General features: G+C 75.9%; 34 protein-coding genes, 1 tRNA gene and 2 pseudogenes (1 of these 37 cut by a window edge). 14 read left to right on the top strand and 23 right to left on the bottom strand.

Annotated features, from left to right (window positions below; genetic code table 11):
* Positions 1-60: 60 nt before the first annotated feature.
* The 3 genes and pseudogenes from IEY94_RS15975 to IEY94_RS24195 form a co-directional block, all read right to left on the bottom strand.
* Entirely contained in the window at positions 61-582 is a 522-nt protein-coding gene (locus IEY94_RS15975; protein WP_229784012.1) for an NUDIX domain-containing protein, read from the bottom strand.
* The gene (locus IEY94_RS15970; RefSeq protein ID WP_505849401.1) at positions 579-1457 is read right to left on the bottom strand and encodes an NsdA family TPR-like regulatory protein; all 879 of its coding nucleotides are present in this window, start codon (positions 1455-1457) and stop codon (positions 579-581) included. The genes IEY94_RS15975 and IEY94_RS15970 overlap by 4 nt, the downstream gene beginning before the upstream one ends.
* A pseudogene (locus IEY94_RS24195) lies at positions 1442-1756 on the bottom strand (helix-turn-helix domain-containing protein); the annotation flags it as partial. The gene IEY94_RS15970 and the pseudogene IEY94_RS24195, both read right to left, overlap by 16 nt.
* Before the next feature lie 313 nt (positions 1757-2069).
* On the opposite strand from IEY94_RS24195, the gene IEY94_RS15960 reads away from it, so the two are divergent.
* Genes IEY94_RS15960 through IEY94_RS15950 form a run of 3 tightly spaced genes read left to right on the top strand, consistent with a single transcriptional unit; the run spans position 2070 to position 4038 of the window.
* Complete coding sequence (locus IEY94_RS15960; protein ID WP_189170953.1) at positions 2070-2342, top strand: recombinase family protein; 273 nt, start codon at positions 2070-2072, stop codon at positions 2340-2342.
* Positions 2343-2399: 57 nt separating this feature from the next.
* On the top strand, positions 2400-2882 hold the full coding sequence (locus IEY94_RS15955) for a GNAT family N-acetyltransferase (RefSeq protein ID WP_189170952.1): 483 nt from the start codon (positions 2400-2402) through the stop codon (positions 2880-2882).
* A gap of 34 nt (positions 2883-2916) precedes the next feature.
* Entirely contained in the window at positions 2917-4038 is a 1122-nt protein-coding gene (locus IEY94_RS15950) for a DNA glycosylase AlkZ-like family protein (protein ID WP_189170951.1), read from the top strand.
* Between the two features lie 534 nt (positions 4039-4572).
* Here the strand turns inward: IEY94_RS15950 and IEY94_RS15945 are convergent.
* Both IEY94_RS15945 and IEY94_RS15940 read right to left on the bottom strand, forming a co-directional pair.
* The gene (locus IEY94_RS15945; RefSeq protein ID WP_189170950.1) at positions 4573-5940 is read right to left on the bottom strand and encodes a cystathionine beta-synthase; all 1368 of its coding nucleotides are present in this window, start codon (positions 5938-5940) and stop codon (positions 4573-4575) included.
* 57 nt (positions 5941-5997) lie between these two features.
* The gene (locus tag IEY94_RS15940; protein ID WP_189170949.1) at positions 5998-6417 is read right to left on the bottom strand and encodes a YkvA family protein; all 420 of its coding nucleotides are present in this window, start codon (positions 6415-6417) and stop codon (positions 5998-6000) included.
* Positions 6418-6673: 256 nt separating this feature from the next.
* On the opposite strand from IEY94_RS15940, the gene IEY94_RS15935 reads away from it, so the two are divergent.
* Entirely contained in the window at positions 6674-7495 is an 822-nt protein-coding gene (locus IEY94_RS15935; RefSeq protein ID WP_189170948.1) for an SGNH/GDSL hydrolase family protein, read from the top strand.
* A gap of 49 nt (positions 7496-7544) precedes the next feature.
* Positions 7545-8792 carry an acetyl-CoA C-acetyltransferase gene (locus IEY94_RS15930; RefSeq protein WP_189170947.1) on the top strand — a complete coding sequence of 416 codons (1248 nt, stop codon included), beginning with the start codon at positions 7545-7547 and terminating at the stop codon, positions 8790-8792.
* 82 nt (positions 8793-8874) lie between these two features.
* Here IEY94_RS15930 and IEY94_RS15925 read toward each other — a convergent pair whose 3' ends face one another.
* The 3 genes from IEY94_RS15925 to IEY94_RS15915 all read right to left on the bottom strand — a co-directional run bounded on the left by IEY94_RS15925 (position 8875) and on the right by IEY94_RS15915 (position 10326).
* Positions 8875-9195, bottom strand: coding sequence for a hypothetical protein (locus IEY94_RS15925; RefSeq protein ID WP_189170946.1), 321 nt, complete (start codon positions 9193-9195; stop codon positions 8875-8877).
* Between the two features lie 118 nt (positions 9196-9313).
* Positions 9314-10108: a Bax inhibitor-1/YccA family protein gene (locus IEY94_RS15920; RefSeq protein WP_189170945.1), complete on the bottom strand. Its 795-nt coding sequence runs from the start codon at positions 10106-10108 to the stop codon at positions 9314-9316.
* Positions 10109-10245: 137 nt separating this feature from the next.
* A tRNA-Leu gene (locus IEY94_RS15915) sits at positions 10246-10326 on the bottom strand.
* A 106-nt stretch (positions 10327-10432) separates the two neighbouring features.
* On the opposite strand from IEY94_RS15915, the gene IEY94_RS15910 reads away from it, so the two are divergent.
* Positions 10433-12403, top strand: a complete 1971-nt coding sequence (locus IEY94_RS15910) for a hypothetical protein (protein WP_189170944.1) — start codon at positions 10433-10435, stop codon at positions 12401-12403.
* Between the two features lie 51 nt (positions 12404-12454).
* Here the strand turns inward: IEY94_RS15910 and IEY94_RS15905 are convergent, their stop codons facing one another.
* From IEY94_RS15905 to eno, 7 genes are all read right to left on the bottom strand, one after another.
* On the bottom strand, positions 12455-13807 hold the full coding sequence (locus tag IEY94_RS15905) for an NAD(P)/FAD-dependent oxidoreductase (protein WP_189170943.1): 1353 nt from the start codon (positions 13805-13807) through the stop codon (positions 12455-12457).
* Between the two features lie 45 nt (positions 13808-13852).
* Entirely contained in the window at positions 13853-14617 is a 765-nt protein-coding gene (locus IEY94_RS15900) for a uracil-DNA glycosylase (protein ID WP_373291300.1), read from the bottom strand.
* Between the two features lie 32 nt (positions 14618-14649).
* A complete protein-coding gene (locus IEY94_RS15895) occupies positions 14650-15579 on the bottom strand; it encodes an LppU/SCO3897 family protein (protein ID WP_189170942.1) in 930 nt (309 codons plus the stop codon).
* A 100-nt stretch (positions 15580-15679) separates the two neighbouring features.
* Entirely contained in the window at positions 15680-16588 is a 909-nt protein-coding gene (locus IEY94_RS15890) for a Ppx/GppA phosphatase family protein (RefSeq protein ID WP_189170941.1), read from the bottom strand.
* Positions 16585-17109, bottom strand: a complete 525-nt coding sequence (locus tag IEY94_RS15885) for a DUF501 domain-containing protein (RefSeq protein WP_229784010.1) — start codon at positions 17107-17109, stop codon at positions 16585-16587. Before IEY94_RS15885 ends, IEY94_RS15890 begins: the two co-directional genes overlap by 4 nt.
* An 89-nt stretch (positions 17110-17198) precedes the next feature.
* Positions 17199-17789, bottom strand: a complete 591-nt coding sequence (locus IEY94_RS15880) for a septum formation initiator family protein (RefSeq protein WP_189170940.1) — start codon at positions 17787-17789, stop codon at positions 17199-17201.
* Between the two features lie 68 nt (positions 17790-17857).
* Entirely contained in the window at positions 17858-19138 is a 1281-nt protein-coding gene (gene eno / locus IEY94_RS15875) for a phosphopyruvate hydratase (RefSeq protein WP_189170939.1), read from the bottom strand.
* A 283-nt stretch (positions 19139-19421) separates the two neighbouring features.
* On the opposite strand from eno, the gene IEY94_RS15870 reads away from it, so the two are divergent.
* Positions 19422-20048, top strand: coding sequence for a PilZ domain-containing protein (locus tag IEY94_RS15870; RefSeq protein WP_189170938.1), 627 nt, complete (start codon positions 19422-19424; stop codon positions 20046-20048).
* A gap of 55 nt (positions 20049-20103) precedes the next feature.
* Here IEY94_RS15870 and IEY94_RS15865 read toward each other — a convergent pair whose 3' ends face one another.
* Genes IEY94_RS15865 through mfd form a run of 3 tightly spaced genes read right to left on the bottom strand, consistent with a single transcriptional unit; the run spans position 20104 to position 25576 of the window.
* The gene (locus IEY94_RS15865; protein WP_189170937.1) at positions 20104-21213 is read right to left on the bottom strand and encodes a nucleoside triphosphate pyrophosphohydrolase; all 1110 of its coding nucleotides are present in this window, start codon (positions 21211-21213) and stop codon (positions 20104-20106) included.
* Positions 21210-21947: a SurA N-terminal domain-containing protein gene (locus tag IEY94_RS15860; RefSeq protein WP_189170936.1), complete on the bottom strand. Its 738-nt coding sequence runs from the start codon at positions 21945-21947 to the stop codon at positions 21210-21212. Before IEY94_RS15860 ends, IEY94_RS15865 begins: the two co-directional genes overlap by 4 nt.
* Positions 21948-21973: 26 nt before the next feature.
* Positions 21974-25576 (bottom strand): transcription-repair coupling factor, encoded by a 3603-nt coding sequence (gene mfd, locus IEY94_RS15855; protein ID WP_189170935.1) that lies wholly within the window; start codon positions 25574-25576, stop codon positions 21974-21976.
* A gap of 1073 nt (positions 25577-26649) precedes the next feature.
* On the opposite strand from mfd, the gene IEY94_RS15850 reads away from it, so the two are divergent.
* The gene (locus IEY94_RS15850) at positions 26650-28389 is read left to right on the top strand and encodes a hydrogenase maturation protein (RefSeq protein WP_189170934.1); all 1740 of its coding nucleotides are present in this window, start codon (positions 26650-26652) and stop codon (positions 28387-28389) included.
* A gap of 272 nt (positions 28390-28661) precedes the next feature.
* Here the strand turns inward: IEY94_RS15850 and IEY94_RS23630 are convergent.
* Positions 28662-29527: pseudogene (locus IEY94_RS23630) on the bottom strand (SDR family NAD(P)-dependent oxidoreductase).
* Between the two features lie 217 nt (positions 29528-29744).
* A complete protein-coding gene (locus IEY94_RS15840) occupies positions 29745-30290 on the bottom strand; it encodes an SRPBCC family protein (RefSeq protein ID WP_189170933.1) in 546 nt (181 codons plus the stop codon).
* A 130-nt stretch (positions 30291-30420) separates the two neighbouring features.
* Here IEY94_RS15840 and IEY94_RS15835 point away from each other — a divergent pair, with 130 nt between their 5' ends.
* A complete protein-coding gene (locus tag IEY94_RS15835) occupies positions 30421-30897 on the top strand; it encodes a hemerythrin domain-containing protein (protein WP_189170932.1) in 477 nt (158 codons plus the stop codon).
* 54 nt (positions 30898-30951) lie between these two features.
* On the opposite strand, the gene IEY94_RS15830 is transcribed toward IEY94_RS15835, so the two are convergent.
* Positions 30952-31986: an LD-carboxypeptidase gene (locus IEY94_RS15830; protein WP_189170931.1), complete on the bottom strand. Its 1035-nt coding sequence runs from the start codon at positions 31984-31986 to the stop codon at positions 30952-30954.
* 744 nt (positions 31987-32730) lie between these two features.
* On the opposite strand from IEY94_RS15830, the gene ppc reads away from it, so the two are divergent.
* The gene (gene ppc / locus IEY94_RS15825; protein ID WP_229784066.1) at positions 32731-35421 is read left to right on the top strand and encodes a phosphoenolpyruvate carboxylase; all 2691 of its coding nucleotides are present in this window, start codon (positions 32731-32733) and stop codon (positions 35419-35421) included.
* A gap of 135 nt (positions 35422-35556) precedes the next feature.
* Here the strand turns inward: ppc and IEY94_RS15820 are convergent, their stop codons facing one another.
* Together IEY94_RS15820 and IEY94_RS15815 are read right to left on the bottom strand one after the other, a co-directional pair.
* Positions 35557-36936, bottom strand: coding sequence for a carboxypeptidase-like regulatory domain-containing protein (locus IEY94_RS15820; protein ID WP_189170930.1), 1380 nt, complete (start codon positions 36934-36936; stop codon positions 35557-35559).
* Between the two features lie 271 nt (positions 36937-37207).
* Positions 37208-38389: a glycosyl hydrolase gene (locus IEY94_RS15815; RefSeq protein WP_189170929.1), complete on the bottom strand. Its 1182-nt coding sequence runs from the start codon at positions 38387-38389 to the stop codon at positions 37208-37210.
* A 164-nt stretch (positions 38390-38553) separates the two neighbouring features.
* On the opposite strand from IEY94_RS15815, the gene cysC reads away from it, so the two are divergent.
* The 4 genes from cysC to IEY94_RS15795 all read left to right on the top strand — a co-directional run.
* On the top strand, positions 38554-40062 hold the full coding sequence (gene cysC / locus IEY94_RS15810) for an adenylyl-sulfate kinase (protein ID WP_189170928.1): 1509 nt from the start codon (positions 38554-38556) through the stop codon (positions 40060-40062).
* 37 nt (positions 40063-40099) lie between these two features.
* Entirely contained in the window at positions 40100-42112 is a 2013-nt protein-coding gene (locus IEY94_RS15805) for a sensor histidine kinase (RefSeq protein ID WP_229784064.1), read from the top strand.
* Positions 42113-42306: 194 nt separating this feature from the next.
* Entirely contained in the window at positions 42307-43896 is a 1590-nt protein-coding gene (locus tag IEY94_RS15800; protein ID WP_189170926.1) for a GNVR domain-containing protein, read from the top strand.
* On the top strand, positions 43893-44049 hold the start of the coding sequence (locus IEY94_RS15795) for an O-antigen ligase family protein (protein ID WP_229783992.1). The gene runs 1241 nt beyond the window's last position; the window shows 157 of its 1398 coding nt (coding positions 1-157); it begins with the start codon at positions 43893-43895; its stop codon lies beyond the right edge, outside the window. The genes IEY94_RS15800 and IEY94_RS15795 overlap by 4 nt, the downstream gene beginning before the upstream one ends.

The raw sequence follows: 44049 nt of genomic DNA, 5'->3' as shown, positions 1-44049 counted from the left end.
AGAGACCCACCGACGAGCAGCCATGCCCACCCAACGACCCACTGATCCATAAGACGCTCCCTAGCCCACTCGACCGTCCTGCAAGTAACGCGCCGGGCCGCCGGCCAGGGCGTCGAGTGCCGCGGCCGCCCGTCGCCACACGTGCGGGCGCAGGCGCTCCGCCGCCGCGGCCGGGTCGCAGAACGCGTACGCCGCGAGCTCACCGTTACCCAGTTCCAGGCCGGCCAGGACAGCAGCGGACGGCACGCCCCCGTCGAAGATGAAGGCCAGCAGGTCGTCCCACGGGTCGTGCGGCGCCACCCAGTCCACGACCAGCAGCCGGCCGAGCGGTACGTCCAGGCCCAGTTCCTCGCGCACCTCGCGCCGGGCCGCGGCGGCGGGCGGCTCGTTCGCCTCGGCCCTGCCGCCGGGCAGGTCCCAGCCGGGCTTGTACGTCGGATCCACGAGCAGGATCCGGCCGGCGGGGTCGCGGATCAGCAGGTCGGCGCTGACCCGCTTGCGCGGCTGCGTCGCGTTGCCCGCCGCGAGATGCGCCCGCCACGCCACCGGATCCCGCCGGTACAGCGGCACCTCATCGTTCACCATGCCTCCTCACGGGTTGATGGATAGCCATCCTCCGCGGGCCCGTGGCAGAGCCACCGACGCGCGACGAGGGCTTCATCGAGACGAGCCGTGAATGCCGCGACGGACGTGTTACGCCGGTGCGGTTCCACCGTGCGCCGGAAGCCGGCGAGCTGCTCGACCACCAGGAACGAGCCGAGATGCTGCGTGGCGTCGAGCACGCGCGTGGCCAGGCTGCATGCCGCCGGCACCTCGCCCCGGCGCAATAGGGCGGCCACTAGAGGGAGCTGCCCGAACGCGCGACTCCGCAGCCGATCGTCCGCGCGCAGCTCCACGACGCGGTGGGCCTGCCGCTCCGCCCCGGCGATGTCGACGAGGTCGTACATACACCGCGCCGCTTCGGCGGCCAGCGCGCCCTCATCGAAGCCGCTGACCCACTGCGAATGCTCGACTGCGGGCGACGCGGCGAGTGCCCACTCGGCCCGAATCAGCAGATCGGCGGTCTCCCTCGGTCGCCGCAGGCCGGCCCGGGCGCGCGCCTGCATGGCGATGAGCCGCGCTTCGAGAACCGGATACCGCGGCCCGTCGGCGAGCATCACCAATGCCCGATGTGGGTACTCCATTCCCGCGATCGGGTTCCGCCGATAGTTGGCCAAGTGGCTCATGCTCGCCAATATGTGCGCCTCGATGAACCGATCATCACCCGCGCGAGCCAGGTCCAGCGCGCGACTGAAATGACGCTCAGCGGCGAGCGTACGCCCGACGTCGTGAGCCATCCATCCTGCCATTTCCGTGAAGGCCGCTGCGGCGGTGAAGGTGGCACGGGACGCTCCGCCCGAACCAACGAGTTGCGGGCATACTTCGCTGCGCAGGTAATTGATCACCGTCGCGTACAGGTGGCGCCGCCGACCTGCCGGTCGGCTATGCGGAACGACTGCATGGCGGCCGCGAACGCGGCACCGTCAGCGGCCGGTACCGGCCGCTCTCCCGCTGGGTGGCGCTGACTGCCCGCTGCGCTCGCGGGGTCGAGGAGCCGGGCCAGCTCGTCCAGGCCGACTGCCAGAGCCGCGGCGAGCCTCGGTCTGGCCCACGGCTGCGGGTCTGTCGCGCCGATCTCCCAGCGCGCCACTGTCGTCCGGTCCACCCCGAGTTCGTGTGCCAGCCGTTCCTGGCTGAATCCGAGGACCCGGCGGCGGCGCGCGAGTTCCCCCGTCTGTGGGGCACGGCCTCATCCTCCCGAGGGCTGCTGAACAGCATGGTAGGGCACGCCAGGATTCCGATGTCCACATGAGTCACGCGCGACCTGCATCCGGAATGCCACAGACCTGCCGCAGTTACGCCGTCGAGGGGCGGGCCGCTTCGGGCCAGAGTGAACCGAGCCGGCCGGCAACGCCGGGCGCGGAGTCGGATGTCGAAGGGGTGACTCCAACGAACCCGCTGCCGGCCGCGCCCAGCCGGAAGAGAGGCATGCGACCGTTGATCTACGGATACCTTCGGTACCGCCGGACGTGCACGACCACGAGCGGCGAGAGAACGAATGGCTCCTCTACGAATTCGCCGTCAATGAGGGCTACAGCCTGGCGGACATCTTCTACGAGCACCACCACGGCTCACACAGCTCCCTGATGGCGCTGCTCACACTGCTGCGACAACGGGACACGCGGCACGTCGTGGTACCGACACTCATGCACATCGCACGTCACCCATTGCTACAGATCACCATGATTGAGTTGTTCGAACAACAGGCCGCTGCCCACATTCACGAGTCCCGCGGGCATTGAGTGATTCTCGAACCATAATTCGTTGCCCCGGGAACGGGAATGCGCTGGAATTGCCCCATGGAGATCCGCCCCGCCACTGCCGCCGACTGGCCCTCGATCGCCCCCATCCTGGCCGCGATCGTCGCCGACGGCGAGACCTACGCGTACCCCGACGACGAGCCCACCCTCCGCGCCATCTGGCACGAACCCCCGCCGGCCCTCACCCTCGTCGCGGTGGACGACGGCGGCACGGTCCTCGGCTCCGCCAAACTCGGCCCCAACCGCCCGGGCCGCGGCGCCCACGTCGCCACCGCGAGCTTCATCGTGGCGCCGGCCGCCCGCGGCCGCGGCGTCGGCCGCGCCCTGGGCGTCGACGTCCTGGGCCGGGCGCGCGCCGCCGGCTACGCCGCGATGCAGTTCAACGCCGTCGTCGAGACCAACACCGCCGCCGTCAACCTGTGGCGCGACCTGGGGTTCGAGGTCGTCGGTACGGTGCCGGGGGCGTTCGAGTCGCGGCGGCACGGCCGGGTCGGGCTGCACGTGATGTATCGCCGGCTGTGACCCCCGCGTCACACCCCGCCCGTACGCTACGGGCATGGCGGAGCGGGCGTACCCCCGGCGCGGGGTCCTGGCGTACCGGTGGCAGCGGCAGCAGCTCGACGGCAGCGGCGCGCGCGGCGTCGACCTGCTCGACCACGGCGTGCAGGACACCGGACCGGACGGCGCCGCCTGGGCGCTGCACATCCGCGGCGGCGGGGCGCCCGCCCCGGCCGAGCACCTGCTGGCCTGGACGCTGCGCGGCGCCCCGCACCTGTACCGGCGGGCCGACGCCGCCGCCGTCACCGTCGCTACCGCGCCGTTCTCCGAGGCCGACGCCGGCAAGCGGATCTTCGACGCCAACCGCACGCTCCGGGCCGCCGACATCCCGGCGCTGGAGGCGCTGGCGACCGTCGCCGCCGCCGCCCGCAAGATCGTCACCGCGGGTACGCCGAAGGGGCGGCTGTCGGCCGCGCTGACCGAGCTGCTGCCGGAGCCGTACCTGCGGCACTGCCGGCCGTGCGGCGCCACCCACCCCGGCGAGATGCTGTTCCGGCTGGCGATGCTGCCCGCGGCGCTGGAGCTGACCCCGGACACCGCTCCCCCGGTGCTGCGCCGCATCCCGAAGCTGCGGGCCAACCCGTTCGGCACGCTCGGCGACCGGGCCGCGCCGCGGTTCGACGTGGTCCGCAACTACCTGCGGTTCCACGGGCCGGCCACGCCGAAGGAGGTGGCGGCGTTCCTGGACGCGCCGCTGCGCGACGTGCAGCGGCTGTGGCCCGACGACGCCGTACCGGTCAGCGTCCGCGACGACCCGCGCCGCGGGCTGGCGATGCTGGCCGACGACCTGCCGGCGCTGGCCGACGCCACGCCGGTCAGGGGCGAGCTGCGGCTGGTCGGGCCGTACGACGCGTACCTGCAGGGCCGCGACCGCGACCTGCTCCTGCCCGACGGCACCCGGCACAAGACGCTGTGGGCGGTCATCGGGCGGCCCGGCGGCGTCCTCGTCGACGGCGAGGTGGCGGGGGTCTGGCGGCCGCGGACCAGCGGGAAGCGGTTCGCCCTCGCGGTGCAGTGGTGGCGGCCGGCGAGCGCGGCGCTGGACCGGGCGCTGGCGGCGGCGGGCGAGCGGCTGGCGGCCTTCCGGGGCGTGAGCTTCACCGGCCTGGCCGAGAGCTGAGACCGCCGGGCCGGCGGCGGGGCGCCGCGCGCGGGGCCGCGAGAACGGGAGCACCGGGCCGGAGCGGGGCCGCGGGAGCGGGGAGCGCCGGGCCGGGTGCGCGGGGAGTGGCGGGCCCATCGAGCCGAGAAAGCTTCGGGCTGGGCGGGAGCGCGCGCTGCGGAGTTTGCGGGGGAACCGCTGCGCGTGCTCCCGCCCGCCGCTCCCGCCCGTGAACCGGGGAGAAACGCCTGGCCGGAGGCGTCGGACCGGCGGAGGCTTGCCGATCACCTGATCCTGGGCGGGTTGGTGCGGGACCCGGGGCGCTGGCGGGGCGCCGTGGGGTCCCGCGGAGGGAGCGTCTGGAGTTGTCGTCGGCGTGCTGCCACCCGGACTAACGCGCGAGTTGCGCCGAGAAAACGGACAACCGGTGCGACTTCCCCCACCTCTTCGTCACTCGATGCGGTGAGCCGACCACCCGGGCCGCGCTCGCCGCGGGCCGGGCGCGAAAAAGCGGACGATCGGGGCGTACCCGATCGTCCGCTCTCACGGCCGTCAGTGGCCGAGGTGCGCCAGCAGGTCCTGGCGGGTGAGCACGCCGGCCGGCTTGCCCTCGATGAGCACCATCGCGGCGTCCGCCTTCTCCAGCAGCGCCACCGCCTCGCCGACCGGCTGGCCGCCGCCGATCATCGGCAGCGGCTCGGCCAGGTGCTTCTCGACCATGTCGTGCAACTGCGCTTGGCCGGTGAACAGGGCGTCCAGCAGCGCCTTCTCCGACAGCGCGCCGGCGACCTCGCCGGTGACCACCGGCGGCTCGGCTTTGAGCACCGGGAGCTGGGAGACGCCGTACTCGCGCATGTAGTCGATCGCGTCCCGGACCGTCTCGGTCGGGTGGGCGTGCACGAGCTGCGGCAGGACGCCGTCCTTGCCGGCGAGCACGTCGGCCACCGTCGCGCCCTCGCGGCCGGTGTGCAGGAAGCCGTACCGGGCCATCCAGTCGTCGTTGAAGATCTTGGACAGGTACCCGCGCCCGCCGTCCGGCAGCAGCACCACCACGACGTCGTCGGGGCCGCACTCGCGGGCGACGGTGATCGCCGCGGCGGCGGCCATCCCGCAGGAGCCGCCGACGAGCAGGCCCTCCTCCCGGGCCAGCCGCCGGGTGATGTCGAACGACTCGGTGTCGGAGACCTCGACGATCCGGTCGCAGATCGTCCGGTCGTACGTCTCCGGCCAGAAGTCCTCGCCGACCCCCTCGACCAGGTACGGCCGCCCGGTGCCGCCCGAGTACACCGACCCCTCCGGGTCGGCGCCGATGATCTGCACCCGGCCGTCCGAGACCTCCTTGAGGTACCGGCCGGTGCCGGAGATCGTGCCGCCGGTGCCCACGCCGGCGACGAAGTGGGTGATCCGCCCCTCGGTCTGCCGCCACAGCTCCGGGCCGGTGGTCTCGTAGTGCGACTGCGGGTTGGCCGGGTTCGCGTACTGGTTCGGCTTCCACGCGCCGGGGATCTCCCGGGCCAGCCGGTCGGAGACCTCGTAGTACGAGCGCGGGTCCTCCGGCGCCACCGCGGTCGGGCAGACGACCACCTCGGCGCCGTACGCGCGCAGCACGTTGCGCTTGTCCTCGCTGACCTTGTCCGGGCAGACGAACACGCACCGGTACCCGCGCAACTGCGCCACCAGGGCCAGCCCGACGCCGGTGTTCCCGCTGGTCGGCTCCACGATCGTGCCGCCGGGGCGCAGTGCGCCGGACTTCTCCGCCGCCTCGACCATCCGGACCGCGATCCGGTCCTTGACCGAGCCGCCCGGGTTGACGTACTCGACCTTGGCGAGCACGGTCGGCGCGGCGTCGCCGACGACGCTGCGCAGCCGGACCAGCGGCGTGTTGCCGATCGCCTCGACGACGTTCTCGAAGTACTGCACCTACTCAGCTCCGTCCCGACGCGCCCGCGCCACCGAGCGCCATCGTAGCGAGCGCGGTCAGGGCAGGACGTCGCCGTCGATCGTGCCGGCGCGGCGGCGCTCCCACTCCAGGAACCGCTCGGTCTCGGCCAGCAGGCTGCCCGCCAGCCAGGTGATGACCACGGCGTCGTCGACCAGGCCGAGGACGGCCAGGAAGATCTCGGGCACGGCGTCGATGGGCGAGACCACGTACAGCGCGGCGGCCGCCATCAGCAGGATCCGCGAGCCGGCGTCGTACTCGCCGCGCAGCGACGCCCGCAGCATCCGGGGCAGCGCGGCCAGCCGCGCCCCGATCGACGGCCCGCCGCGGGCGCCCGCGGTCAGCGCCCGCCACAGCGCCCGGAACGCCGTGGCGCGGCGCAGCCCGCGCCCCGCCGCGCTGCTCCGACCCGCGTAGGTCCGACCCTGGCCGGCACCGGCTCGACCGGTACTCGTCATGCGGCTCACCTCCACCCTCCATGGTGCCCCGGGCCCGCTCACCCGCCCGCATGATGCCCGGCCGCCCGTCCGGCTGAACCCCCGGCGTGGCGGGGCCGGCGCCGAACCGGACGCCGCGGGCCGCACGGATCGGCGCCGGCCACTCCGGGCGCACCCGGCGGCTGAGGCGAACTCCCTGCTCACGACCGATTCCCGACCGACCGGACGGACCCGTAGGCTGGCCGGTGGCCAGGCGGATTCCCCAGTGGAGTGCACGATGATGCGGCTCGGACGCGCGGCGGCGGTCACCATGATCGCCACAACGGTGGGCGGTGCCGCCCTGCTCGGCATCGAGGCGCTGCTGGCGCGGGGTCGCCGGTACGCCCAGCCGGAGCTGGGCCTGACCCTGCGGGCTCAGCTCGGCCCGCCGGCGGCGGCGCCGCTGCGGCTGGTCCTGCTCGGCGACTCCACCGCGCTCGGCGTCGGGGTGGACCGGGTCACCGACACGATCGGCGGGCAGCTCGCCCGGTTCCTCGCCACCGGCGACCCGACCGCGGGCGGTGCCAGCGCGGTGGCCGGCGTGCCGACGCTGCCGCCGCGGCGGGTGCACCTGTCCAGCGTCGGCGTCTCCGGCTCCCGGTCCACCGACCTCGCCACCCAGGTCGCCCGGGCGCTGCTCGGCGAGCGGCCGGACGTCGCGGTGATCCTGGTCGGCGCCAACGACGTGACCGGCCTGCGCCGCCGGGTCGACGCGGCCACGTACCTGGGGGCTGCCGTGCGCCGGCTCGCCGACTCCGGCGTCGCGGTCGTCGTGGGTACCTGTCCGGACCTCGGCGCCGCCCGCGCGGTGGCCCAGCCGCTGCGCCGGCTCCTCGGCGCGCAGGGGCGGCGGCTGGCCCGGGCGCAGGCCGCGGCGGTGCGCCGGGCCGGCGGTACGGCGGTCGACCTGGGCGGGCTGACCGGGCCGGTGTTCCGGGCGGACGCGGGCACGCTGTGCCGGGACGGGTACCACCCCTCGGCCGACGGGTACCGGGTCTGGGCGCACGCGATGCTGCCGGCGCTGTTCGCCGCCGTCTCCCGCCCGACCACCAAGCACTGACCCGCCCCGACCCGGGGCGCTCGGGTGATTTCCGGCCTACTGTGGGTGCATGGCCGAAGCCGTCATCGTCGCCACCGCCCGTACGCCGATCGGGCGCGCCGCCAAGGGCTCCCTGCGCGAGCTGCGCCCCGACGACCTCGCCGCCGCCGCGGTCACCGCCGCGCTGGCGAAGGTCCCCGAACTGGACCCCGCCACCATCGACGACCTGTACCTCGGCTGCGGCCTGCCCGGCGGCGAGCAGGGCTTCAACATGGCCCGGGTGGTCGCCACCCTGCTCGGGTACGACCGGCTGCCGGCCGCCACGGTCACCCGGTACTGCGCCTCCTCGCTCCAGACCACCCGGATGGCCTTCCACGCGATCAGGGCCGGCGAGGGCGACGTGTTCGTCTCCGCCGGGGTCGAGTGCGTCTCCCGGTACGCCCGGGGCAACTCCGACGCGCTCCCGCCCGAGGCCGCGGAGCTGGTCGGCGGCGGCTGGCAGAACCCGCGGTTCGCCGCCGCCCGCACCCGGTCGGCCCGGCGGGCGGCCGGCGGCGACGGGCCGTGGCGGGACCCGCGGGCGGGCGGCGACCTGCCCGACATCTACCTGGCGATGGGCCAGACCGCCGAGAACCTGGCCGAGCTGAAGGGCGTCAGCCGGGCGGACATGGACGAGTTCGGCGTCCGCAGCCAGAACCTCGCCGAGCGGGCCATCACCGACGGCTTCTGGGCCCGCGAGATCACCCCGGTGACGCTGCCCGACGGTACGGTCGTCAGCACCGACGACGGCCCGCGCCCCGGCGTGACCCTCGACGGGGTGGCCGGGCTGAAGCCGGTCTTCCGGCCGGACGGGCGGATCACCGCCGGCAACTGCTGCCCGCTCAACGACGGCGCCGCCGCCGTGGTGGTCATGAGCGACGCCCGCGCCCGCGAGCTGGGCATCACGCCGCTGGCCCGGATCGTCAGCTCGGGCGTCACCGCGCTGTCCCCCGAGATCATGGGGCTGGGGCCGGTCGAGGCGTCCCGGCAGGCGCTGACCCGGGCCGGGATGGCGATGGCGGACATCGACCTGGTGGAGATCAACGAGGCGTTCGCGGCGCAGGTGATCCCGTCGTACCGGGACCTGGACATCCCGATCGAGAAGCTGAACGTGATGGGCGGCGCGATCGCGGTCGGCCACCCGTTCGGCATGACCGGCGCCCGGATCACCGGCACGCTGCTCAACGCCCTGGACTGGCACGACGGGTCCCTGGGCCTGGAGACGATGTGCGTGGGCGGCGGGCAGGGCATGGCGATGATCTTCGAGCGGCTGTCCTAGCGGCCGGGCGGACCGGCCGGGGTGCCCGCGCGGGCGCCGTCCGGCCGCCCGCCGCCGCGCGGCGGCGGGCCCGGCGGCACCGTCAGAGGGTCGAGCGGACCTCGGCGGCGTCGGCCGCGGCGGCGTGGGTGAGGCCGTCCGGGGCGCCGGCGACGAGCAGGTCGCGGGTGACCACCCGGAGCTGGTCCGGCAGGGCCAGGTCGTTCTCCAGCCGGGGCAGGTCGCGGCGCGGCTCCCCCTCGGCCTCGGCGGCCAGGTCGGCGAGGCGCTGGGCCAGCCCGTGCACGACCTCGGCCCGCGACGGCCCACCGGCCTCGATCGGGGTGGCCCAGCGGGCGGGCGTCCACTGTGCCACCTGGGCGACGAGGAGATCGACGACCCGCGCCAGTTCCGCCCCACTCATGCGCGCAGCGTACTCGCCCGCCCGGCCGCCCGCTGACCCGCCGGTCCCGGCAGCGGCGGGAACGCCGAACGGGGGCGGCCGCGGCGCGGCGCCCCCGTTCGGGTCGATGCGTGCGGCGTCAGTCGCGCAGGTAGCCGATCAGCCGCAGGATCTCCAGGTACATCCAGACCAGGCCGACGACCAGGCCGAACGCGCAGTTCCAGGCGAACTTGCGCGGCAGCCCGTACCGGACGCCCTCCTCGATCTGGTTGAAGTCGAGGATGAACGTCAGTGCGGCCACGACGATGCAGACGACGCTGAAGCCGATGGCCAGCGCCCCGCCGTCGCGCAGCCCCATGTTCACGCCGAACAGCGCCAGCACGAAGTTGATCGCCATCAGCGCGAATACGCCGACCAGGGCGAACAGCACGCCGCGGGCGAACTTCGGCGTCGCCCGGATGGCCCGGACCCGGTACAGGACGGCCATGAGGACGAACGTGCCGAACGTCCCGATCGCCGCCTGGACGACGATGCCGGGGAACTGCTGCTCGAAGTACTTGCTGATCAGGCCCACGAACGCGCCCTCGACCAGCGCGTACGCGCCGATGACCAGCGGGTTGGTGACCCGGGCGAACGAGATGACCAGGCCCAGCACGAGGCCGAGCATGGCCGCGCCCAGCATGACCGGCAGCGCCAGCCCGTCGGGCACCGTGGCCCAGGCGACCCCGCCGGCCAGGCCCACCAGGGCCAGCAGGCCGACAGTGCGGACCACCACGTCGTCGATCGTCATCGGTGCCACGACGGGCGGGGCCGCGCCGAAGCCGGCGCCCGTCGGGTACGGCTGGCCGGCCGGGGCGGGCGGTGCGTAGCCGGCGGCCCGCTCCCGCTGCGCGGCCTCCCCCAGCCGGCTGAGCACCGGGTTGTGACTCTTCACGTCGCTCCTCCTCAACCATGACGTACCGCGTAAGCGTACTGCCTGTCCGCCACCGCGGACACGGTCGGCAATCCGACATCGGGTGCGGTACGGCACACGCGACGCGGCGGGCCCGGCGGGCGGCCGCCGGGCTGCGGTGCCCGGAGCGGGGCTCGAACCCGCACGCCTCTCGGCAGCCGCTTTTAAGGCGGCCGTGTCTGCCATTCCACCACCCGGGCGGGGGGTAGCCCGCACTCACCGTATCCGGTCGATCGGACGGACGCACACCCCGCCGGCGCCGAGCGGGGGGTCCCCCGTCCGGACCGCACCGTTAGGGTCTGGTGCGTGACGCACAGCTCACCCCTCGACAACGACCGATCCGCCGCCAGCACCGGGCCGACCGCGGCCGAGCCGTCCGCCGCGGCCCCGGCCGCGCCGGAACCGACCGCCCCGGCACCGGCCGCCGCCGAGCGGGCGGAGCCGGCCGCCACCGAACCGGCCACCGCGGCACCGCCGGCCACCGCACCGCCGGCCACCGAGCCGCCCGCCGCCGTACCGTCGGCCACGGGTGGGCGGGGGTGGTGGCGCGGCCCGGCGGCGGTCGACGTGCTGGTGTGCGCCGGCTACCTGGTGGCCGCGTTCGTCGTCCTCAGCCAGCTCTGGGTGGCGCCGACCGAGCGGGTGCTCTCGCTCAACGCCGAGGACCAGACCCTGTACGAGTGGTTCCTGGCCAACGACACGCTGCTCTGGACCGGCGGGTCCGGCCTGCTCAGCGACCGGCTGAACGCCCCCGAGGGGTTCAACCTGATGGCCAACACCACGGTCATCGCCCTCGGCCTGCTCGGCACCCCGGTCACGCTGGCGTTCGGCGCGCCGGTGACGTTCGCGCTGTTCGCCACGCTGAACCTCGCCGGCACGGCCGCCGCCTGGTACCTGCTGTTCGCCCGCGGCCTGCGCCGGCACCGGCTGGCCGCCGGCATCGCCGGGGCGTTCTGCGGCTTCGCGCCGGGGATGGTCTCGCAGAACATCTCGCACCTGCACATGAGCGCGCAGTGGCTGGTCCCGCTGATGGTCTGGTGGGTGATCGTGCTCGCCCGCACCGGCGACCCGGCCGCGCCGCGCCGCGAGCGCGCCTTCTGGGTCGCTTCGCTGGCGCTGGCGGCGACCGTGTTCGTGCAGGTGTTCATCGGCGAGGAGGTGCTGTTCCTCACCGCGTTCACGCTGCTGTTCGTCGTCGGCGCGTACGCGCTGGCCCGGCCGGCGGCGCGCCGGGCGGCGCCGCGGTTCCTGGCCGCGATGGCCGTCACGGCGGTGGTGGCGGGCGCGGCGCTGGCGTACCCGCTGTGGTTCCAGTTCCTCGGCCCGCAGGGGGTCAAGGACGGGATCTTCGCGCCGGACTACTTCTCCGCCGACCTGGCGAGCTGGATCGCCATCTCGCCGCTGTCGCTGGCCGGCTCGGACGCGGCGGCGCGGCTGACCACCGGGCCGTCGGAGTACAACACCTTCCTCGGCCTGCCGCTGATCCTGGTCGCGGTCGCCGGGGCGGTCTGGCTGATCCGCAAGCCGGCGGTGCTCGCCTGCGCGGTCGGCGCGCTGGTGATGGCCGCGTTCTCGCTCGGCCCGAAGCTCGTGGTCAACGGCGAGCGGACCGGCTTCTACGGCCCGTACATGGCGATCAAGAACGTGCCGGTCATCGACGGGGCGCTGCCGATGCGGTTCGCGCTCGCGGCGATCCCGCTGGTCGCGGCGATCCTGGCGTACGTCGTGCACGCCGCGCTGCGCCGCCCCGAGCGGGCCGTCCGCTGGGGGGTGCCGGCCCTGGTCGCGGCCGCGCTGCTGCCGATCGCGCCGGCGCCGCTGCCGGTGTCGGCCCGGCCGCCGCTGCCGACGTTCATCAGCGGCGGGGCGTGGAAGCAGTGCGCGCCCGAGAACGGCGTGCTGGTCACCGTGCCGCTGGCGACGCCGCCGCGGCCGGGGCCGATGCGGTACCCGACGGCCACGAACATCGCGTTCGCCATCCCCGAGGGGTTCTTCATCGGCCCGTACGGCACCGACGGCAGCGGCGCGATGGGCGTCTCCCGGTTCCCGATCGCGCAGTGGCTGGAGGAGGTCGCCACCTCCGGCGCGGTACCCCCGGTCGGGCCCGCGGACCGGGACGCGCTGCGGGTGGCGCTGGAGTTCTGGCGGGCCGACTGCGTCGCCGTGGTCGACGCCGAGCCGAACGCCGAGGCGATCCGGACGGCGCTGACCGCGCTGTTCGCCCGGCCCGGCGCACGGCTGGCGGACGCGACGACCTGGCGGGTCGAGCGCGGCTGAGCCCGGTGCGGCCCCCCCCGCGGCGCGACAGCGGCGGGGGCCGGCGGGCGGTCAGCCGCGCTGCTCGGCCGGGCGCTGCCCGTCGCCGGCCGGGACCGGCGGGGTGACCTCGGCGAAGCTCTCCCGCGGGTGCTCCAACTGGCCCAGCGCCACGACCTCGCGCCGGGTGAACAGCGCGAGCGTCCAGTCGACGACCACGCGCACCTTGCGGTTGAGCGACGGGATCCGGCTCATGTGGTACGTCCGGTGCATGAACCACGCCGGCAGCCCGGTGAGCTTGATCCCGTACACCTGCGCCACGCCCTTGTGCAGCCCCAGGCTGGCGACGCTGCCGACGTGCTTGTGCCGGTACTCCCGCGGCGCGCGCCCGGCGACCACCGCGGCGATGTTGTCGGCGAGCCGCCGGGCCTGCCGGACCGCATGCTGCGCACTCGGGGAGCAGAGCGCGCCGGGCGGGCCGGTCAGGTCGGGCACGGCGGCGCAGTCGCCGGCGCTCCACGCGCCCGGCACCACCCGGCCGTCGGCGTCGACCACCTGGAGCGTCGCCGCGCAGGTGATCCGGCCGCGGTCGTCGCGCGGCAGGTCGGTCTGGTTGAGCATCGGCGACGGCCGCACGCCCGCGGTCCAGACGATCGTGTCCGAGTCGAACCGCTCGCCGTCGGACAGCTCCACCTCGCCGTCCACGCAGGACTCGAGCCGGGTGCCCAGCCGGATGTCCAGGCCGCGCTTGAGGAGCTGCCGGACGGTGTACGCGCCCATGTCGCGGTCCACCTCGGGCAGCACCCGCTGGGTCGCCTCGACCAGCACCCAGCGCATGTCGGCCGGGGTCAGCTCGGGGTAGTAGCGCAGCGCGTCGCGGGCCATGTCCTCCATCTCGGCGAGCGCCTCGATGCCGGCGTACCCGCCGCCGACGAAGACGAACGTCAGCGCCCGGCGGCGCACGCCGGCGTCGGCCGTGGCCGCGGCGACGTCCAGCCGCTCGAGGACGTGGTTGCGCAGGTAGATGGCCTCGCCGATGCTCTTGAACCCGATCCCCTGCTCGCGCAGGCCGGGGACCGGCAGGGTCCGGGAGACCGAGCCGGGGGCGACGATGACGTGGTCGTACGGGACGTCGATCGGCGGCCCGGAGATCGGCTCGACGGTGGCGACCCGGTCGGCGTGCCGGATCCGGGCGACGTGCCCGTTGATCACCCGGCAGCCGCGCAGCTCGCGGCGCAGCGGCACGACCGCGTGCCGCGGCGAGATGTTCCCCGCCGCCGCTTCCGGCAGGAACGGCTGATACGTCATGTGCGGCTGGGGATCGACGACGATCACCTCGGCCCCGCGCAGCTTGCGGGACAGGCGCAGCGCGGCGTACAGCCCCACGTGCCCCGCCCCGACCACGAGAATCCGCTCAGCACTCATGGCCTCATCCTGCTCCCCCGGGCGCCCGCCGAACCCCCGGTGTGATCAGCGAGTCATGTGATCCGGGCGACCCTCGGCCAGCTCCCGCGCGCTGACCAGCACCGCGTCGAGCATGGGCGGGGTGAGCCGGCCGGTGAAGGTGTTCTGCTGGCTGACGTGGTAGCTGCCGAGCAGGGCCGGCAGCGCCGGATCGGCGGGCAGCCAGCGGGCGCCGTGGCCGAACGCCGGCCGGGGCGAGGGCGGGCGGGCGCCGTACACCGCGCGCAGCAGCGGCCAGAACGCCGCCCAGGCGAACCCGCCCAGCGCGACCACCACCCGCAGCGTCGGCCGCAGCAGGTCGAACTCGCGGTGCAGCCACGGCGCGCAGGTGTCCCGCTCGGCGGGCGTCGGCTTGTTGTCGGGCGGGGCGCAGCGGACGGCGGCGGCGATCCGGGTGTCGCGCAGCGCGAGGCCGTCGTCGCGCGACGTGCTGTCCGGCCGGTTGGCCAGGCCGACCCGGTGCAGCGCGGCGAACAGTACGTCGCCGGACCGGTCGCCGGTGAAGACCCGGCCGGTGCGGTTGCCGCCGTGCGCGGCGGGGGCGAGGCCGAGGATGGCGATCCGGGCGGCCGGGTCGCCGAAGCCGGGGACCGGGCGGCCCCAGTACTCCCGGTCGCGGAAAGCGGCCCGCTTCTCCGCGGCGACCCGCTCCCGCCAGGCGACCAGCCGGGCGCAGGCGAAGCAGCCGACGACCGCGCGGTCCAGTGCCGGCAGGTCCGGGGCGCGCCCGGCCGCCGCCCGGACCCCGCCGGCCGTGCGCACCGCCGCCACGGCCCGCGCTTCCGGCGTACCCGGCGCGCCGGTCAGCGCTTGATCGGGCCCAGGCACAGGGCGTAACCGCGGGCGCCGTCGCGGTCGGCGGCCTCCCAGAAGGTGTACTCGGCGGCCGGGTACGCCGCGCAGATCGTGTTGCTCGCGTTGAACTGCTGCTCGGTGATCTGGTCGACCTTGCCGAGCACCCGCCAGCGGGCGGCGCCGTCGCCGCAGGCGATCTTCTTCATCGCCTTCGGCTGCTCGCCGACCAGGCACTCGCCGACGGCGGCGCGCGGCTCCGGCTCGTACGTCAGGTGCCGGGCGACCTGCCAGCCCACGGCGGCGGCGAGGACGACGGCGGCCAGGCCGATGACGAGCATGACCTTGACGAACGGGCTGCGCCGGCCGGGCTCGCGGGCGGCGGCCGGGGGCGCGGCGGGTTCGGGGTCCGGCTCGGCGGCCGGGGCGGGGTCGGGCTGGCCGGCGGCGGGCGGCCCCCAGCCGGCCGGCGCGCCGTCCGCCGGGTACGGGCCGGCCGGCCCGAACGGCTCCCCGTTCGCGCCGCCACCGGGAGGTGCGAACGGGTCACCGGGCGCGGCGGCCGGCGGGAGCCGGTCCCCGGCGGCCGGCGGGAAGCGGTCGCCGGCCGACCCGAACGGGTCCTGAACCGGGGGCGCGGCGGGGTCCGGCGCCGGTGCGGAGAGGCCCCAGCCGACGGGCGGGGCGGCGGGCGCCGGCGGACCCCAGCCGGGCGGGGCGTCGGGCGCGGGCGGCGCGGCCGCGGGCTCGGCGGCGGGCGGGCCCCAGCCCGGCGGCGGGGTCAGGCCGATCGAGGTGGCGTCCGGGTCGGCGGGCGGCGCGCCGCGCTGGACCGGCACGTACGGCGGCTCGGCCGGCGGGGCCGGGCGCGCGCCATCGGCGTCGGGACGGTCGGTCGGCGCGTCGTAACGGCCCGATGAGGGCGGGTGTGGCGTGGACACAGCCGGTTCCTTTCGGGAGGTCTGCGGCAGTGTAGCGGTGCCCGCCGACACGGCGCGGTGCGGTGAACTGTCGGGTAATCGACAGTTCCTCCACTGTCGATCACCGCAGGCTGGCGGCGATCCCGTCCAGGATGTCGTGCTCGCTGACGGTAACGAATTGGTGACCCGTACGCTCCATAGCCGTACGCAGCACCAACGCGCCGGCCGCGATGACGTCCGCGCGGCCCGGGTGCATGACCGGCAGCGCCCGGCGGGCGGCAACGCTGCTGGTCAGCAGCTCGTCGGTGACGCGCGCCACATCCCCGTACGGGATCACCGCGTGGTGCAGCCGGACCGGGTCGTACGCCCGCAGCCCCAGGGCCAGCGCCGCGACGGTCGTCACGCTGCCGGCCAGGCCGACGAACGTCGCGGCCGTGCGGCCGGGCACCGCGTCCAGCGCCGCGTCGACGGCCGCGGTGATGTCGGCGGCGGCCGCGGCGACCTGGTCGGCGGTCGGCGGGTCGGCGTGCAGGTGCCGCTCGGTCATCCGGACGCAGCCGACGTCGACCGACCGGGCGTGCGCCACCGCGGTGTCGCCGAGGACGAACTCCGTCGAGCCGCCGCCGATGTCGACGACCAGCCGCGGGCCGGGCGCCGCCAGGCCGTCGATCGCCCCGGCGAACGAGAGCCGGGCCTCCTCCGCGCCGGAGATGACCTCCGGGGTGACGCCGAGGGTGGCCTCGACCATCGCGGTGAACTCGGCGGCGTTCTCGGCGTCCCGGCTGGCCGAGGTCGCGCACATCCGCACCCGGGCGCAGTCGTGCGCGGCGATCAGCCCGGCGTACCGGGCCAGCGCCGCGCGGGTGCGGTCCAGCGCGGCGGGGGCGAGCCGGCCGGTCCGGTCGACGCCCTCGCCGAGCCGGACGATCTCCATCTCGCGGACCAGCTCGGTCGCGCCGGCCGGGTGCAGGTCGGCGACGAGCAGCCGGACCGAGTTCGTGCCGCAGTCGACGGCGGCGACCCGGCTCACGCGTCCGCCCCGCGGCAGGGGGTGGCCCAGAACTCGCCGATCAGCTCGCGCACCTCGTCGCCGAACGGGTTCACGCCCGGGCCGGCGGCCAGCGCGTGCCCGAGGTGGACGTGCAGGCACTTGACCCGGCCGGGCATCCCGCCCGCGGACACCCCGGCGATCTCGGGTACGTCGCCGATCGCCCCGCGCACGGCCAGGTAGTGCTCGTGCGCCCGCCGGTACCGGTCGGCCAGCTCGGGCTCGGCGGCCAGCCGGTCCGCCATCTCCCGCATCAGCCCGCCGGACTCCAGGCGGCTGCACGCGGCGGTGGCGTTCGGGCAGGTCAGGTAGAAGACCGTCGGGAACGGCGTGCCGTCGGCCAGCCGCGGCGTCGTCTCGACGACGTCCGGCTTGCCGCACGGGCAGCGGTGGGCGACGGCGCGGGTGCCGCGCGGGGTGCGGCCGAGCTGCGCCGCGACGGTGGCGAGGTCGGCGGGCGTGGCCGGCTCGCGGTGCGGCAGCGCGGGCGGTGCGGACTTCACGGTGCTCCCGGGGGTTGCTGGGCGACTCGGCGGTGCGGTGCGGTGCGGGCGCGGGGCGGTGCGGTGGGTGCGCGGTGGCGGGCGCGGGATCAGGGGCGGCCGGCGGCGTCGGCCGAGGCGACGCTGGACCACAGCTTCTCGGACCAGCTCGGCTCGGCCGGGCGCCGGTCCGGCGCGGTGGCCGGGCCGGGGCCGCGGTCGAACACGACGTACGCCTTCTCGCCCGGGAAGATCATGTAGAACCGGCGGCGGGCCTCCTTGGCCACGTACGCCTCGTCCTCCCAGAGCAGCTTCTTCTCCTTCAGGGCGTCGATGCTGTCCCGCTTGGCGGCGTTGGCGGCCTCCAGCCGGGCGATCTCCGCCCGCTGGTTGAGCAACTGGCGGACCGGATAGGTGTACCCCAGCGCGAGCGCCAACAGCAGCAACAGCAGCACCCCGGCGCGCCCGGTCAGCCGGCGCGGCGGCCGGGCGCTGACCCGCTCGGTGCCGGGGCGGCCCGCCGGGGCGCGGCGCGGCCCGGCGGGGCGAGCGGCCGGGGCGCGGCGGGCGCCGTCGCGCGGCTCCCGCTCCCTGGCCGTACCGCGGGGCGTGCCGCCGGTCCGGCCGGCGCGGGCGCCGCCGGCGCGGGCCGGACCGGCGCGCCGCGTGGTGCCCGGCCCGGCCGGCTGACGACGCTGCATGCCCCGATCGTAGTGCGTCGGCCGACCCGTACGGGTGAGCCGCCCCCGGTGGGTCCGCTCCGGCGGGGTCAGCCGCGCAGGCGCGGGAAGGCGGCGGCGCCGGCGTACCGGGCCGCGTCGCCCAGCTCCTCCTCGATGCGCAGGAGCTGGTTGTACTTGGCCACCCGGTCCGACCGGGCCGGCGCGCCGGTCTTGATCTGGCCGCTGCCGACGGCGACGGCGAGGTCGGCGATCGTGGTGTCCTCGGTCTCGCCGGAGCGGTGGCTCATCATCGTCCGGAAGCCGGCGCGGTGGGCCAGGTCGACCGCGTCGAACGTCTCGGTCAGCGTGCCGATCTGGTTGACCTTGACCAGTACCGCGTTGGCGGTCTGCTCGGCGATGCCGCGGGCGATCCGCTCGGGGTTGGTGACGAACAGGTCGTCGCCGACGAGCTGGGTCCGGGCGCCGAGCGCGGCGGTGATCGCCGCCCAGCCGGCCCAGTCGTCCTCGGCCAGCGGGTCCTCGATGGACACGATCGGGTAGCTCTCGACGAGCTTGGTGTAGTACGCGACCAGCTCGTCGGCGCTCTTGGCGGCGCCCTCGAACCGGTACGCGCCGTCGGCGAAGAACTCGGTCGCCGCCACGTCCAGGGCGAGCGCCACGTCGGCGCCGAGCCGGTACCCGGCCTTCTCGACGGCCTCGGCGATGAGGTCCAGGGCGGCGGCGTTGGTGGGCAGGTTCGGCGCGAAGCCGCCCTCGTCGCCGAGGCCGGTGGACAGGTCCCGCTTGCGCAGCACGGCCTTGAGCGCGTGGTACACCTCGGTGCCGCAGCGCAGCGCGTCGCCGTACGTCGGCGCGCCGATCGGCGCGATCATGAACTCCTGGACGTCGACGTTGGAGTCGGCGTGCGCGCCGCCGTTGAGGATGTTCATCATCGGCACCGGCAGCAGGTGCGCGGTCGGGCCGCCCAGGTACCGGAACAGGCTCAGGTCGGCCGAGTCGGCGGCGGCCTTGGCCACGGCCAGCGAGACGCCGAGGATCGCGTTGGCGCCCAGGTCGGCCTTGTTCGGGGTGCCGTCCAGGTCCAGCATGACGGCGTCGATCGCGCGCTGGTCGCTGGCCTCGTGGCCGATCAGCTCGTCGACGATCCGCTCCTCGATGTTCTCGACGGCCTTGCGCACGCCCTTGCCGAGGTACCGGCCGGTCTCCCCGTCGCGCAGCTCCACCGCCTCGAACGCCCCGGTCGACGCCCCGGAGGGGACGGCCGCCCGGCCGGTGGAGCCGTCGTCCAGCCCGACCTCGACCTCGACCGTGGGGTTGCCCCGTGAGTCCAGGATCTCCCGAGCCAAGATTGCCTCGATGGTAGCCATTGCTCCTCCTCGCGACGTCCGGTACGGGTTGTCCGAATCCCTGCGGGCACCCACCGCGAGGGTATCCAGTCGGTGGGGCCGCGCCGCGCCGGCCCGCGGAACTGTGACGGGACGCGCCGCGCGTCCCCCGGCCGACCCGCCGGCCCGGCTCGCGCATGGGAGGATCCCCGGCCCGCGCGTGGCGGATCCCCGGCCCGCCGCGGCGGATCTTCGGCCCGCGCCCGGGGATCTTCGGCCCGCGGCCGGGCCGGATTCGCGGCCGGCGCGTGGGAGGATCAGGGCGATGAGCGGACCGAACCTGCCCGGCACGGGGTCCCGGGTCCAGGTCGTCGTGGACGGCGTCCTGCACCCCTGCCGGGTGGAGCGCGCCGACGCCGGCCGGCTGACCCTCACCGCCCCGGCCGCCATCGCCGCCGCGGACGCCCCCGCGGCGGGCGTGACGCTGGGCCTGCGCTGGACCGACCAGCGCGGCCGGCACGACGCGCCGGTGCACCTGGCGACCGTCCGCCCCGAGCCGCACGGCACGTGGGACGTCGAGGTCGTCGGCGCTGTCGCGGTCGCCCAGGAGCGGGCGTACGTGCGCGGGGGCGGCGGCGAGCCGCTGCGGCTGCGCCGCACCGACCCGCCCGGCCAGCCGGTCGAGGCCGAGGTGGTGGACGTCGGCGAGCGCGGCGTGCGGGGGCGGTTCCGGTTCGTGGACGTGGCGCCGGGCGACCCGGTGTCGGTGGAGTTCGCCCTGGACGACGGGCCGGTGGACGTCCGCGGGCGGGTGCTGCGGGTGATCGAGCAGCCGGCGCTGCGCTCCGTCGACGTGGTGGTGGTGTTCGAGCCGTCGGAGGCGCAGGCGACCCGCATCCGCCGGCACGTGCTGGCGGCCCAGCTCCGCGCCCGCACGGGCCGCGCCGGCTGACCCGGCCCGCAACGATCCGGCCGGCCCGATCGAGGGCTCGCGGTCGGCCCGCGGCCTACTCGCCCGGCGCGGTGACGCCCGGCCCGGCCGCGGTCGGCCCGGCGGCCCCCGGGCCGGCCGCGGGCGGGGCGGCGACGGTCTCGGCGGCGCGGAGGCGGGACAGTTCGGCCAGCGCGGCGCGGCGCAGCGCGGCCTCCGGGTCGTAGCCCGTGCGCCGCGCGGCGACGGCCAGCGCGTACAGCGCCGCCCCTACCGACTCCTCCCCGCCGGGCGGCCCGACCGCACCGCCGGGCCCGGCCGACCCGGCCGCCGGTGCGACGCCGGGTCCGTCCGGCGATTCCGGGGCGGCCGCGGGGCGGGCGCCGGCGGCGAGGCCCGCGCGCTCGGCCCGGTCGTGGATCTTGGCGGCCAGGGCGAGAGCCGGCTGGCCGAGCACGATCCCGTCGAACGCCGACGTCCGGCCCTTCTCCGCCCGCTTGATCCGCTCCCACTGCCCGGTGATCGCGTCCAGGTCGGTCACCTCGGCGTCGCCGAACACGTGCGGGCTGCGCCGGATCAGCTTCTCCGCCAGGTCGCCGGCGACGTCGTCGACCGTCCACGGCTCGTCCGCGGTCTCGCCCAGCCGGGCGTGCAGGACCACCTGGAGCAGCAGATCCCCCAGCTCCTCGCGCAGCGCGTCCGGGTCGCCGGCCTCGATCGCGTCGAACGTCTCGTAGCACTCCTCGATCAGGTACGGCGCGAGGCTGCGGTGGGTCTGCCGGCGCTTCCACGGGTCGCCGCCGGGCGACAGCAGCCGGTCGATCACCGCGACGACGTCGAGCAGCCGGGCGCCGGGCGGGTCCCACGAGCCGGGCAGCACCTCCAGCGCGGCCCGGCCGGGCTCGCGGGCGAGCCGGTGGCCCAGCTCCCGGGCGAGCGCGGCGTCGCCGTCGGGCGCCGCCAGCCACACGGCCGTACCGTCGGCGTCCGCGGCGGCCAGCAGCGCGTCGGCGGGCGGCCCCGCCGGTACGGCGATCGGCACGCCCTGGGCCCGGACGGCCGCGACGGCCGGCGACTCACCCGCGGCGAGCACCGGGTGCGCGCGCAGCAGGTCCCACGCGGCGGCCGACAGCAGCCCCGCCGGCAGCCGCGGCGAGGTGACGAGCAGGACGACCCGGGCGCTCACCCGTGGTCGTGGCCCGGGTCGGGCTCGGCCGGGGCGGCCGTGCGCGGGGCGTCGGCGGGCGCGTCCTTGACCGGTACCGACGGGCCCATCGGCACGGCGTAGTACGACTCGGCGCTCTGGATGTCGAACGGCACCCGGAAGTCGCTGCCGTACCGCGGGTTCACCGTGACCCGGGCGTCGGTCAGCGCCCTGGCCACGAGGTCGCGCAGCGCCAGCGGCACGCCGAGGGTCTCGGTGCTGAAGTTGTTGGACACCGCCTCGAACGGCTCGCTGAGCGGACGGCCCTGGATGGTGGTGTTGCGGTACGCCTCGCGCTTCTGCTCCTCCGACGGCGCGACCGGCTTGACCCGGCTGCGCAGCGCGTCCTGGCCGGCGACGTACTTGGCGAACAGCGGGGTGAGCCGGATCTGCGGCGGCAGCTTCTGCGCGGTGGCGAACTCGTTCAGCGGCACCTGCGCGACCGGGATGCTGTTGGCCCTGGCGTACGCGTCGACGGCGTCCCCGACGATCATCAGCCGCAGTACCTGGGCGCGCAGGTCGGTCCGGTTGACGGCGGCCTGGTTGGCGGCGGGCAGGCTGGCCACGTACTCGTCGGCGACGGCCGCGACCTCGGTGTCGCTGATCCGCCGGTCGCCGACGTACGCGGCGACCCCCGGATCGGACCGACAACCCACGAGCCCGGCCAGCGCGAAGCCGGCCACCCCGATCACTGCGACGATGCGACGACCCTGCATGTACCCACCCTCCCACACGCGGGCGGTCAGGTGCCGGCCGGTGGCCCGAGCACGTCGGACAGGAGCTGTCCGACCCAGTCCAGCAGCGCCAGGTCGCGCAGCGGGTTGCCGCCGACCCGCCGGTCCCGCGGGTGCGGGACGCTGACCTGCTCGGTGACGGCCTTGTACACGGCGTCGGGGTGGTACCGCTTGAGCCGGAGCTGCCGGGAGTCGGGCAGGGCGAGCGGGGCCAGCCGGATGTGCTTGCCCTGCAACGACACGTCGGTCAGCCCGTACGCCCGGGCCAGCAGCCGGAACCGGGCCACCGCGACCAGGTTGGCCACGGCGGCGGGCGGCTCGCCGTACCGGTCGGTCATCTCCGCGACCACGCCGGCCAGGGCGTCGGCGTCGCGGGCGGCGGCGAGCTTGCGGTACATCTCCAGCCGCAGCCGCTCCACCCCGATGTAATCGTGCGGCAGGTGCGCGTCGACCGGCAGGTCGACCTTGACCTCGACCTCCTCCTCGGGGCGCTCGCCCTTGAACGCCTGGACGGCCTCGCCGACCATCCGGACGTACAGGTCGAAGCCGACGCCCTCGATATGCCCGGACTGCTCCCCGCCCAGCAGGTTGCCCGCGCCCCGGATCTCCAGGTCCTTCATCGCCACGTACATGCCGGCGCCCAGCTCGGTGTGCTGGGCGATGGTGGCCAGCCGCTCGTGCGCCTGCTCGGTGAGCGGCTTCTCCCGCGGGTACAGGAAGTACGCGTACGCCCGCTCCCGCCCCCGCCCGACCCGGCCGCGGATCTGGTGCAACTGGGCCAGGCCGAGCAGGTCGGCCCGCTCGACGATGAGGGTGTTGGCGTTGGCGATGTCGATGCCGGACTCGACGATCGTGGTGCAGACCAGGACGTCGAACTCCTTCTCCCAGAAGCCGACCATCACCTTCTCCAGCGCCTCCTCGGACATCTGCCCGTGGGCGACGGCGACCCGCGCCTCGGGCACGATCTCCCGGATCCGGCGGGCCGCCCGGTCGATCGACTCGACCCGGTTGTGCAGGTAGAAGACCTGGCCGTCGCGGAGCAGCTCGCGGTGGATGGCGGCGGCGATCTGCTTGTCGTCCTGCGCCCCGACGTACGTCAGGACGGGGTGCCGCTCCTCCGGCGGGGTGGCGATCGTGGACATCTCCCGGATGCCGGTGATCGCCATCTCCAGCGTCCGCGGGATCGGCGTGGCGGACATCGTGAGCACGTCCACGCTGGCCCGCAGCGTCTTGAGGTGCTCCTTGTGCTCGACGCCGAACCGCTGCTCCTCGTCCACGATCACCATGCCCAGGTGCTTGAACTGGGTGGCCCTGGACAGCAGCCGGTGGGTGCCGATGACGATGTCGGCGGTGCCGTCGCCGACCATCTCCATGGTCCGCTCGGCCTCCTTCGGCGTCTGGAACCGGGAGAGCTGCCGGATCGCCACCGGGAACTGGCCCATCCGCTCGGTGAAGGTGTTGAAGTGCTGCTGGGCGAGCAGCGTGGTCGGCACGAGCACCGCGACCTGCTTGCCGTCCTGGACCGCCTTGAAGGCCGCCCGGACCGCGATCTCGGTCTTGCCGTACCCGACGTCGCCGCAGATCAGCCTGTCCATCGGGGTGGACTTCTCCATGTCGCCCTTGACCTCGTCGATCGCGGCGAGCTGGTCCGGCGTCTCGGTGTACGGGAAGGCGTCCTCCAGCTCCCGCTGCCACGGGCTGTCCGGCGCGAACGCGTGGCCCTTGCTGGCCTGCCGGGCGGCGTAGAGCTGGATGAGCTGGGCGGCGATCTCCTTGACCGCCTTTCGCGCCCGGGCCTTGGCCTTCTGCCAGTCGGCGCCGCCCATCTTGTGCAGGGTCGGCTGCTCGCCGCCGACGTACCGGGAGAGCTGGTCGAGCTGGTCGGTCGGCACGTACAGCCGGTCCGGCGGCTGGTTGCGCTTGGACGCGGCGTACTCGATCACCAGGTACTCCCGGTCCGCGCCGTTGATCTTGCGCTGGACCAGCTCGACGTACCGGCCGATGCCGTGCTGCTCGTGCACCACGTGGTCGCCGGGGCGCAGCTCCAGCGGGTCGATGGTGTTGCGCCGGCGGCTCGGCATCCGGCGCATGTCCCGGGTGGTGGCGCCGCGGCCGCCGGTGATGTCCTCGCCGGTGACGACGATCAGGTGCTCGTCCAGGGCCAGGCCCTCGTGCAGCCCGCCGCAGGTGACCGTGATCGCGGCGGCCGGCGGCGCGGCCTCGACCGCGTCGACCAGCGTGGCGCCGAGGCCGGCGTCCCGGAGCACCTCGATCGCCCGCTGGGCCGGGCCGGGCGCGGCGAAGACCAGCACGACCGCGGCGCCCGCGGCCGTCCACCGGGTGAGGTCGGCGACGACCCGCTCGGTCTCGCCGTGGTACCGCGGCACCGCCGCCGCCGTCGGGGTCAGCGCGGTGCCCTCGTCCGGCGCGACCTCGGCCGCCGGTACGGGGTCCAGCCACGGCTCGGCCGCGGCGGGCTCCGCGCTCTCGCCGGCGATGCCGAACGGCGCCAGCGTCCACCAGGCCAGCCCGAGCTTGTCGGCGTGCCCGCGGACCTCGGCCAGCGTCCGGAAGGCGGCGGCGCCCAGGTCGATCGGCGCCCGCCCCGCCGCGCCGGCCGCGGCCGCCCAGCTCGCCTCGAGGAACTCCGCCGAGGTACGGGTGAGGTCGTGCGCCCGGGCCCGGATCCGCTCCGGGTCGCAGAGCAGGACGTGGGTGTGCGCCGGCAGGCAGTCGATCAGCAGCTCCAGCCGGTCGGGGCCGAGCAGCGCGGGCGCCAGCGACTCCATCCCCTCGACCGGGATGCCCCCGGCGAGCTTGTCCAGCAGCTCGGCCAGCTCGGGGTGGTCCCCGGCCAGCGCGGCGGCCCGCTCCCGGACGTCGTCGGTGAGCAGCAGCTCCCGGCACGGCGGTGCGTCCAGCCGGTCGACCGGCTCGATCGTGCGCTGGTCGGCGACGGCGAAGGTCCGGATCTCCTCGACGTCGTCGCCCCAGAACTCGACCCGCAGCGGATGCTCGGCCGTCGGCGGGAACACGTCGAGGATGCCGCCGCGGACGGCGAACTCGCCCCGCTTGGTCACCAGGTCCACCCGCGCGTACGCCAGGTCGGTCAGCCGCCGCGCCATCTCCGCCGGGTCGGCGGTGGCGCCGGTGGTCAGCGTGACCGGCGGCAGGTCGCCGAGGCCCTTGAGCTGCGGTTGGAGCAGCGACCGGACCGGCGCGACCAGCACCCGCACGGGCCCCTCGACGGTGTCCTCGGGGTGGGCCAGCCGGCGCAGGACGGCCAGCCGCCGGCCGACGGTGTCCGAGCGCGGGGACAGCCGCTCGTGCGGCAGCGTCTCCCAGGCGGGGAAGACGGCGATGTGCTCCGGCGGCAGCAGGCAGGCCGCCGCTTCGGCGAGGTCGTCGGCCTCCCGGCTGGTCGCCGTCACCGCCAGCACCGGCCGCCCGGCGCCGGACCCGGCGGCGGCCAGCAGCGCGACGACGTACGGTCGCAGCGCCGCCGGCCCGGTCAGGTCCACCGCCTCGGGGTGCGCCGCCGCGGCGAGGGTGCGCGCGCGGGCCAGCGCGGTGTCGCCGAGGACGGCCGGCAGCAGACCGGCGAGCTTCATCGCGGAACCTCCGGGAGCAGTGCGCGCGGCCGCGGGACGCGGGGCGCGGGCGGTCCCCCGACCATATCGGCCACCCCCGTCATTGCCGGCGGGCGCCGGGGCGGGTCCGGCGCATCCCGGGGTGAATCCGCCCGAGCGGGGTCATTCGGGCGGCCGGGTCGGCGCCCGCCGGGTCGCCGGCTCCGGCACCCGCCGCTCGCGCTGTGGGCGCCCCGCGGCGGCGGCCCGGCCGGGGGCGGCCACGACCCCACTCTCCACCGCGCGGTCGGGCCGCGGCGAGCGGGGAGCAGCGGGGTGGCCCCGGCCACGACCCGGCGGGCGGGGCGGATGCGCGCAGAAGGCCGCGGTACCGGCGGCGGGGCGGGCTGCCGGGCGGTGGTCGCGTGCGGAACCCCGCGGCGCCGGCTGCGTCGCGGGGTTCGCTATCTCGTGGTGCCGAGTGCGCGCGCCGTCGTACGCGGGCGGGAGCGCCGGGGCCACGCCGGCGGGTGTCGGCGGGGTACGGCGCGCGGGCGCTCCCGGTCGGCCCGTACTGTCCGTGCTCTATCTGGCAGTGCGACGTCCGGTCGCGACGCTAACAATGCGCCGATGTAATGCCCTGTTAGTCGCACCACACTGTCGGCTTGCCGACAGTTAGCTTGCCCGCGGGGCCCGCGACCAGGCATTTGAACAGGAGCAGCGCGCGAATCTGCAACTTGCACACATCGACCCGTAACCATCCGCCACTCGGGCCGTTTCCCAGAGCGACGGCGCTGATCCATCGACCCGGACCCATCCACCGCACGTTCACGCGCACGTCACCGACCGGCCGCCCGGAGGGCGCGCCGGCATCTTGCGTCTCCGTCATGTCGCACATGCTGTCCGTCGATCGCGCGCGAATCGGCATGACAATGCTTCGGCCTCACAAATTGGTCCACACAGGATCTACCTGCACTTCTTCCCCTCCCCATCCCACCGCACGCCGGCGACGGCCGGGCGGCGCAGGGCGGCTTCGTGGGCGCCGCGATCCCTGGACCGAGGCAGTCGGGGCCGACCGGGACCGGCCGGCCATGGTGTGCAAAAGGGGATGCGACGTGCGAGTGCTGCTGCTGGTTTCCGCCTTCAACGGACTCAGCCAACGGGTCTGGTGTGCACTGCGGGAAGCCGGCCACGACGTCGGCGTGCTGCTGGCGACGAGCGAACAAGCGATCATCGAGGGCGTGGCGGCGGCCAATCCGGACCTGGTCCTGTGCCCGTTCCTCAAGGAGCGGGTGCCGGCGCGGGTGTGGCAGCGGTGGCGGACGGTCATCATCCACCCCGGACCGGTCGGCGACCGCGGACCGTCCTCGCTGGACTGGGCGATCACCGAGGGGGCGCCGCGCTGGGGGGTCACGGCGCTCGAGGCGATCGACGAGATGGACGCCGGCCCGATCTGGGCCAGCCGGACGTTCCCGCTGCCGGCGGAGCCGGCGCGCAAGTCGGCGGTGTACAACGGACCGGTCGCCGACGCCGCGCTGGAGTGCGTGGCCGAGGTGGTGGCCAAGGCCGCCGACCCGGCGTTCCGGCCCACGCCGCTGGCGGCGGCCGCCCCCGGCGTACCGGGGGCGCGGCTGCGGCCGGCGATGACCGGGGCCGACCGCGCGTGCGACTGGTCCGACCCGACGGCGCACCTGGTCCGCCGGGTCCGCGCGGCCGACGGCGCCCCCGGCGTCCGGGCGACGCTGGGCGGCCGGCCGACGCTGATCTTCGACGCGCACCCCGCCGGCCCGGTCCCCGGCCGCGCGCCCGGTACCGTGCTCGCCCAGCGCGACCACGCGATCCGCGTCGCGACCGGCGACGGCAGCGTCTGGCTCGGCCACCTGCGGGCGCCCGCCGACGGCGGCGGCCCGCGGATCAAGCTGCCGGCGACGACGCTGCTCAGCCGGCGGCTGCGCGGCGTGCCGCGGACGTCCCGGGCGGGCGAGGGCGGGGACGGCCCGGCCGAGATCCGGTACCGCCGGGACGACGCGGTCGGCTGGCTGACGTTCGACTTCTACAACGGCGCGATGTCCAGCGGGCACTGCCGCCGGATGCTGGCCGCGCTGCGCCACGCCGCGCAGCAGGACACCCGGGCGATCGTCCTGGCCAGCGGGCCGGAGGTGTTCAGCAACGGCATCCACCTCAACGTGATCGAGGCGGCGAGCGACCCCGCCGCGACGGCGTGGACGAACATCAAGGCGATCAACGCCGTCTGCCGGGCCATCACCGCGAACACCCGGCAGGTGGTGCTCACCGGGTTCGGCGGCCCGGCCGGCGCGGGCGGCGTGATGCTGGCGCTGGGCGCGGACATCGTGACCGCCCGGGACGGCATCGTGCTGAACCCGTACTACGACATGGGCCTGTACGGCTCGGAGCTGCACACGTACACGCTCCCCCGGCGGGTCGGCAGCCGGCTGGCCCGGCAGCTCCTGGAGGACAGGCTGCCGATCGGCACGGCCGCCGCGCTGCGGCTGGGGCTGCTCGACGACGTCGGGCCATGCGACCACGCGGCGTACCTGGACTGGCTCGGCGAGGTCGCCGCGCGGGCGGCCGAGCCGCGCCGGGCGGCGGCGCTGTGCGCGGCGAAGGCCGACCGGCTGGCGGCGGAGCCGGTGCCGCTGGACGCGTACGAGGCGCGCGAGTTGGCGGAGATGAGCCTGGACATGTTCGACGACCGGTCCGACTTCGCGGGGGCGCGGCACGACTTCGTGCACAAGGTACGGCCGCAGTCGACCCCGGCCCGGCTGAGCCACCGGCCGCCGGCGACGATCCGGATCGTCCGCCCGCGCAAGCCGCTGGTGGCGGCGGCGCCCTGACGCCGCGCCGGGCCCCGGACGGCGGCGGCCGTCCGGGGCCCGCGACGAAGGCCGAAGGGGTGGGATCGCCCGACACGCGACCCCACCCCTTGCGCGGCACGCCGGGCCCCGACGACCCGACCTGGCGGGCGGCTCCTCACCACAGAAGCCGCGATTCTCCCCGATTTCCCCGTAATTGGGGCGACTGAGCCCAGTGAACAGCACTCCGCGCTGTGACCGCAACGGCGCAATACGTAATGGCGCCTACGACGTCCGGAATCCATCGATCAGGGTCAGCGGACCGGTCGGGCGGGCCCGGCCGAACGACGGCGCGCCCGGTCCGACCGGCCGGTGGGGGTCGCGCGGGGCCGGCCGGGCGCCGCGTCAGCCGGGGTGGGTCTCGCCGCCGACCGGCGCCAGCACCTCGCCGGAGTAGTGCGAGGACAGCCGCTCGCTGGCGAGGAACACGTACGACGGGGCGATCTCGTCCCGGCTGCGCCGCCCGCCCCATCGGTGCCTGCCCGCCGAACCCGCCGGCCCTCTCGGCGTCGAACGTGGCCGGGATCAGCGGCGTCCACACCGGCCCCGGCGCGACGCAGTTGACCCCGGATCCCGCGGTCCAGCAGCGACTGCGCCAGCGACATCGTGAAGGCGAGCACCGCCCCCTTGGTCGCCGAGTAGTCGATCAGGTCGCGGTTGCCCCGCAGCCCGTTCACCGAGGCCGTGTTGATGATCGCGGCGCCGGCCCGCAGGTGCGCCAGGGCGGCCCGGGTGACGTGGAAGTAGCTGCCGACGTTGACCGCGAACGTGTGCTCCCACTGCTTCGGGTCGATGTCCTCCCACCGCTGCGCCGGCCGCTGGTACGCGACGTTGTTCACCAGCACGTGCCGGCCGCCCAGCTCGACCACGGTCCGCTCGACGACCTCGGCGCAGTGGTGCTCCTCGGCCGGGTTGCCGGGCAGCAGACGCACCGGCGGCCGGCGGCGCGGACCAGCTCGGCGGTGTACTCGGCGTCGTCGTGCTCGTTGAGGTACGCGAGGGCGACGTCCGCGCCCTCCTTGGCGAACGCCACCGCGACGGCCCGGCCGATGCCGGAGTCCCCGCCGGTGATCAGGGCGACCCGGTCGCGCAGGAGGTCGCGGCCGGGGTGGTCGGCCATCGTGTCCCGCGGCGCCGGGTCCGGGTCGCCGCTGCGGCCGGGGTACGGCTGCTCCTGCGGGGGCGGGGCCTGCTGCGCGTCGTCTGCCATGCCCGACCCATACCCACCCGCCGGGCCCGTACCCGGACGCCACCGGGCCGGGCGCGGGCCCGGCGGGCCGGCGGCGGGCGGCGGCGCGGGTCGCGGGCGGGGCGGCCCATCGGGCTGGCGGGGGCGGTCAGATGAGCGGCAGGTTCTCCCGACCCGGCCGGACGGCCAGGCCCGGCAACTCCGCCCGGAACGCCGCCTCGGTCGGCGACCGCCGGACGCGGTGCAGGTCCGCGGCGGTCACCGCCGGGTGGGCGCGCCGGGTGGTGCCGCCCTCCAGGTACGCCTTGAACCGGCGCAGGTCGCCGCGCACCCGCTGGTCGACCAGGCCGAGCCGGTCGCCGACCTGCTCGGCCGCCCCGGCGGGGACGAAGTCCAGCCGGGCGGTGACCCTGGTGCGGGCGCCGTCCACCGGCTCGAACGTGACCTCGCCGCGGTGCGCGACGCCGGTGGCGACCCAGGCGATCCGCCGGTCCGGGTCGCGGGCGGTGATCTCGGCGTCGAACTCCCGTTCCACGCCCGCGATCCGGGTCCGCCAGTGGGTGTGCGTGGCGGTGGTCTGCTCGACCTCCTCGACGCCGGACATGAACTCCGGGAACCGCTCGAACTGCGCCCACTCGTGGTAGACGGCGTGCACCGGGGCAGCCACCTCGACGCTCTCCAGGACCGTGGACATGCCACTCCCTTCCTCACTGGCCGTACTGCGTGCATTGCCGTAAGTGACAACCCCCAAACCCTGGCGTAGCGGCCGCGGCCAGGGGGTATGCGATGGGGTGTCCGATCATCTGCGGCTCTCGGAGGCGAACATGGACGGGATCGTGCTGCTGCGCGACGACCACAAGAAGGTCGAGCAGCTCTTCAAGGAGTTCGAGAAGACCAAGGACTCGGCCACGAGCGCCGCCAAGCGCAAGCTCGTCGACAAGATCTGCAACGAGCTGACCACGCACGCGTACATCGAGGAGACGGTCTTCTACCCGGCCGCCCGGGAGAGCGTGCCGGCGACCGACGAGCACGTGCTCGAATCGGTCGAGGAGCACCACGTCGTCGCGTGGCTGCTCTCCGAACTGCGCGAGCTGGACCCGCGGAACGAGACCTTCGACGCGAAGGTGACCGTCCTCATCGAGAACGTCCGGCACCACGTGCAGGAGGAGGAGCAGGACTGGTTCCCCGAGGTGCGCAAGGCGCTCGGCCGCAACCGGCTCGCCGAGCTGGGCGAGGAGATGGCCAAGGCCCGGTCCGCCGCGCCGGCCGACCCGCTGGCCCTCCAGTCGGCCCGGGTCTGAGCGCGGCCGCACGGCCCGGCGCGCCCCGCGGCGCCGCCGGGGCCGTGCCACGCCTCAGTAGTGGGCGCTGATCGTCCCGGTGGTGGCGTCGACGCGGATCCGCCCGCCGTACGGCAGGACCGCCTGCGGGTCGGTGTGCCCGAAGTCGACGTCCAGCACCAGGACCGCGCCCGGCGCGTACTCGGCCACCGCGCGGCGCACCGCGGCGTGCTGCCGCGCGGTGTACACCGCACGCTGGTCCAGCCCCCGCCGGTCGTGGATGCTCCACGCCTTCGGCCGCCCCGCCAGCACCGCGCCGAACCGGCTCAGCAGGCCGCGCTCCCCCAGCGCGCGCAGCACGCGGTAGACCTCGACGTCCGTCATCAGCTCCTCGGACGTCTCCAGCAGCAGCACCCCGCCGTCCAGCCGGAGCCCGTCCGGGCCGTCCGGCAGCCGGCCGGCGAGCACCAGCCAGGGCAGGACGTCCAGGCAGCCGCCCCACGACGGACCCTCGACGGTGGCGGTCGCGCCCGCCCACACCCACGGCGTCGCCGGCCGCATCGGCGGCGGCGCGGCGTGCGGGTCGTTCCAGTCGGCGTCCTCGTCGGTGAACCCCGCCGGCACGTCGAGGGCGTGCCAGCCGGTCGCGTGCAGCGCCGTGCGCAGCCAGTGCATCGAGTACGGGTGCGGCCCGCCCGCCCGGCCCGGGTGGACCATGACGGAGCCGCCGTACCAGCCGCCGACGCCCAGCCCGGCCAGGTGGTGGAGCAGGCAGGTGTTGTCGGAGTAGCCGAGGAACGGCTTCGGGTTCGCCGCGAGCACCTTGTCGTCCAGGTGCGGCAGCACGGTGAGCTGGTCGTCGCCGCCGATCGTGGCGAGCACCGCGGCGATCGAGTCGTCGGCGAACGCCGCGGTCAGGTCGGCCGCCCGCGCGGCCGGCGAGCCGCCGACCCGGGTGGTCGGGTACTCGACCGGGACGAGGCCCGGGTCGTCGCGGAGGACCCGGAGGCCGCGCTCGTACACGTGCGGGAACACGTCGGCGAGGGCGGCCGACGGCGAGACGACGGCCACCCGGTCGCCGGGCGCCACCTTCGCGGGACTGGTCAGCATGGCGCCACGCTACGCCGCCGACGTGCGGCGATGGGGGCACCCGCGACCACCGTCGCCGGTACGGGGAGGGCCGCGGCGGGGCCGGTGCCGCGGATGTGTGTCGGGTAGGTACCCGCTGGTCAAGCGCTACCGCGGCGGCCCCACCCCCACCTCCGACAGCCGGCGGACATGGCGGTGGCCCACCCCCACCCCCACCCCCACCTCCGGCAACCGGCAACCGGCGGACATGGCTGGGGTCGGCGCGGGTGAGGGTGCGGCTCGGTGTGGCGGGTGCCGGTCCGGTGCGCGGGCGGCGTGTGGCGCGACTCACGTCCCGCACCGGGCGGGCGCGGCGGCCGGTCGGATCGGCCCGCGCGCCGGGCGGCCGCCGCCCCGGCAGGCCCTCCACCCATACGATTTCCGGTTGCCGGGCGGCCCAGCCGTTGATCTTCACGCCGCTCCCGGTCGCACCCGCCCCCGGTGATCATGTCGAGCGGACGGACCGATCGGGCATATGGCCGTCGCTTCGGCGTGATCACGGAATTCGGGTCCGCGGAAGGCAGCGACGGCGGCGGGCGGCGTGGCAACGTATCGCTCATGCGGGATGGCGGAGCGCTCATGCGGGGCGGCGGGACGGGCGAACGGGCAACGGCCGTGGACGGCGACAGCGGCACCCACGGGACGACCGACGGAGCGGGCACGGGCGACGGTGCCGCTGCTGGTCGGGCGGGCAGCGGGCAGGGGTCCGGCGCTGACGGGGCGGCGCTGCGCGCCGACATCCGGCGGCTCGGCGCGCTGCTCGGCGACACCCTCGCCCGGCAGGAGGGCTCCGGCCTGCTGGCGCTGGTCGAGGAGGTCCGCGCGCTGGTCCGCGCCGACGACGACGCCGCGGCCCGCAAGCTCGCCGGGGTGGACGTCGGCACCGCGACGCTGCTGGCCCGCGCCTTCGCCACGTACTTCCACCTGGCCAACATCACCGAGCAGGCGCACCGCGCCCGGGCGCTGCGCCGCGAGCGGGCGGCGCACGGCGGCTGGCTGGAGCGGGCCGGCGCCCGGATCGCCGCCGCCGGCATCCCGGCGGCGGAGGTGGCCGAGGCGGCGGCGCGGCTGGCGGTCCGGCCGGTGTTCACCGCGCACCCGACCGAGGCGGCCCGCCGGTCGATCCTGATCAAGCTGCGGGCGGTGGCCGACGTGCTGGACGCCGAAGCGGCCGAGGCCGCGCTCACCGGCACGCCCCGGCCGGACGACGCCCGGCTGGCCGAGCTGCTCGACATGCTCTGGCAGACCGACGAGCTGCGGGTGCACCGGCCGGAGCCGACCGACGAGGCGCGCAACGCCGTGTACTACCTGCGCGACCTGGCCGGGGGGCCGGTCGGCGCGGTCCTCGACGACCTGACCGCGGCGCTCGCCGGGCTGGGCGTGACGCTGCCGCCCGGCGCCCGGCCGCTGAGCTTCGGGAGCTGGATCGGCGGCGACCGGGACGGCAACCCGTACGTCACCCCGGCGGTCACCCGCGACGTCCTGCTGATCCAGCACGAGTACGGCCTCCAGGCGGTCGAGCAGCTCGTGGACGGCCTGATCGCCGAGCTGTCGGTCTCCGACCGGCTGCGCGGGGTCAGCCCCGAGCTGCGGGCGGGCCTCGACGCCGACCTGGCCGCGCTGCCGGAGATCGAGGCCCGGCTGCGCCGCAACCACGACGCGGAGCCGTACCGGCTGAAGCTGCGCGCGATCCGCGCCCGGCTGGCCCACACCCGGCACCGGCTGGCCGCCGGCCGCCCGGTGGCGCCCGGCCGCGACTACGCCGACGTCGCCGGCGTCTGCGCCGACCTGGCCGTGCTGCGCGACTCGCTGGCCGCGCACGGCGGCCGCCTGGCGGCCGACGGCCGGGTGGCGACGGCCCTGCGCACGGTGGCCGCCTGCGGGCTCGGCCTGGCCACGCTGGACATCCGCGAGCACGCCGACGCCCACCACGCGGTGCTGGCCCACCGGTACGCCGAGCTGGGCGAGACGGACTACGCCGCGCTGGACCGGCCCGCCCGCACCGCCCTGCTGGCCGGCGAGCTGGCCGGGCGCCGGCCGCTGTGGGGCGCCGACCCCGACCTGCCGGACGGGCCGGCGCGGACGCTGGCCACGTTCGCGACCGTGCGGGCGGCGCAGCAGCGGTTCGGGGCGTCGGTGGTCGAGTCGTACATCATCTCGATGACCCGCGGCGTGGACGACGTCCTCGCCGCGGCCGTGCTCGCCCGGGAGGCCGGGCTGGTCGACCCGGCGGCCGGGCGGGCGTCGATCGGGCTGGTCCCGCTGCTCGAGTCGACCGCCGAGCTGGCCGACGCCGGCCCGCTGCTGGACGCGCTGCTGCGGGTGCCGGCGTACCGGGCGATTGTGGCGGCCCGCGGGGACGTGCAGGAGGTGATGCTCGGCTACTCGGACTCCAACAAGGACGCCGGCATCGCCAGCGCCCAGTGGGGCATCCACCGGGCGCAGCGCGCGCTGCGCGACGCGGCGGCCCGGCACGGCGTGCAGTTGCGCCTGTTCCACGGCCGGGGCGGGACGATCGGGCGCGGCGGCGGGCCGACGCACGAGGCGATCCTCGCCCAGCCGTACGGGACGCTGGACGGCGCGATCAAGGTCACCGAGCAGGGCGAGGTGATCTCGGACAAGTACACCCTGCCCGGCCTCGCCCGGGAGAACCTGGAGCTGACCGTCGCCGCCACGCTGGAGGCCACGGTGCTGCACCGGCGGCCGTCCGTGCCGGCCGGCACGCTCGCCCGCTGGGACTCGGCGATGGACGGGGTGGCGGCGGCGTCGCTGCGGGCGTACCGCGAGCTGGTGGACCACCCGGACCTGCCGGCGTACTTCTGGGCGACCACGCCGACGTCGCTGCTCGGCGCGCTGAACATCGGCTCCCGCCCGGCCAAGCGCCCCGACGCCGGGGCGGGGCTGGGCGGCCTGCGGGCGATCCCGTGGGTGTTCGGCTGGACGCAGTCGCGGCAGGTCGTCCCCGGCTGGTACGGCGTCGGCGCGGGCCTGGCCGCGGCGCGCGCGGCGGGCCTCGGGCCGGTGCTGGCGGAGATGTACCGGGAGTGGCGGTTCTTCCGCACGTTCCTGTCCAACGTGGAGATGACCCTGGCGAAGACCGACCTGGCCATCGCCCGCCGGTACGTCGAGTCGCTGGCGCCGCCGGAGCTGTGGCCGATCTTCGACCGGATCCGGGGCGAGTTCGACCGGACGGTGCACGAGGTGCTGGCCGTCACCGGCCAGGCGGCGTTGCTGGACGACCAGCCGGCGCTGCGCCGCACGCTCGCGGTCCGGGACACCTACCTGGAGCCGCTGCACCACCTCCAGGTCGCGCTGCTGACCCAGCACCGCGCGGCGGACGCTCCGGACGGCGACCTGGAACGCGCCCTGCTCACCACGGTCAACGGGATCGCCGCCGGCCTCCGCAACACCGGCTGACCGCCGGCCGGCCCGCCCACCCGGCCGACCGGTCCGGGGTGAGCCGGTCGGCGGTAACGGAGCGAGGTCGCCGCACGCGGGCAACCCCGCGACCGGGGGGACCGATCGCGGGGTTGCCCTGTGAGGGTGTCGGGGTCAGCCCAACGGGGTGGCGCCGCGGCGCCGGCGGGCCAGGAAGCGCAGGCCCACGCCGCCGGCGACGATCGCGCCGCCGCCGACCAGGACGCCGGCCAGCGAGGCCCCGGTCACCGGGAGGGTGCTGCCGTCGGTCTCGGTGTTCGCGACCGGCTTGGTGCTCGGCTCCGGCTGCGGCTCGGGGTCGGTGGTGCCGGTGTCCCCGCCGCCACCGCCGCCCGGCTTGGTCGGCGGCGCCTGGACGGTCACCTTGCGGATCAGGATCCGCGGGCGGCACCTGCGGTCCTCGCCGAGCGCGACCAGGCGGTGCTCGCCGCGCAGGTCGGCCGGCAGGTCGACCTCGACCGAGATCCGGCCCTCGCCGTCGGCCTTCACGACGGTGATCACGGTCGGCTCGCCGTACAGCAGGATCGCGACGTCGCTGCCGGGCCGGAAGCCGTCACCGGTGAGGACGGTCGCCTTCGGGCCGGCGATCAGCGCGTCGCCCTTGGAGCTGCCCAGCTCGCCGGACTTGTGGAACTTCTTGTGCGGGACGACCCACACGCCGAGGGTCTTGGTGGCGCTGGCCAGGCCCGGCTCGCCGGCCTCCGGGGCGCGGGCGGCGCTGCGGACGGTCAGCTCGTGCAGGCCGATCTCGCCGGGCCGCAGCTTGAAGAAGTACCGGCCCTTGCGGTCGGTCTTGGCCCGCAGCACCTTGCCGTGCCGGCCCCTGTCGCCCTTGCCGTACCGGCGGCACCGGTCCGAGCAGGCGCTCTCCAGCGTGATCTCGTGCCGGGCGACGGGGGCGCCGTCGGCGTCGGTCAGCTTGCCGGAGACGAACACCTTGCTGCCCTTGACGACCAGCGTCGGCTCGGACTCGGCCGTCAGCGTCGGCGCCTCGCACGGCGCGGCGATGAGGGTGAAGGTGCCCTTCCAGGCTGTCGAGATCCAGGCCCCGGCGTGGCCGGTGAGGTTCGCCTCGCCCGGCACCGAGTAGTACGCCGCGCCGCGCTCCTCGGAGGCGAGCTTGGCGAACGCCGGCTTGCCCTTGGCAGCCTTGGCGACGATGAACTTCGGCGCGGGCACCTTGCTGCGGTGGCCGACGCCGTCGATCCGGAACACCCAGTCGCCGTCGTCGCTGCAGTCCAGCTCCTTCGGCAGCGTGCTCAGTACGGACGCCGCTCCCTTGCTGTCCTTGTCGCCCTTCAGCTCCGGGGCGTTCAGGTCGGGCAGCGACTTCACCGGGCCCGTGAGCTTGGCCGCACTGTCCGCAATGGGCTCCGGCGGCGCGGCCACCGCGGCGGCGGCCGGGGCACTGAGGCCGAGAGCGAAGGCACCGAGCGCCAGGCTGAGCCGGGTGGTGACGCCGCCGCCGCGGCGGCGTCCTGACTGAGTAACCACTGTGTGCACCTCGACATCGGATGGAATCGTGCCTGCACACATCGGAACGATGAACACGGGGCGTCGGCTTCGGGCACGCACCACTTAAGACCGAATGCCGTGAACCGGCGGGCCGTTCACCCGGCGCCGCCTCGACCGCCCGCGCCGACACACCCAAATCGACCGAATCGCGCGATTCTGGAGATCATTCCCGATCGCGGGGCACGGCCCGGAAAAGCAGGACCCCGCCGCCGGCGGGCCGGTGGCGGGGTCCTGCGGTGGTCCGGTGTGGTCAGCGGCGCGGTCCCACGCGGACCGAGAAGACCGGGTCGCGGGCCAGGGTGCGGAACGCGTCCAGCCCGGCCCGGGTCCGGGTCGGCCGGGAGTCGCGCTTGCGCTGGTCGCTCGGGGTGTCGAAGTAGACCATCGCGCGGATCCGCGGGAAGTTGCCGATCTGCCGGGCCACGCTGCGGTAGAAGCGCTCCTGGTGGGCGGTGTTGGCGCCCGAGTGCCAGACCCCCCACTCGGCGACCATCAGCGGCTTGTCCGGGTGCCGGGTGGTCGCCCAGGTGTAGAAGCCGGGCCAGCCGTACCGGGCGGAGCGGCGGTTGACCAGCTCGGCGAAGTCGCCGTGGCCGTAGCCGGGGTCGCTGTAGGCGTACGTGTCGAAGCCGATCCAGTCGACCACGTCGTCGCCGGGGTACAGCGCGTCGAACCACCACTGGCTCGTCAGCTTCGGGTAGGCCATGTGCACGATGACGCTGACCAGGTTCGTCGCGCCGCGGCTGCGCAGCCGGGTGACGACGTGCCGGTACATGGCCGCGTAGTCCTCGGCGGTGTACCCGGAGCCGGGGCGCGGGCGCACGTCGTCCTCGGGCTCGTGGTGCACGGTGAAGAAGAAGCGCTCCCGGTGGGTGCGGCGGATGTGCGCGGCGAGCCGGTCCAGGTACCCGTCGGCGCCGCCGCGGGCGATCTCGGCCCAGCTCAGCCTGGTCGGCTTCCAGTTGAGGAAGAGCAGCCGCTCCCGGCCGCGCTCGGCGGCGAGCCGGCGCTCGGCGGCCGTGGGGAACAGGCCCTTCTGGCCGCGGTGGTACGCGTGGTAGATCGACTGGGTGCGGCCGGTGCTGCGCTCGAAGGCCGCGAGCGCGCGGGTCCCGCGGTCGACGGTGAACGCGCCGGGCGCGACGCCCCACAGCACCCCGCAGGTGGGGACGAGCTTGAGCCCGACCCGGCAGTCGGGGGCGAGCTTGCCCGAGCCGCTGGGCGCGGGCGCGGGGCCGAGCCGGGTGGCACCGGAGACCGACGGGCTCGGCAGCACCGGCTTGCCGAGCTGCCGGGAGGGAAGCGGCCGGACGGCGTACCACGCCGCGCCGGCGATGAGGACGAGCGTCCCGGTGGCGGCGGCGACGCCGGTCCGCCACGGGATCGCCGCGACCCGGACGGGCAGCCGGCGGCGGGCGGGGCGCTTGCTCATCCGGGCTCCTCACAGCAGAGTCTGCAATATCCGGCAAAAGCCTACAAAAGCGTACAAGTACGAACGAACGGCATAGCCGCCTCGACCTCGTCCGACGGTCCTGACAGACTGTGCCGGTCGGTCGTGCCGGACCGGCGATTTCCGGGGCCGAGGAGAGGGTCGCGTTGGATAGGTCACCGCTGCCCGAGGACGTGCTGCGCGACTCGCCCACCCACACCCCCCGCCCGGCCGAGCTGGCCGACCTCGAACTGCTCCTCAGCGGCGCGTACACCCCGCTGGCCGGCTTCCACGGCGCCGCCGACCTGCGCGCGGTCGCCCAGCGCGGCACGCTCGCCGACGGCACGCCGTGGCCGGTGCCGGTCACGCTGGAGCTGCCCACCGCCGTCGCCGAGCAGCTCGGCGGCGACCGCCGTACGGTCGTGCTCACCGACCCCGAGGGCGCGCCGATCGCCGCGCTGTCCGCGACCGACCTCTGGCCCGCCGGGCCCGGCGCCGCCGGCGTCGGCGGGTCGGTGCAGCGGGTCGGCGACGGCGGGCACCGGCCGTTCGCCCGGCTGCGGCTCACCCCGGCCGAGGTGCGCGCGACGCTGCCGCTCGGCCGGGTGCTCGGCGTGCTCGCCGACCGGCCGCTGCACCGGCCGCAGCTCGCCCAGATCACCCACGCGGCCCGGACGCTGTCCGCGCACGTCCTCGTGATGGTCCCGGTCGACGAGCCGGGCCCGGACGGGCTCGCGCCCGAGGTGCTCATGCGGACCGTGCTCGCCGCCCGCGACCGGCTCCCCCGGGCCACGATCGTGGCCGTCCCCGCCCCGCGCCGGCCGGACGAGATCGGCACCGCGGTGCTGCGCTCCCGGGTCGCCGCGGCGTACGGCGTGACCCACCTGCTCTCCACCGGCGAGGCGATGATCTCCGGCGGCGGGCCGCGGGTGCTCGTGCCGCGCGACCTCGCCTACGACAAGCGGGACGGGCAGTGGCGCTCGCTGGAGGAGATCCCGCCCGGCGCGCGCCGGCTCGCGCTGCGCCCGGACGAGATCAACGACACGCTGGAGCGCGGCTTCCCGCTCCCCGAGTGGCACACCCCGCCGGCGGTCGCCCGCGAGCTGGCCCGGGCCCGCCCGGCCCGCCGGCACCGCGGGCTGGTGCTGTTCTTCAGCGGGCTGTCCGGGTCCGGCAAGTCCACCGTGGCCCGGGCCGTCGCGGACACGCTGCGCGAGGACGGCCAGCGCACCGTCACCCTGCTCGACGGCGACGTGGTGCGCCGCGAGCTGTCCGCCGGGCTCGGCTTCGGCAAGGCCGACCGGGACGCCAACGTGCGCCGGATCGGCTGGGTCGCCGCCGAGATCGCCCGGCACCGCGGGCTGGCCATCTGCTGCCCCATCGCGCCGTACGCCGCGGCCCGCGCCGCCGCCCGCCGGGCGGCCATCGAGGCCGGCGCCGGGTTCGTGCTGGTCTGGATCTCCACCCCGCTGGAGGTGTGCGAGCAGCGCGACCGCAAGGGCCTGTACGCCAGGGCCAGGGCCGGGCAGCTCGCGAACTTCACCGGCATCGACGACCCGTACGAGGAGCCGACCGACGCCGAACTCGTCATCGACACCACCCGGCTGAGCGTCGACGAGGCCGCCGCGGTGGTGCTGGGGTACCTGGCCGAGACGGGCTGGGTCGAGCCCGCGTAGCCCCGGGCGGCGTCTCGACGATCGGCGGTTGACGGGCGTGGCGGTCCAGGACGCGCTCGCGTGGCTCACGGCCGCGCTGTCGCTGGCGCTGACCGGGTACGCCGCCCTGCGCTACCGGCGCCGGCGGGACCCGATCGCCGGGCTGATCGCGCTGATCTTCCTGGTCGGCGCGGCGGTGTCCGTCGTGGAGAGCGCCCGGCTGGTCACCGGGCGGCCGCTGGTCGCCGCCGTCGCCGCGGTGTCGGCGCTATACCTGCTGCGGCCGTACCTCGTCCTGCGGCTCGCCGACACGATGCGCCCGGTCGACCGCTGGGTGCGCCGGGCCGCGTGCGCCGGCGCCGTCGCGCTGTTCCCGCCGCTGCTGCTCGTCGAGCGGCCGGTGCCGCCGCTGCTCGGGGCGGCGTACGCGGCGCTGTTCGTCGGCGCCGAGGTCGTCGCCGCGCGGACGCTGGGCGCCGAGGCCCGGCACCGCCGCGGGCTGTCCGCGCTGCGGCTGCGCGCCGGGGCGCGCGGCTCGTGGGCGCTGGTCGCGGTCGTGGCCGTCGCCGCCGGTACCGGGCTGCTCGGCTGGACGGTCACGCCGGGCGCGCACATCGTCGGCGTGACGCCGGCCGGGGTCGCGGCCGAGGTGCTGTACCGGCTGCTGCTGCTCTCCTCGGCGGGGGCGTACTTCGTCGCGTTCGTGCCGCCGGACCGGCTGCGCCGGCTGTGGTCGGCCGCCGCCCTGCACCGCGTGCACCGGCGGATCACCGACGCCCCGGCCACCGAGCCGGCGGACCGGCTGTGGCACCGGTACGCCGCGGCGGTCCGCGACGCGACCGGCGCCGACGCGGTCGACGTCCTGCTCCCGGGCCCGGCCGGCGGCCCGCCGCGCCGCGCCGCCGGGACCGCCGACCCGGCCGCCGCCCCCGGCCGGCCGGCCGCCGCGGACCTCGCCGCGCTGCTGGCCGCGCCGCAGCCCGTGCTGCTGCGCCCCGGCGGGCGCGGCGGCCCGCTCGCCGCGCGCTACGCCGCCGCCCGCCCCGGCGCCCGGCTGACCGCGGTGCCGCTGCCCGGCGGCGGCGCGCTGGTCGCCCTGAACCGCGGCCGCAGCCTGTTCGCCGAGGACGACCTGCTGCCGCTCGCCGACGCGGCCCGGCAGGTCGCCGTGCTCGCCGAGCGCGGGGCGCTGCTGGTCCGGCAGCGGGCGCTCGCCGACGAGCTGGCCGCCTCCGTCGCCGCGCTGACCGAGGCGCACCGGGCGAAGAACGAGTTCCTCGCCGCGATGAGCCACGACCTGCGCACGCCGCTGCACGTGATCATCGGATTCAGCGACCTGGTCCGGGCGGACCTGGCCGAGACCGACCCGATCCAGGCCGACTGGGTCGCGCACATCCACCGCAGCGGCCGGCACCTGCTCGCGCTCATCAACGACCTGCTGGACCTCGCCAAGATGGAGTCGGGGCGGGTCGAGCTGGACCGGCGCCCGGTGCGGGTCGACGCGGCGATCAACGAGCTGCTCGCCGCGCTGCACCCGATGATCGCGGACCGGGCGCTGCGGGTGGACGTGCGGGCCGCCCGGCTCACCGCGTCGGCCGACCCGCTGCGGTTCCGGCAGATCGTGGAGAACCTGCTGTCCAACGCGATCAAGTACACGCCGCCGGGCGGGCGGGTCACCGTGACCGCCGCCGCCCGGGGCGCGGACGTGCTGGTCCGGGTCGCCGACACCGGGGCCGGCATCGACCCGGCCGACCAAGACCTCGTCTTCCGCGCGTACGGGCGGGTGGGCCCGGAGCGGGCCGGCAGCACCGGGCTGGGGCTGGCGATCGGGCGGCGGCTGGCCCGGGCGCACGGCGGGGACCTGACGCTGTCCTCGGCGGCCGGGCGGGGCTCGACGTTCACGCTGACGCTGCCGGGCGCCCTGCTCGACCCTCCCCCGACCGACCCGCCCCCGCCGGCCACAGCGCCGCCGGGTGCGGCCGACGCCCCGGGTGCCCGGGCGGGCGCCCCGACCGGCGCCCCGGCGGGTGCCCGCGCGGGTACCGCGGGCGGCGCCGCCGACGCGCGGTAACGCGACACGCCAGGTTCACCCAGAAGCGGATCTCCCTCACATCTGGGGGAACAATACGGACAAATTAATAACTAACGGTGGTAATCGGGCGTTGGGTCAGAGAAAGCTGCCCGCACGCCGCCCCCACCGGCGCTCCGGCCGACCCTCACTCGGCCCTCCGAACGGGTACCCGACACCAGCACGAAGGGGCCTGCATGCCCGTCCTCGCACCGGGACCTGCCACCGTGCCCGACTACGTCGGACTCCTCCGCCGGCGGGGCTGGCTCGTCCTCCTGCTGACCTGCCTGGGCGTCCTCGCCGCGGACTTCGTCGCCCGGACGGTGCCGCGCACGTACGAGGCGACCACCTCCGTCCTCGTCCAGCCCGCCGGGCAGGACACGAACGTGGTCGGCGGGCGGACCAAGGACGCGATCAACCTCGACACCGAGGCGCAGGTCGTCCGCTCCGACGCGGTGGCGGCCGCGGCGGCGGACCTGCTCGGGCGGACGGTCACCTCCGACCAGCTCGTCGCCTCGGTCGGGGTGGAGGTGCCGGCGAACACCACCGTCCTGCGGGTCAGCGTCACCGGCCCGACGCCGCAGCAGGCGCAGGCGCGCTCGCGCGCGGTCGCCGCGGCGTACCTGGCCAACCGCGAGGCCACCGCGCGGGCGGTGCTCGGCGGGCAGGGGCGGGCCTTCGGCACCCGGCTGCACCAGCTCAACGTCGCGCTCACCCGGGTCAACCGGCGGCTGGCGACCGTCCGCGGCGGCGCCGGGCGGCCGCAGTTGGAGAGCCAGCGGCAGACGCTGGTCAACCAGATCAACAACCTGGCCGAGAAGAACAACCAGCTCACCACGGCCACCGTCCGGGTCGGCCGGGTGATCAGCGACGCCGCGCTGCCGGACACCCCGATCGCGCCGAACCGGATGCTGTACCTGGCCTCCGGCGCCATGGCCGGCCTCATGCTCGGCGCCGGGGTGGCGCTGCTGCGCGAGCGGTTCGGCCGGCGGATCCGGCACACCGGCGACGTGCGGCGCCGCACCGGCGTACCGGTGCTGGCCGCCCTGGACGCGCGCACCGCGCCGGCCGGGCTGCTCACCCCGCACGGGCCCGGCGGCCGGATGTTCCACCGGCTGCGCAACGAGGTCATCGCCGGCCTGGACGGCGACTCCCGGGTCATCCTCGTCACCAGCACCGTGGACGGGCCCAGCGGCGTGCTCGTCGCCGCCAACCTGGCCGCCGCGCTCGCCCGCACCGGCGACGACGTCGTGCTGGTCAGCACCCACCGGGCGGCGAGCAACGAGCTGGCCGTCCTGCTCGACCTGCCGGACGGGCCGGGCCTCGGCGCGGTCGCCGAGGGCGAGGCGAGCGTCGCCGACGCGGCCCACCCGTGCCCGCAGGTGCCGGGGATGCGGGTCCTGGTCACCGCCGTCAAGGACGCCGACCCGCTGACGGCGCCGACGCTGCGCACCGCGCTGACCGCGGTCCGCGACTGCGGCGAGTACGTGGTGATCGCCGCCCCGGCCACCACCACCGGCGCCGAGGCGCAGAGCCTGGCCAGCGACGCCGACGCCGCGATCATCACGGTGCCGCTGCACCTGACCGGCCGGGTCCAGCTCATCGACGCCGAGGAGCAGCTCCGCCGGGTCGGCGTCCGGCTGCTCGGCGCGGTGATCCTGCCCCGGGCGTTCCGCCGCCCGCGCACGGCGCCCGCGCCGATCCGCGCGCTCGACGTGGCGGTCCCGGCGCCGGCCCGCCCGGCCGACGCGCCGCGCGCCGCGGTGCCCGCCCCGAGCCGGCGGTGACCGCGCCGGCCCCGGCCGCCGGCCCGCCGCGCGCGGCCACCGACCCGCACCCGACGGTCGCCGGGCGGCACGCCGGCGGGCTGCGCCCGCTGCCGGCCTGGCCACTGGTCGCGCCGCTGGCCGCGTTCCCGCTGTGGTGGGCGCTCGGCCTGG

The sequence above is a fragment of the Pilimelia anulata genome, from assembly GCF_014647895.1.
In the GTDB taxonomy this organism is placed as follows: Bacteria; Actinomycetota; Actinomycetes; order Mycobacteriales; family Micromonosporaceae; genus Pilimelia; species Pilimelia anulata.
This window is presented reverse-complemented; position numbering and strand designations above follow the sequence as displayed.

Excerpts from the sequence above, each read along its gene's own strand:
- IEY94_RS15935 (WP_189170948.1), top strand. The coding sequence starts at position 6,674 with ATGATGCGGCTCGGACGCGCGGCGGCGGTCACCATGATCGCCACAACG.
- IEY94_RS15940 (WP_189170949.1), bottom strand. The coding sequence starts at position 6,417 with ATGACGAGTACCGGTCGAGCCGGTGCCGGCCAGGGTCGGACCTACGCG.
- IEY94_RS15905 (WP_189170943.1), bottom strand. The coding sequence starts at position 13,807 with ATGAGTGCTGAGCGGATTCTCGTGGTCGGGGCGGGGCACGTGGGGCTG.
- eno (WP_189170939.1), bottom strand. The coding sequence starts at position 19,138 with ATGGCTACCATCGAGGCAATCTTGGCTCGGGAGATCCTGGACTCACGG.
- IEY94_RS15815 (WP_189170929.1), bottom strand. The coding sequence starts at position 38,389 with ATGAGCAAGCGCCCCGCCCGCCGCCGGCTGCCCGTCCGGGTCGCGGCG.
- IEY94_RS15840 (WP_189170933.1), bottom strand. The coding sequence starts at position 30,290 with ATGTCCACGGTCCTGGAGAGCGTCGAGGTGGCTGCCCCGGTGCACGCC.
- IEY94_RS15800 (WP_189170926.1), top strand. The coding sequence starts at position 42,307 with ATGCCCGTCCTCGCACCGGGACCTGCCACCGTGCCCGACTACGTCGGA.
- IEY94_RS15930 (WP_189170947.1), top strand. The coding sequence starts at position 7,545 with ATGGCCGAAGCCGTCATCGTCGCCACCGCCCGTACGCCGATCGGGCGC.
- mfd (WP_189170935.1), bottom strand. The coding sequence starts at position 25,576 with ATGAAGCTCGCCGGTCTGCTGCCGGCCGTCCTCGGCGACACCGCGCTG.
- IEY94_RS15835 (WP_189170932.1), top strand. The coding sequence starts at position 30,421 with ATGGACGGGATCGTGCTGCTGCGCGACGACCACAAGAAGGTCGAGCAG.
- IEY94_RS15870 (WP_189170938.1), top strand. The coding sequence starts at position 19,422 with ATGAGCGGACCGAACCTGCCCGGCACGGGGTCCCGGGTCCAGGTCGTC.
- IEY94_RS15925 (WP_189170946.1), bottom strand. The coding sequence starts at position 9,195 with ATGAGTGGGGCGGAACTGGCGCGGGTCGTCGATCTCCTCGTCGCCCAG.
- IEY94_RS15955 (WP_189170952.1), top strand. The coding sequence starts at position 2,400 with ATGGAGATCCGCCCCGCCACTGCCGCCGACTGGCCCTCGATCGCCCCC.
- IEY94_RS15880 (WP_189170940.1), bottom strand. The coding sequence starts at position 17,789 with ATGCAGCGTCGTCAGCCGGCCGGGCCGGGCACCACGCGGCGCGCCGGT.
- IEY94_RS15860 (WP_189170936.1), bottom strand. The coding sequence starts at position 21,947 with ATGCAGGGTCGTCGCATCGTCGCAGTGATCGGGGTGGCCGGCTTCGCG.
- IEY94_RS15950 (WP_189170951.1), top strand. The coding sequence starts at position 2,917 with ATGGCGGAGCGGGCGTACCCCCGGCGCGGGGTCCTGGCGTACCGGTGG.
- IEY94_RS15830 (WP_189170931.1), bottom strand. The coding sequence starts at position 31,986 with ATGCTGACCAGTCCCGCGAAGGTGGCGCCCGGCGACCGGGTGGCCGTC.